General features: G+C 66.4%; 47 protein-coding genes, 2 tRNA genes and 2 pseudogenes (1 of these 51 running past the window's edge). 31 read left to right on the forward strand and 20 right to left on the reverse strand.

The window, feature by feature from the left end; genetic code table 11:
- Positions 1-10 precede the first annotated feature (10 nt).
- Positions 11-382: a hypothetical protein gene (locus BKG60_RS24960; RefSeq protein ID WP_070188432.1), complete on the forward strand. Its 372-nt coding sequence runs from the start codon at positions 11-13 to the stop codon at positions 380-382.
- Between the two features lie 80 nt (positions 383-462).
- On the opposite strand, the gene BKG60_RS24965 is transcribed toward BKG60_RS24960, so the two are convergent.
- From BKG60_RS24965 to BKG60_RS24975, 3 genes are all read right to left on the reverse strand, one after another.
- Positions 463-912, reverse strand: coding sequence for a hypothetical protein (locus tag BKG60_RS24965; RefSeq protein WP_234998499.1), 450 nt, complete (start codon positions 910-912; stop codon positions 463-465).
- Between the two features lie 3 nt (positions 913-915).
- Positions 916-1,389: a hypothetical protein gene (locus BKG60_RS24970; protein WP_070188414.1), complete on the reverse strand. Its 474-nt coding sequence runs from the start codon at positions 1,387-1,389 to the stop codon at positions 916-918.
- Positions 1,390-1,558: 169 nt separating this feature from the next.
- Positions 1,559-2,851, reverse strand: coding sequence for a cytochrome P450 (locus tag BKG60_RS24975; RefSeq protein ID WP_070188415.1), 1,293 nt, complete (start codon positions 2,849-2,851; stop codon positions 1,559-1,561).
- 188 nt (positions 2,852-3,039) lie between these two features.
- Here BKG60_RS24975 and BKG60_RS24980 point away from each other — a divergent pair, with 188 nt between their 5' ends.
- Positions 3,040-3,645 (forward strand): TetR/AcrR family transcriptional regulator, encoded by a 606-nt coding sequence (locus BKG60_RS24980; protein ID WP_070188416.1) that lies wholly within the window; start codon positions 3,040-3,042, stop codon positions 3,643-3,645.
- An 81-nt stretch (positions 3,646-3,726) separates the two neighbouring features.
- Here the strand turns inward: BKG60_RS24980 and BKG60_RS24985 are convergent, their stop codons facing one another.
- A complete protein-coding gene (locus BKG60_RS24985) occupies positions 3,727-4,872 on the reverse strand; it encodes a thiolase family protein (RefSeq protein WP_070188417.1) in 1,146 nt (381 codons plus the stop codon).
- On the reverse strand, positions 4,862-5,287 hold the full coding sequence (locus BKG60_RS24990; protein ID WP_075910157.1) for a Zn-ribbon domain-containing OB-fold protein: 426 nt from the start codon (positions 5,285-5,287) through the stop codon (positions 4,862-4,864). The genes BKG60_RS24985 and BKG60_RS24990 overlap by 11 nt, the downstream gene beginning before the upstream one ends.
- A 55-nt stretch (positions 5,288-5,342) precedes the next feature.
- On the opposite strand from BKG60_RS24990, the gene BKG60_RS24995 reads away from it, so the two are divergent.
- Positions 5,343-5,888 (forward strand): VOC family protein, encoded by a 546-nt coding sequence (locus BKG60_RS24995; RefSeq protein WP_070947145.1) that lies wholly within the window; start codon positions 5,343-5,345, stop codon positions 5,886-5,888.
- A gap of 55 nt (positions 5,889-5,943) precedes the next feature.
- Here BKG60_RS24995 and BKG60_RS25000 read toward each other — a convergent pair whose 3' ends face one another.
- Positions 5,944-6,660, reverse strand: coding sequence for an enoyl-CoA hydratase/isomerase family protein (locus BKG60_RS25000; protein WP_070947155.1), 717 nt, complete (start codon positions 6,658-6,660; stop codon positions 5,944-5,946).
- A gap of 58 nt (positions 6,661-6,718) precedes the next feature.
- Here BKG60_RS25000 and BKG60_RS25005 point away from each other — a divergent pair, with 58 nt between their 5' ends.
- From BKG60_RS25005 to BKG60_RS25025, 5 genes are all read left to right on the forward strand, one after another.
- Positions 6,719-8,260, forward strand: a complete 1,542-nt coding sequence (locus tag BKG60_RS25005) for an AMP-binding protein (protein ID WP_070947146.1) — start codon at positions 6,719-6,721, stop codon at positions 8,258-8,260.
- Positions 8,261-8,339: 79 nt separating this feature from the next.
- Positions 8,340-9,530, forward strand: coding sequence for an amidohydrolase family protein (locus tag BKG60_RS25010; RefSeq protein ID WP_064887039.1), 1,191 nt, complete (start codon positions 8,340-8,342; stop codon positions 9,528-9,530).
- A gap of 11 nt (positions 9,531-9,541) precedes the next feature.
- Positions 9,542-11,023 (forward strand): FadD3 family acyl-CoA ligase, encoded by a 1,482-nt coding sequence (locus BKG60_RS25015; protein WP_075910158.1) that lies wholly within the window; start codon positions 9,542-9,544, stop codon positions 11,021-11,023.
- Between the two features lie 139 nt (positions 11,024-11,162).
- Positions 11,163-12,014: a hypothetical protein gene (locus BKG60_RS25020; RefSeq protein WP_070947148.1), complete on the forward strand. Its 852-nt coding sequence runs from the start codon at positions 11,163-11,165 to the stop codon at positions 12,012-12,014.
- Positions 12,011-12,697, forward strand: a complete 687-nt coding sequence (locus tag BKG60_RS25025) for a twin-arginine translocation pathway signal (RefSeq protein ID WP_239253216.1) — start codon at positions 12,011-12,013, stop codon at positions 12,695-12,697. The genes BKG60_RS25020 and BKG60_RS25025 overlap by 4 nt, the downstream gene beginning before the upstream one ends.
- Before the next feature lie 133 nt (positions 12,698-12,830).
- Here BKG60_RS25025 and BKG60_RS25030 read toward each other — a convergent pair whose 3' ends face one another.
- Positions 12,831-13,412 (reverse strand): AfsR/SARP family transcriptional regulator, encoded by a 582-nt coding sequence (locus BKG60_RS25030; protein ID WP_070947149.1) that lies wholly within the window; start codon positions 13,410-13,412, stop codon positions 12,831-12,833.
- A 203-nt stretch (positions 13,413-13,615) separates the two neighbouring features.
- Between BKG60_RS25030 and BKG60_RS25035 the strand changes: the two genes are divergently transcribed.
- Positions 13,616-14,827: a low temperature requirement protein A gene (locus BKG60_RS25035; RefSeq protein ID WP_083339445.1), complete on the forward strand. Its 1,212-nt coding sequence runs from the start codon at positions 13,616-13,618 to the stop codon at positions 14,825-14,827.
- On the opposite strand, the gene BKG60_RS25040 is transcribed toward BKG60_RS25035, so the two are convergent.
- Positions 14,821-16,089 carry an MFS transporter gene (locus tag BKG60_RS25040; RefSeq protein WP_070947151.1) on the reverse strand — a complete coding sequence of 423 codons (1,269 nt, stop codon included), beginning with the start codon at positions 16,087-16,089 and terminating at the stop codon, positions 14,821-14,823. The genes BKG60_RS25035 and BKG60_RS25040 overlap by 7 nt on opposite strands.
- 316 nt (positions 16,090-16,405) lie before the next feature.
- Here BKG60_RS25040 and BKG60_RS25045 point away from each other — a divergent pair, with 316 nt between their 5' ends.
- The 3 genes from BKG60_RS25045 (at position 16,406) to acpS (ending at position 27,259) form a co-directional block, all read left to right on the forward strand.
- Positions 16,406-17,020: a MerR family transcriptional regulator gene (locus tag BKG60_RS25045; RefSeq protein WP_070947157.1), complete on the forward strand. Its 615-nt coding sequence runs from the start codon at positions 16,406-16,408 to the stop codon at positions 17,018-17,020.
- Positions 17,021-17,588: 568 nt separating this feature from the next.
- Positions 17,589-26,831: a type I polyketide synthase gene (locus BKG60_RS25055; RefSeq protein ID WP_070947153.1), complete on the forward strand. Its 9,243-nt coding sequence runs from the start codon at positions 17,589-17,591 to the stop codon at positions 26,829-26,831.
- Between the two features lie 35 nt (positions 26,832-26,866).
- Complete coding sequence (gene acpS, locus BKG60_RS25060) at positions 26,867-27,259, forward strand: holo-ACP synthase AcpS (RefSeq protein WP_003880044.1); 393 nt, start codon at positions 26,867-26,869, stop codon at positions 27,257-27,259.
- Positions 27,260-27,290: 31 nt separating this feature from the next.
- Here the strand turns inward: acpS and BKG60_RS25065 are convergent.
- A pseudogene (locus BKG60_RS25065) lies at positions 27,291-28,358 on the reverse strand (IS110 family RNA-guided transposase); the annotation flags it as partial.
- 294 nt (positions 28,359-28,652) lie between these two features.
- Between BKG60_RS25065 and BKG60_RS25070 the strand changes: the two are divergent.
- Complete coding sequence (locus tag BKG60_RS25070) at positions 28,653-30,020, forward strand: dipeptidase (protein ID WP_070186050.1); 1,368 nt, start codon at positions 28,653-28,655, stop codon at positions 30,018-30,020.
- On the opposite strand, the gene bcp is transcribed toward BKG60_RS25070, so the two are convergent.
- Positions 30,009-30,482, reverse strand: coding sequence for a thioredoxin-dependent thiol peroxidase (gene bcp, locus BKG60_RS25075; protein ID WP_070186070.1), 474 nt, complete (start codon positions 30,480-30,482; stop codon positions 30,009-30,011). The genes BKG60_RS25070 and bcp overlap by 12 nt on opposite strands.
- 105 nt (positions 30,483-30,587) lie before the next feature.
- Here bcp and BKG60_RS25080 point away from each other — a divergent pair, with 105 nt between their 5' ends.
- Positions 30,588-30,815: a DUF3618 domain-containing protein gene (locus BKG60_RS25080; RefSeq protein ID WP_070186071.1), complete on the forward strand. Its 228-nt coding sequence runs from the start codon at positions 30,588-30,590 to the stop codon at positions 30,813-30,815.
- A gap of 43 nt (positions 30,816-30,858) precedes the next feature.
- On the opposite strand, the gene BKG60_RS32115 is transcribed toward BKG60_RS25080, so the two are convergent.
- Positions 30,859-31,017, reverse strand: coding sequence for a hypothetical protein (locus tag BKG60_RS32115; RefSeq protein WP_097926197.1), 159 nt, complete (start codon positions 31,015-31,017; stop codon positions 30,859-30,861).
- An 809-nt stretch (positions 31,018-31,826) separates the two neighbouring features.
- Between BKG60_RS32115 and BKG60_RS25085 the strand changes: the two genes are divergently transcribed.
- Positions 31,827-32,006, forward strand: a complete 180-nt coding sequence (locus BKG60_RS25085) for a hypothetical protein (RefSeq protein ID WP_029110072.1) — start codon at positions 31,827-31,829, stop codon at positions 32,004-32,006.
- Between the two features lie 79 nt (positions 32,007-32,085).
- Here BKG60_RS25085 and BKG60_RS25090 read toward each other — a convergent pair.
- Positions 32,086-32,161: transfer RNA gene (locus BKG60_RS25090), tRNA-Lys, on the reverse strand.
- A gap of 147 nt (positions 32,162-32,308) precedes the next feature.
- Here BKG60_RS25090 and BKG60_RS25095 point away from each other — a divergent pair.
- Positions 32,309-33,529: a L,D-transpeptidase gene (locus BKG60_RS25095; RefSeq protein WP_070943535.1), complete on the forward strand. Its 1,221-nt coding sequence runs from the start codon at positions 32,309-32,311 to the stop codon at positions 33,527-33,529.
- Positions 33,530-33,535: 6 nt separating this feature from the next.
- Here the strand turns inward: BKG60_RS25095 and BKG60_RS25100 are convergent.
- A pseudogene (locus BKG60_RS25100) lies at positions 33,536-34,014 on the reverse strand (SRPBCC family protein).
- Positions 34,011-34,712, reverse strand: coding sequence for a DUF899 family protein (locus BKG60_RS25105; RefSeq protein WP_070186053.1), 702 nt, complete (start codon positions 34,710-34,712; stop codon positions 34,011-34,013). The pseudogene BKG60_RS25100 and the gene BKG60_RS25105 overlap by 4 nt, the downstream one beginning before the upstream one ends.
- 140 nt (positions 34,713-34,852) lie before the next feature.
- Here BKG60_RS25105 and BKG60_RS25110 point away from each other — a divergent pair, with 140 nt between their 5' ends.
- From BKG60_RS25110 to BKG60_RS32120, 4 genes are all read left to right on the forward strand, one after another.
- Positions 34,853-35,623, forward strand: a complete 771-nt coding sequence (locus BKG60_RS25110; protein WP_070186054.1) for an SDR family oxidoreductase — start codon at positions 34,853-34,855, stop codon at positions 35,621-35,623.
- A gap of 211 nt (positions 35,624-35,834) precedes the next feature.
- Entirely contained in the window at positions 35,835-37,361 is a 1,527-nt protein-coding gene (locus tag BKG60_RS25115) for a PPE family protein (RefSeq protein WP_070943581.1), read from the forward strand.
- 151 nt (positions 37,362-37,512) lie between these two features.
- On the forward strand, positions 37,513-39,219 hold the full coding sequence (locus tag BKG60_RS25120) for a hypothetical protein (RefSeq protein ID WP_131823357.1): 1,707 nt from the start codon (positions 37,513-37,515) through the stop codon (positions 39,217-39,219).
- Positions 39,182-39,343, forward strand: a complete 162-nt coding sequence (locus tag BKG60_RS32120) for a hypothetical protein (RefSeq protein ID WP_159437519.1) — start codon at positions 39,182-39,184, stop codon at positions 39,341-39,343. The genes BKG60_RS25120 and BKG60_RS32120 overlap by 38 nt, the downstream gene beginning before the upstream one ends.
- A 294-nt stretch (positions 39,344-39,637) precedes the next feature.
- Here the strand turns inward: BKG60_RS32120 and BKG60_RS25125 are convergent.
- Positions 39,638-39,710: transfer RNA gene (locus tag BKG60_RS25125), tRNA-His, on the reverse strand.
- 42 nt (positions 39,711-39,752) lie between these two features.
- A complete protein-coding gene (gene orn / locus BKG60_RS25130; protein ID WP_070186072.1) occupies positions 39,753-40,400 on the reverse strand; it encodes an oligoribonuclease in 648 nt (215 codons plus the stop codon).
- A 116-nt stretch (positions 40,401-40,516) separates the two neighbouring features.
- Here orn and BKG60_RS25135 point away from each other — a divergent pair, with 116 nt between their 5' ends.
- A complete protein-coding gene (locus BKG60_RS25135) occupies positions 40,517-42,088 on the forward strand; it encodes a helicase HerA-like domain-containing protein (RefSeq protein WP_070943533.1) in 1,572 nt (523 codons plus the stop codon).
- 84 nt (positions 42,089-42,172) lie between these two features.
- Here the strand turns inward: BKG60_RS25135 and cmrA are convergent, their stop codons facing one another.
- Positions 42,173-42,979 carry a mycolate reductase gene (cmrA, locus tag BKG60_RS25140; protein ID WP_070943532.1) on the reverse strand — a complete coding sequence of 269 codons (807 nt, stop codon included), beginning with the start codon at positions 42,977-42,979 and terminating at the stop codon, positions 42,173-42,175.
- Positions 42,980-43,022: 43 nt separating this feature from the next.
- On the opposite strand from cmrA, the gene BKG60_RS25145 reads away from it, so the two are divergent.
- Positions 43,023-44,330: an MFS transporter gene (locus tag BKG60_RS25145; RefSeq protein WP_070943531.1), complete on the forward strand. Its 1,308-nt coding sequence runs from the start codon at positions 43,023-43,025 to the stop codon at positions 44,328-44,330.
- A 9-nt stretch (positions 44,331-44,339) separates the two neighbouring features.
- On the opposite strand, the gene BKG60_RS25150 is transcribed toward BKG60_RS25145, so the two are convergent.
- Entirely contained in the window at positions 44,340-45,119 is a 780-nt protein-coding gene (locus BKG60_RS25150; RefSeq protein WP_070943580.1) for an MmpS family transport accessory protein, read from the reverse strand.
- 105 nt (positions 45,120-45,224) lie between these two features.
- Between BKG60_RS25150 and BKG60_RS25155 the strand changes: the two genes are divergently transcribed.
- Positions 45,225-47,102 carry an alpha/beta hydrolase family protein gene (locus BKG60_RS25155; RefSeq protein WP_239251592.1) on the forward strand — a complete coding sequence of 626 codons (1,878 nt, stop codon included), beginning with the start codon at positions 45,225-45,227 and terminating at the stop codon, positions 47,100-47,102.
- Here the strand turns inward: BKG60_RS25155 and BKG60_RS25160 are convergent.
- Positions 47,099-47,692 (reverse strand): SACE_7040 family transcriptional regulator, encoded by a 594-nt coding sequence (locus tag BKG60_RS25160; protein ID WP_070943530.1) that lies wholly within the window; start codon positions 47,690-47,692, stop codon positions 47,099-47,101. The two genes, BKG60_RS25155 and BKG60_RS25160, sit on opposite strands and share 4 nt — an antisense overlap.
- 71 nt (positions 47,693-47,763) lie before the next feature.
- Here BKG60_RS25160 and BKG60_RS25165 point away from each other — a divergent pair, with 71 nt between their 5' ends.
- The 8 genes from BKG60_RS25165 (at position 47,764) to BKG60_RS25200 (ending at position 57,403) form a co-directional block, all read left to right on the forward strand.
- Positions 47,764-49,317 (forward strand): carboxyl transferase domain-containing protein, encoded by a 1,554-nt coding sequence (locus BKG60_RS25165; protein WP_070186062.1) that lies wholly within the window; start codon positions 47,764-47,766, stop codon positions 49,315-49,317.
- 2 nt (positions 49,318-49,319) lie between these two features.
- The gene (locus tag BKG60_RS25170) at positions 49,320-51,329 is read left to right on the forward strand and encodes an acetyl-CoA carboxylase biotin carboxylase subunit (RefSeq protein WP_070943578.1); all 2,010 of its coding nucleotides are present in this window, start codon (positions 49,320-49,322) and stop codon (positions 51,327-51,329) included.
- On the forward strand, positions 51,326-52,489 hold the full coding sequence (locus BKG60_RS25175) for an acyl-CoA dehydrogenase family protein (protein ID WP_070943529.1): 1,164 nt from the start codon (positions 51,326-51,328) through the stop codon (positions 52,487-52,489). The genes BKG60_RS25170 and BKG60_RS25175 overlap by 4 nt, the downstream gene beginning before the upstream one ends.
- Entirely contained in the window at positions 52,486-52,977 is a 492-nt protein-coding gene (locus tag BKG60_RS25180; RefSeq protein WP_070943528.1) for a MaoC family dehydratase, read from the forward strand. The genes BKG60_RS25175 and BKG60_RS25180 overlap by 4 nt, the downstream gene beginning before the upstream one ends.
- Positions 52,977-53,783, forward strand: a complete 807-nt coding sequence (locus BKG60_RS25185) for an HpcH/HpaI aldolase/citrate lyase family protein (protein WP_070943527.1) — start codon at positions 52,977-52,979, stop codon at positions 53,781-53,783. Before BKG60_RS25180 ends, BKG60_RS25185 begins: the two co-directional genes overlap by 1 nt.
- A gap of 244 nt (positions 53,784-54,027) precedes the next feature.
- On the forward strand, positions 54,028-55,131 hold the full coding sequence (gene pdhA, locus BKG60_RS25190; RefSeq protein ID WP_070943526.1) for a pyruvate dehydrogenase (acetyl-transferring) E1 component subunit alpha: 1,104 nt from the start codon (positions 54,028-54,030) through the stop codon (positions 55,129-55,131).
- A gap of 5 nt (positions 55,132-55,136) precedes the next feature.
- The gene (locus BKG60_RS25195; protein ID WP_070186076.1) at positions 55,137-56,222 is read left to right on the forward strand and encodes an alpha-ketoacid dehydrogenase subunit beta; all 1,086 of its coding nucleotides are present in this window, start codon (positions 55,137-55,139) and stop codon (positions 56,220-56,222) included.
- Complete coding sequence (locus BKG60_RS25200; RefSeq protein ID WP_070186067.1) at positions 56,219-57,403, forward strand: dihydrolipoamide acetyltransferase family protein; 1,185 nt, start codon at positions 56,219-56,221, stop codon at positions 57,401-57,403. The genes BKG60_RS25195 and BKG60_RS25200 overlap by 4 nt, the downstream gene beginning before the upstream one ends.
- An 11-nt stretch (positions 57,404-57,414) precedes the next feature.
- Here the strand turns inward: BKG60_RS25200 and BKG60_RS25205 are convergent, their stop codons facing one another.
- Positions 57,415-57,671: the final stretch of an enoyl-CoA hydratase gene (locus tag BKG60_RS25205; protein ID WP_070943525.1), read on the reverse strand. Its footprint extends 496 nt past the window's final position; 257 of the gene's 753 nt are visible here — the last part of the coding sequence; the start codon falls outside the window, past its right edge; it ends in the stop codon at positions 57,415-57,417.

Raw genomic sequence — 57,671 nt, forward strand, 5'->3', positions numbered from 1 at the left:
TGTGACGGTGATGGCGACCGCTTCAGTGATTGTCGCCGGGATGCTGGCTGCCCCGCAGGCAAATGCGGGACCGCAGACATGTAATGACGCGTTTTGCACGCCGGGAATCAATCCCAATGCGGTACTCGGCGCGCCGTGTGACAACACGTCCTACTACGTGTTCGGTGTCGATGCGCGCAATGGGTGGGGCCGGCTGCTGTTCTGCGGCTCGCCGCGGCGCTATGAGCCACGGTGGTTCCGCTCGCCCCCCATGGTGGGTGTCAGGGACGAGAACAGCCTGTGCATCAACGAGCAGAACTCGGTGGCGCAGGCGCCGGACGGGTTGTTCCTGAGCTGTGTTCCGATGAACGGCGAGACCCGATGGCTGCGCGGCGACGCCTGAGTCGCCACGACGCAGAAAACACTTGAGGCGACGCATATTGCGTCGCCTCAAGTGTCTTGGCGTTTGACCGTGAAGCCGGGTTACCAATTCCGGATCGAACACAGCGCACCCTTGGGGCCGCTGTCGGTCTTGACCACCACACCGTCGACTGCCAATTTGCAGTTGAACCCGGGGGTCGGAAAGTTCGGCGACTCACCACTCTGCACCAGCACCATGGCCCACAGGTCTGGATCGGCCAGCATGGTGTCCAACACCCACGGTTTGTCCGGCGCGACATCGACATCGACTCGTGGGCTGAATTGGTACGGATTGTGGCTGTAGTCCGAGAAGATCGCGGGCTCACTGTCGCGGTAGTAGATGTGCACCCAGTACGGCGCGTCGGTGGTCACCGTGTACTGCACGTGGTGCAGCGGCGGACCGGGGGGCGGCGGTGGGTCATCGGCGAATGCCGGTGCGGCAGTGGCGACCGCGCCGGCTGCCAGCGCGGTGGCAGCGGCAGCGGCGAGCATCCGGACGAGGGGGTGGCGCATCGATCACATCCTCGTCAAGGTGAACGGGTAGGTAAAGGAGCCGCCGGGCGCGCCGTCACAGCCGGCGTCGAACGACGAGACCATCTCGCCGGCAAGGGTGTTCGCGTCCCACGTGTAGACGTCGTGGGTCGGGATGGTGGGACCGTAGTAGATGTCCCCGCAGCGCAGGCCGTAGAACTCATCGATCGTCAAGGTGTAGCGACCGTCGACCAATCTTGCGTCCCCGGTGTTGGGGACCGCTTTGGCGACCGGTTGCGGGATCGTCCGGATGGTGATGCAGTCCTTCACAAAAATGTCGGTCCCGGGTTCGTGGCACGGTGTGATCGCCGACCAGATCCAGGTGTGGAAATCGCGGCGATCCGGAATGTTGAGGTTGTAGTTGCCGAAGTACATGGCCTGCGAGGGCGGCGCCAATGCGATTGCTGTCCCCAACCCGAGCGCGGCGCTCATCGCCACGCGGATCAAGCTGGATTTCACAGGCACACCTCCACGGATCAGGCACTGGTCGGCTGACTATAGAACGTGATCAGGCTTCAGCGTGCTGAAACCGGAATCTCGTCTTCGCCAGTGAGATTGTCATTCTCGTAATCGGAGAATAGCAAATGCGGCGAAGACGAGATCCGCGGAATCGGCCTTCGGGAGGTTGTCAGCGCACGGGCTTGAACCTGATGTGGACATCGGTCAAGCCGCGCAGGATGAACGTCGGCTCGTAGTTGTAACGGCGATCGTCGGCGGGGCCGTGAAACTCCTCGTCGATGGTGATATCGGCCATCCGGTCCAGGATCCGCTCCAGCGAGACTCGACCCTCGACGCGCGCCAGGGGGCCACCGGGGCAGCTGTGCACGCCACGGCCGAAGGCGATGTGCTCACGCACGTTCTTGCGATCCAGGCTGAAGGTGTGCGGGTCTTCGAACCGGACCGGGTCCCGGTTCACCGCGCCCGGGCAGACCATCATCGTGGTGCCGGCCGGTACGTCGATGTCGCCGAGCGTGGTGTTCTTCTTGGCGAGCCGGAACTGGCTCTTGACCGGTGCGTCCATCCGCAGTGCCTCCTCGACGAAGGTCGGGATCCGGCTCCGGTCGTCGCGCAGGGCCTGCTGGATGTCCGGACGGTCGCCGAGCACTCGAAGCGACGCGGACAGCAGTTTGGTGGTGGTCTCCTGCCCGGCCGCGAAAAGGAAGGTTGCCGACCGAACCACCTCGATGACAGGAGGTACGGATCCGTCCGGGTAGTTCGCGGTGGCGAGTGCCGTCAGCACGTCGTCTCGAGGTTCTTTGCGCCGGTCTTCAAGGTAGCTGATGAACTTCTCGTCGAGCCATTCCAATGGATTGCTGGCAACGAGATCGCCGTCGAGGGAGCCGACCTGAGCTCCGGGCCGGGGGGCGCCGAGCACCGTGCGGAACTCCTCGTGGTCCTCTTCGGGCACGCCGAGCATGTCCGCGATCACCAAGAGCGAGAAGGGCTTTGCGTAGGCGCTGAGGAACTCGCATTTGCCGTCGGCGATGAAGTCGTCGAGGCACTGGTCGGCCAGCCGCCACATGAAGTCCTCGTTCTCCTTGAGCCGGCGCGGTGTGAGCAGCCGATTGAGCAGGGAACGGGCGTTGGTGTGGTCGGGCGGGTCCATCGTGACCATGTGTTCGAACATCGGCATCTGCGGGCGGTGCGCAGCGATCTGCTCGGTGATGTCGTCGCCCTCGGGGGTGAAGGGCAGGGGCGGGAACGGTCCGGCCACCGCGATACAGGAGGAGTAGGTGTCGGTGTCCTTGAGGACCGTGGTGGCCTCCTCGAACCCGGTGATCGCCATGACGCCGTAGTTCGGCTCCGTCACGACGGGGCACTTGCTGCGCAGGTGGTCGAAGTACGGGTGCGGGTCGGGTACCAGCGACGGGTCGGTGAAGTAATCGACGGTGTCGTAATCGGTCGTGCTGGAATCGCTCATGGTGTGTGCTGCCTCCCGAAATCGATATGCGCTGCGGTGGTTTCGCGACGGGCTGCACCGCGCGAAGAATTTTCGAAAATTGCTGAGCACCTGCTTAGCATGGCGGTAGAGTCGTGGTCAAGATCACCTGGCTGGGCGAAAGTTACGATCAGCCAGACATCGTCGGGGACATGTTGTGAGGAGGATCGATGGCATCGGCGCGAAGGATCGGGGCGCCGGACGCGAAGAACCGGATCGTGCTGCTCGACGCCGCTGAGGCGCTCATGATCGAGGAGGGGTACGTCGCGGTGACGTCCCGCCGGGTGGCCGAGCGGGCCGGTCTCAAGCCCCAGTTGGTGCACTACTACTTCCGCACGATGGACGACCTGTTCCTGGCGGTGTTCACGCGGCGTGCCGAGGAGGGGTTGGCGGCGCAGGCCGCAGCCCTGAACTCGCCGCAGCCGCTTTGGGCGCTGTGGCGATTCGGCACCGACCCGAGTGCAACGCGCTTGACGATGGAGATGACGGGGCTCGCCAACCACCGGCCGGCGCTGCGTGCGGAGATCGGCCGCTACGCCGAGCTGTTCCGCGAAGCGGAGACCAACGCGATCGACGGGGCGCTGCGGCGCTACGGCGTCGAGGCGTCCGAGGTGCCGCCCATCGTCTGGACTTTCATCGCCGCCAGCGTGTCTCGGGTGATGGTCATGGAGCAGGCGCTGGGCATGACGGCAGGGCATGCCGAGGTGATGAAGTTCTGCGAGGACTGGCTGCGGCGCCTGGAAGGCGAACCGCAGCCGTTGGAACTGCCGGCCTGACACCCGACCCTGCGCGAGCAGACGTGAATGTCCCCCGAACCGATGGTTGCGGAGGACAATCACGTCTGCTCGCCAGGGGAACTAGAGCGACAAGATGGTGGCCGAGGCCGTGCCGGGTGCGCCGTAGACCTGGGCCAGGCCGACACGGGGGCTGCCAGGCACTTGGCGTTCCCCGGCCTCGCCACGGAGCTGGCGTACCAGTTCGTGCATCTGGCGCAGCCCCGAGGCGCCGATGGGCTCGCCGTTGGCGATCAGGCCGCCGTCGGTGTTGACCGGGATCGAGCCGCCGATCTCGGTGGCGCCGTCGGCCAGCAGCTTCTCCTGCTCACCGTCGGCACACAGCCCGGTCTCGGCCATGTGGATCACCTCGGCGCCGGCGTCGGTGTCCTGCAGCTGGGCGATGTCCACGTCCTCGGGCCCGATGCCCGCGGCTTCGTAGGCGGCCTTGGCGGCGAACACCGTCGGTGAGGGATCCTCGTCGAGCGGAGCCGAGGTGGCATGGACCTCGTACGCACCGAATGTTCGGGTCCGGATCTCGCTGGCGCGCACGTACACCGGCTTGTCGGTGTATTTGTGGGCGATGTCGGCGCGGCACATGATCACCGCGGCCGCGCCTTCGTCGGGTGCACAGAACATGTACTGCCGCAGCGGGTAGTTCAGCACCGGCGAGGCCATGATCTCCTCGACCGCGATCTCCTTGCGCCGGAACGCGTTCGGGTTCTTCTCGCCGTTGCGGAAGTTCTTGTTGGCCACCCGCGCCAGCGTCTCCTCGGAGATGTTGTGCTTGTGGATGTAATGGTTGGCCTTCATCCCGAAGAACTTGGTGGTGACGAACTGGCCGTTCTCGGCATACCACTGCGGCAGGGCGAGTTTGGCCGGGTCGTCGGTGAACGCGCCGCGGGGGTGCTTGTCCAGGCCGATCGCGATCCCGATGTCGTACTTGCCCAATCGGATCGTGTCGGCGGTCTGCTGGATCGCGCTGGCGGCAGTGGCGCATGCGTTGAACACGTTGGTGAACGTGATGCCGGTCAGCCCCACCAGGCGGGTGACCGCGTCGGGGTTCGACACCTCGTAGCTGCCGCCGAAGCCGAACTGGATGTCTTTCCACTGAAGGCCCGCGTCCTCGAGCGCGAATTGGATTGCCTCGGCGCCCATTTGCATCGCGGTCTTGTCGAACCGGCCGAAGGGGTGCAGGCCCACGCCGATGATGGCGACGTCATTGGTCATGGCAATCCTCAGATGGGTTGGAAGGCGAAGGTGTCATGGTGAGTTCGACGTCCATGCCGAATTGCAGTTTCGTCGGGTCGTTTTCGGTGAGTCGGCCTTCGACGCGGATGACGGGGCCGGTGTCGTCGGTGAGTTCGACGAGGCCGACGCCGAAGGGCACGAAGTTCTTTCCGGTGGGGCCTTTGTAGGGGGCGCCGGGTGGGAAGCCCTGGGTGGTCCAGGCGATGACGGTGCCGCGCCGGGGAAGGTGCACCTGTTCGGTGTTGCCGCCGGAGCACTTGGGGCAGCGAGCCTGGGCCGGGAAGGCGGTGGCCGCGCAGTCGGTGCACCGGCTGCCGATCAGCTGGGGTTCGGCGTCGGGCCAGGTCGAGATCTCGGGCGCCAGAGCAATCTGTGTTGACACGTCGTTGACGATAACCGGAAATGTAATTCTCGTCTAGTGAGAACCGGCTCTCGTCTAGGCTGGCGCAATGGCTGGTGTGCTGCCCGGTGAGATCCGTCAGATCGGCTACGTCGTCACCGATCTTGACGACGCCATCGCGGACTGGACCGACATGGGTGTCGGACCCTGGTTCGTGCTCCGCGACGTACCGCAGAAGGTGACCTATCGTGGCGCGCCCTGCGAGGTGAACGTGTCGCTCGCGTTGTCCAACAGCGGCGACCTCCAGGTCGAGTTGATCCAGCAACTGGACGAGACGCCCAGCATCTTCACCGAATTTCTGACCGCCACCGGCGGAGGATTTCACCAACTTGCTTACTGGGCAGAAGACTTCGATGCGGCGATGGTCAAGCTCGGCGAGGCCGGTTGGCCCAGGGTGTGGTCGGGCGGGGAAGGCGAGGGTGTCCGGTTCGCGTACTTCGAGCCGCCGACGGGTGCCGCGATCGTCGAGATCATGGAACTGACCGAGGCCTCGGCCGGAATGGGCGCCTACGTCCGAGCGCAGGCCGCCGACTGGGACGGCAGCGACCCGGTTCGGGAGTTGGGCGGCAGACGTCGGCCCAGTGGCCAGCTGTGACACGGGTTCTTGGCGAAACTGTGTGACACGTGGCCACTCGGCACGCGCGCAGGGCCTACTTGCCCTTGTTCATCACCTTGTCCGCGGCGGCCCAGTGCTCGTCGGCGCACCAGAGCCGGGCGAAAGCCGAAACTGCCTCGGTGGTGGACACCCCGTTGATCACGCGCTTGACCTCGCCGGCCTGACGTCGGGCCAGCAGTTGGGCCGCCGACCGCCAGGCCTCGGCGAACTCGGCGCGGGGAACCACCTGGTCGACCAGGCCGACCTGCTCGGCCTCCCGCGCGTCCAGAATGCGGCCGGTCCCGGCCAGCAGTAGCGCCCGGCTGCGGCCGACCAGCGTGGCGAGCCGCTCGGCCCCGCCCCAGGCCGGCATGATCGCCAGCGCCACCTGGTTGAAGCCGATCTTGATGTCGTCGGCGGCGATCCGGATGTCTGCTGCCACCGCCACTTCGGCCCCACCGCCCAAGGCGTGGCCGTTGAGCGCCGCGATGACCGGCCCGTCGAACCCGGCGATGCGGTCGCAGATCGTGCGCATCCGCCAGGCCATCTCCGACGCCTCGAGTTCGGTGCGCAGGGCTGACAGTTCCTTGAGGTCGCCCCCGGAAACGAAGGCGCGGTCGCCGCCGCCGGTGATCACCAGGGCGCGAGCGCCGACGGCCCCGTCCAGCGCCTTGTTCAGCGCATCCATGGTGTCCAGCGAGATGGCGTTGCGCGCCTGCGGCCGGTCGATCGTGATGACCGCCAGTTCGCCGTCGATTTCGAGGTCGACCATCAAACGTTCTCCAGTTCCGGGATTGGCATTCTCGTCTGATGAGAATAACATCACCGTTGTGCGCGACATCCCCGTTGAGCTGACCAAACGGTACGTCGAAAACGGCTGGTGGCGGCCCGAAACCCTGGGTCAGATGCTGGCCGACGGTCTGGCTGCCAGCCCCGATGCCGGGTTCTGCGTGCACTCCGCGACCCGCCCCTACCAGGGCACATTCGGCGAGGTCGAGCACACCGCCCGCCGTCTGGCCGCTGGGCTGCGTGATCGCGGGGTCGGAGCCGGCGACGTGGTGGCCCTGCAACTGCCGAACTGGATGGAGGCTGCGGTCGCGTTCTGGGCCTCGGCATTCCTCGGCGCGGTCACGGTCCCGATCGTGCACTTCTACGGCCGCAAGGAACTCGGCCACATCATGGCCACGGCAAAGCCCAAGGTGTTCATCACCACCGAGCAGTTCGGCCGGATGAAGTTCGAGCCCGATCTGTGTGCCGATGTCCCGATCGTCGGGCTGGTCGGGCAGTCGTCGTTCACCGACCTGCTCGCCGACGAACCGATGAGTGGCACCCTGACCGCGGATCCGGCGGCGCCGGCCCTGATCGCATTCACCTCGGGAACCACCCGCGAGCCCAAAGGCGTCATCCACAGCCATCAGACGCTGGGCTTCGAAACCCGCCAGTTGCTGGAGAACTATCCGCCGGACCGCGGCCGCCAGCTCACCGCCACGCCCGTCGGGCATTTCATCGGCATGCTCGGCGCGTTCCTGATCCCGGTGCTCGAAGGCGCTCCGATCGATCTGTGCGACGTCTGGGATCCCGGCAAGGTGCTGGAGTTGATCGAGCGTGACGAACTGTCGATCGGCGGCGGACCGCCCTACTTCGTCACCAGCCTGATGGACCATCCGCAGTTCAACGAGCGCCATCTGGCCCGGTTCACCACTGTCGGCCTCGGCGGCTCGACGGTGCCCGCAGCCGTCACGCGGCGACTGGCCGATCTGGGTTTGTTCGTCTTCCGTTCCTACGGCAGCACCGAGCATCCGTCGATCACCGGGTCGGGGGCCGGGGCCCCGGAGGACAAGCGGTTGTACACCGACGGCAATGTTCGCCCCGGTGTGGAGATCCGGCTCGGACCGGACGGCGAGATCTTCAGCCGCGGGCCGGACCTGTGCCTGGGGTACACCGACGATGCCCTCACCGCAAAGCATTTCGACGCCGATGGGTGGTATCGCACCGGGGACATCGGAGTCCTCGACGACGACGGCTATCTGACGATCACCGACCGCACCACCGATCTCATCATCCGCGGCGGGGAGAACATCAGCGCGCTCGAGGTGGAGGAAGTGCTGCTGGCGCTGCCCGACGTGATCGAGGCGATCGTGGTGGCTGCCCCGGACGCGCGGCTGGGCGAGCGGGTGGCTGCGGTGCTTCGGGTGCGCGACGGCGGCACGATGCCGACGCTCGATCAGGTCCGGTCGCATTTCGAGGCCGGCGGGGTGGCCCGGCAGAAGTGGCCGGAAGAGCTACATCAGGCCGAAGATTTTCCCCGAACGGCCAGCGGCAAGGTGCAGAAGTTTGTCATCCGTCAGGAGATTGCTGCAATCGCCCGGTGAGCAGCCTCCGGGGCGAGTTGGGCATTGCGGCAGCTAGTAAGTGAGAATATGATTCTCGTGAATTGCAAAGGAGTTTTCCATGGGACAACTGTCGCACCGGGTCGACATTCCGTTTCCGCTGTTCGACGCGGACAACCACCTGTATGAGCCGCCGGAGGCGATGACCAAGTACCTCCCCAAGGAGTACAAGGACATCGTCCAGTACGTCGAGGTCAACGGCCGCACCAAGATCGCGATCGACGGCCACATCAGCAACTACATCCCGAACCCCACGTTCTCGCATGTGGCCAAGCCCGGTGCCTGGGAGGAGTACTTCAAGTTCGGCAACCCGGACGGCAAGAGCAAGCGTGAGCTGTTCGGTGAGCCGATGCGCTCCATCCCGGCCTTCTTCGAGCCGGCTCCGCGCCTGGAGCTGATGAACGAACTCGGCGTCGACCGCAGCCTCATGTTCCCGACGCTGGCCAGCCTCATCGAGGAGCGGCTGCGCGACAACCCGGTCGCCATCCACGTCATCATCCACTCGCTCAACCAGTGGCTCGACGAGGTCTGGGGCTTCAACTACCAGAACCGCATCTTCGTCACCCCGGTCATCACCCTGCCGATCGTCGAGAAGGCGATCGAGGAACTGGAGTGGGCCGTCAAGCGCGGTGCCCGCGCCATCCTGGTCCGCCCGGCGCCGGTGCCCGGCTTCCGTGGCCCGCGCTCGTTCGCGTTGCCCGAGTTCGACCCCTTCTGGGAGCGTTGCGTCGAGTACGACGTGTTCGTCGGCATGCACTCCTCCGACAGCGGTTACTCGCGCTACACCTCGGAATGGGACGGCACCGTGCAGGAGATGCTGCCGTTCCAGACCAACGCGATGGGCATCCTCAACGAGTGGCGCCCGATCCAGGACGCGGTGGCATCCTGGGTCATCCACGGAGCGCTGTTCCGGCATCCGAAGCTCAAGGTCGGCATCGTCGAGGCCGGCTCCAAGTGGATGTTCCCGCTGCTGGATTCCATGGCCGAGGTCTGGAAGAAGGCTCCGGAAGCTTTCCTTGGCAATCCGATCGAGGAGATCAAGAACCGCATCTACGTCAGCCCGTTCTACGAGGAAGGCATCGATGACCTGATCAACCTCATCGGTGTCGACCAGGTGCTGTACGGCTCCGACTGGCCGCACCCCGAGGGTCTGGCCGAGCCGACGCATTACGTCACCGCGCTTGAGCACCTCGCTGTCGAAGATCAGGCCAAGATCATGGGCGGCAACCTCGGTCGTCTCGTCACGACCTAAGGGGCCGACACATCAATCAGTGGCAGACCATCCCCGAGATGGTCTTGAGTGCAGCGGACCGGTTCGGCGATGCCGAGGCTGTCGTGGACGGTCCGCTGCGGCTGTCTTTCACCGAACTCGTCGAGCGCATCCGTAAAGCCTCGGGTGCGTTCGCCGAGTTCGGCGTCGCCAAGGGGGACCGGGTCGCAATCTGGGCGCCGAACTCGGCCGAATGGATCATCGCCGCATTCGGGATCATGGCCGCCGGCGGTGTGCTGGTCCCGGTCAACACCCGGTTCAAGACCGACGAGGCCGCCGATGTGGTCGCGCGCAGCGGAGCGAAGGCGGTGATGGTCCAGAAGGGTTTCCTCGGACAGGATTTCACCTTCGCCGGGACCGAGGTCGATGTCCCGGTCATCGACCTGAAGTCGGACTTCCTGGGCAGCGGTTCGCCGTTCACCCGGGACATGGCGCCCACGGACATCGCTGATGTCATCTTCACCTCGGGCACCACCGGCAGGCCCAAGGGCGCGATGATGAACCACCGCCAGACGCTGCGGGCCTACGAAGAATGGGCCACCCTGGCGGATCTGCGCGAGGGCGACCGCTACCTGATGATCAACCCGTACTTCCACACGTTCGGGTTGAAGGCCGGGTTGGTGGCGTGCTTCCTGCGCGGCGCGACGATGCTGCCGGTGGCCGTGTTCGATGTCGATGATGTCGTGGAACTCATCGAGCGCGAGCGCATCACGATGCTGCCGGGCCCGCCCACGCTGTACCACTCGCTGCTCGCTGTCCCAGACCGAACCCGGCTGGCGACGCTGCGGGCAGGGGTGACCGGCGCCGCGGACATCCCGGTGGAGCTGGTGCGTCGTATCCGGGACGAGCTGCCGTTCCAGACGCTGATGACCGGTTATGGCCTGACCGAGGCGGGCAACGTCACGCTGTCGCGGCCGGGCGACTCGGCCGAGGACGTGGCCACCACCGCCGGGCTGCCGTGTGAGGGCGTCGATGTTCGCATCGCCGGCGACACCGAGGTGCTGGTGCGCGGATACAACGTGATGCAGGGCTACCTGGACGATCCCGCCGCCACCGCCGAGGCGATCGACGCCGACGGCTGGCTGCACACCGGAGACCTCGGCGAGTTCACCGAGTCCGGGCGGCTGCGGATCGTCGGACGTAAGAAGGACATGTTCATCGTCGGCGGATTCAATGCCTATCCGGCCGAGATCGAGGGGTTCCTCCTTGAGCATCCGGCGGTTGCGCAGGTTGCTGTCATCGGTGTCGCCGACGAGCGGATGGGGCAGGTCGGCAAGGCGTTCGTGGTGCTCCGGGACGAGCCGGGTACGTCGGGGATCGCCGCCGAGGAATTGATCGCCTGGAGCCGCGAGCGAATGGCCGGCTACAAGGTGCCGCGGTATGTCGAGTTTCTCGACGAACTACCGCTCAACGCCACGGGCAAGGTCATGAAGAATGAGCTCGAGACGCGGGTAGCGGCGATCCACGCTAAGTGAGCGCACAGCACGTAAACATCATTTCCGCAGGTGAATAGACATTTAAGCGCCTGCTGTCGATGATGTACTCTCGGGTCACTACCGCAAACTGATAACGTAATTCTCGTTAAGCAGGCTGCTGAACGGACAGGAGGTCGGCATGCCGTCCCGCAAGCCTTCGTCGCCGGTAATCGATACTAGCGAAGATGATGCGTCGCCCGGCGACGCGCTCAAGTTGGCCGAACAGGCCGAAGCCGAGGCTGCCGAGGCCGAGGCAGTAGCAGCTGCCGCGCGCGCCCGGGCCAAAGCCATCCGGCTACGCAATGAGGCCGCCGCCGACAACGGTGCCGCCGACATCGTCGAGTTCCCAGAAGAGGTCGACGACGCCGCCGTTGCGGAGTCGGCCGGTCGTCCTGACGACGCCGAGCCGGCCGAGACCGGGGCCGCCGAGATCACCGACAGCACCGGGGTAGAGGCCGACGCCGAGAGCAAGCCGTCGAGCCGGGTACCGCGGGTGAGGGTTTCTCGCCTGTTCTGGAAAGTGCTGGCGACCTGCATCACGCTCATCGTCATCGTCGGCCTGCTCGTCCTCAGCGGGTTGATGATCTGGAATCATCGCCAGGCCCAGCATCGCGAGCAGTTGACCGCCGAATACACCGCGGCGGCCCGTCAGACGGTCGTGACCTTGATGTCGCTCGACTTCAACCACGCCCAGGACGCGGTCAAGAACATCCTCGACAACTCCACCGGCGAGTTCCGGGAGGATTTCGAGGCTCAGTCGAAAGACTTCGTCAAGCTCGCCCAGGACGCGAAAGTGGTGACCGAGGCCAACGTCACCGGCGCCGCCGTCGACAGCATGAGCGACGACAAGGCGGTGGTCCTGGTGGCGGTGAACACCAAGGTCACCAACACCACGGGGGCCAACAAGCAACCGCGACCGTGGCGGGTGGCCGTGAACTTGGTCCGCGAAGGTGACCAGATCAAGCTGTCGAAAGTCGAGTTCGTGCCGTGAGCCTGGATCAGGAAACCAACGAGACCGAAACCAAAGAGACCGAGAACGACGACACCGAGGCGGCAGTCGAGAAAGACGAGACCGACACGGTTGCCGAGGTCGAAGAAACCACCGACGCCGGCGAAGAGCAGGCCGAGGCCGACGCGTCCGGCGAAGCCCCGGCTGATCCCGAGCCGAAGCACGGGTGGCGGCACAAGCTGACCAAGCTGTGGTTTCCGCTGGCGTTGGCGGTGGCGCTGATCGCTTCGGCTGCGCTGGCCGGCTGGCTGTACTTCGCGCAGTACCGGGTGGACCAGCAGACGGGTCCGGCGGCGTCGGAAACGGTGCTCAAGGCCGCGAACGACGGCACGGTAGCCCTGCTGAGCTATGCACCGGACAGTCTCGACCGGGATTTCACCGCCGCCAAGTCGCACTTGACCGGTGATTTCCTGTCGTACTACACCCAGTTCACCCAGGAAATCGTCGCGCCGGCAGCCAAGCAGAAGTCGGTCAAGACGGCGGCATCGGTGGTGCGGTCGGCCATCTCGGAGATCCATCCTGATTCAGCGGTCGCACTGGTTTTCGTCAACCAGGCCACCACCAGCGCCGACAATCCGAACGGCAGTTTCTCGGCCAGCGCTGTCAAGGTCGGTCTGAGCAAGATCGACGGCAACTGGTTGATCTCGTCGTTCGACCCGGTATAGGCGCCGTCGCCGGCGGGGCATCAGTCCTGCGCGTGCCGCTCGTAGGCCCATCGCTCGAGCCAGGTCTGCAGGTCGTGCACCGCCAGCGCGGTCACCACCGCGCCGGCCACGGCGAGAACGAGCAACAGCGCACTCATGGCAGGCACCTCACGTTGTCGTTTTGGCGGCCTCCGTGCGACGCGGGCCGGCGCGGTGCGCCCGGCACTGCGTAATGCGTTACCTGCCTGGGTACCGGAATTCCGGGAGCGTCCAGGACAGACCGTTTGATGGCCCGGTAGCGGTCGCGCTCGGCGGCACACCAGGAGTCAGTCCAGCCTTCGAGCAGATCGCGGCTCCGGATCAGCCGGTGTAGGACGGGATGGGTGCCCGCGGGTGCCGGTCGCGCGTCGATCGCCATCGCCTCGTGCAATGCGAGGGCTTCATGCCAGTCAACCTTCACCTCGGGAGCGAGGCTGACGTACTGATGCCGGACCACGAGCAAGGAGTCGGCGCCCAACGGTCGCAATCGCCACAGCGCCGATCGCAGCGAGGACACCGCCTTGTGCGGCGGGGTCCCCGGCCACAGCAAGTCGCACACCCAGCTGCGATGCAGCTCCCGGTGCTTGACCGCGGCCAACGCCACCAGTCGTCGACATGAGGGCGGCAACACCACCGGCTCCAGGTCGCGGTATACGGCGAACTCGCCGAGAACGTTCAGCGTGAATTGCTTGGACACACGCTCATCCTCGAGCCTGGCGGAGGTGCTGACATCAGTAGTGCACTACCTGTATTTGGCGTACGTTTCGGCCAGCACGCCGTAGCCAATCCATGGCCCGGCGCCCCGATGCGGTGGAATTGCGGTGCAATCTGGCGAGAAAGGGACATACAAGGGTGAACGAGGACAGGCCGAGCCCGGTTCAAACCCACCGGCTGAGCCGGATGAGTGGACGCGACCCGCACGAAGAGCACCGGGCGGCGACCCCACTGGAATTGTTGTTCGATCTCACCTTCGTGATCGCTTTCGGCGTGGCGGCCGCACAACTTGCGCACCTGATGGCCGAGGGGCACGTGTCGGCCGGGTTGGCGGGGTTCGGTTTCTCCGCGTTCGCGATCTGGTGGGCGTGGATGAACTTCACCTGGTTCGCGTCTGCCTATGACACTGACGACTGGATCTATCGGTTGATGACGATGCTGCAGATGGTCGGCGTCATCATCCTGGCAATGGGCATATCCCCGGTCTTCGCCTCGATCGAACACGGCGGCCACGTCGACAACGTGGTGATGGTGGCCGGCTATGTGGTGATGCGAGTTGCGTTGGTGGGGCAGTGGTTACGGGCCGCCGCGCAGGATCCGCCCCGCCGGTCGGCGTGCCTGACCTACGCGTGCGCGGTCGTCGTCGCGCAGATCGGGTGGGTGGTACAGATCTTCGTGCACACATCGCTGACGGTCTTCTTCGTCACCGCACTGGTGCTGATCATCGTGGAGATCAGCGGACCGATGCTGGCCGAGCGGGTGATGGGTGGCACCCCGTGGCACGCCCATCACGTGGCCGAGCGCTATGGACTGCTGGCGATCATCGCGCTGGGTGAGGGTGTGGTCGGCACAGTGGCGTCCCTGACCGCTGCCGTGGGGGAGCACGGCTGGTCCACCGATGCCATCTTGCTGGTGGCCGCCGGAATCGGCCTGACATTCGGCATGTGGTGGGTGTACTTCCTGGTTCCGGCCGGCGCCCTGTTGCACGCTCAGCGCACGCTGTCGTTCTGGTACGGATACCTGCACCTGGCGGTGTTCGCGGCGATCGTGGCCACCGGCGCGGGATTACACGTGGCCGCCTATTACATCGACGGTGAATCGAAGCTGGATTCCGTCGGCACCGTGCTGGCCGTGGCGATCCCGGTGGGCGTGTACCTGGTGGCGATGTACGTCATCTACTCATTCCTGGTGAAGGAACTCGATCTCATGCATGCGTTGCTGCTGGTGCTGGCCGCGGCGGTCCTGGTGGTCGCGGTCGTGCTGGCCGCGCAGGGCACGTCGATGACGCTGTGCCTGTTGGTGGTCACCGCGGCACCGGTGGTGGTGGTCGCCGGGTTCGAGGCGGTCGGGCACCGGCACGCTGCCGAGATCGTCGGTCGGCGGTTGGACACTCACTGACCGGGGTGAGTCTCGAAGGTCTCCAACAGCATTCGTTCCTGTTCGGCTGCCAGTAGGCGTCGGGTCTTGGTGCGGGTGATCAGGATGCCGATCGTGGCCAGGATCCACACCGCGTACTGCACCGACCAGGCCAGCCGGAACGACGTGAACGAGTAGCTGTCGGCGCCGGACAGGATCAGGCCCATGGCCTGCATCACCAGCAGTGCCGCCAGGAACCCACCCATGTTCACCATGCCCTGGGCCGTGCCGAGCGTGTGGCTCGGATTGAAGGTCCGGGCGAAGTCGAAGCCGACCATCGAACCGGGGCCGCCCACCGAGATGACGACGATCAGCACCACCAACAACCACATCGGTGCCGGGCCGGGCAACGCCAGCACCACGGTCCACACCAGCGCGTTGCTGGCGATGATCCACAGCACCAGCCGTGACCTGCGGTGGGGACGACGCCCGGTGAACACGCCGATGATGATCCCGGCCGAGATGGCGGCGCACACCGAGATGGTGAGCAGAGCGCCCGCCGCGGTCTCCGAAAGTCCCTGCGCCACCGTCAGATACGGCACACCCCACATCAGCGCGAACACCGTCACCGAGAACTGGGTGCCCATATGGGTGAAGAATCCGAGCCTGGTCCCGGGACGTAGCCAGACGGTCTTGATGCGAGACAGGGTGGTGTGCAGGGAGATCGGTTCGGATGTGAGGGCCGAACGGTGCGGGGTGTTGCGGATGAGTGCCAGCGCCAGCACGATCACCACGATGCCGAATGCCGCGACCGACAGGTATGCCGGTGTCCATCCGGAGCCGGTGAGTATCGCGAGGAATGGGACGGCGGACAGGACCTGACCGAGTTGCCCGCAGATGCCGGTCAACTGCGCCACCAATGGAACGCGTTCGGGCTCGAACCAGTACGGCACCAGGCGAAGAACCGAGATGAAGGTCAAAGCATCGCCGAGGCCGACGATGGCGCGTGCCCCGATGGCTGCGGGCAGCGACTCGCTGAGGGCGAGCACGAGCTGGCCGGCTGTCATCAGCGCGGCCCCGGACACGATGAGCGCACGGGAACCGAAGCGGTCCAACAGCAGTCCGGCCGGCACCTGGGCTGCGGCGTAGACGATCACCTGCAGCACCACGAACGTAGAGAGCACACCAGGGCTCGCGGCAAATCTGTCGGCGGCCTGTAGACCCGAGACGCCGAGGGTGGTGCGGTCGAGGACGGCGATGATGTAGGCGAGTAGCCCGGTGGCCCACACGATCCAGGGACGCACGCGGGCACCTTTCGTCGAATGAGTTTGTCGGGGCAGACGTACATGCTCTCGCACCGGAGGCAATGAAGCGAACGGCCTCCATTGTGCTGGTTGTGAATTTGGTCTCGCGGCCGTCTTTCGGCCGATCACGGAGTTGGCTGAAAATGCACACTCACGTGAAATGTGAGACAGATGATGCAGCATATCCGCTGATAACAGGCATACGTGCGGAGGCGTCGGGTGCTCGAACCATCTGGGTACAAATTCGCTCGCGCCTTTAACTGAGGGTAGGGTGTCGACATGTTTCGCTGTTCAAACCGGCGCGGAGGACGTCGGCTTGGTTGAGTATCGTCTGGAAGACCTGGCGCGCATTTCCGGCGTCAGCGCCCGCAATATCCGCGCTTATCGGGAGCGCGGATTGCTGGATTCGCCGCGGCGCGTAGGGCGCTCGGCGTACTACGGCGAGCGGCATCTGGCTCAGTTGGCGGCGATCAGCCAGCTACTGGCCAAAGGTTTCAACTCGGCGCACATCGCCGAGTTCTTCGCAGGCTTGCGCAGCGGTAAGGACCTGCCCGAAGCCCTGGGGATCCAGGCCTCGGACTGGTGTCGGCCCAACGTGTCGACTCTGAATGTGGATCCGGCCGACGACGATGTGCGCACGCTCGTGAAGTTCGGATTGCTGCGTATCGTCGACGGCTCTGTGCAGATGCCCGACCCGGCGTTGGCCGCGCTCGTCACCGGCGCGCAGGACCAGCTGCGCTGTCTGCGCATCATCGCCCACGTCGCTCGGTCGACAGATGCTGCCGTTGATCGGGTAGCCGAGGCCGCGGTCACCGCGCTCACCGAAACCCGGGGCGTTCCGTCTGACGCGGACCTGTCTCAGCTGACTCGAGCGGTGGTCTCGGTCGAGGTTGAACGCGCCCTGCGCAAGAGCCTGGCCGCCGCCGACTAGGGTGACGGCGATCGCCGCGATTCGGCCTGCGGAACTGAAATAGTTACCGACGAGTAAGATATTTCAGCAAACTTTTTGTTCGGACGCTCAGGATTCGCTGGACAACATCGGCTCGATTGTCTGCTGGATCTCCGCCACTTCGAGGGCTCGGATGTGGCGGAAAATTTAGATAACGATTCGATAACAATGCTGCCTTGATCTGCGCAGTTGTGGCTACTCGACCGTAACCACCTGCCAACAGGACGTTTGTCCCGAATAGCTTTGGCCGCCAGTCCGTGCCGCGTTACGTTACCGGCGGTTACCCATGCGTAGAACTCGCCAGTAACCAATCTGGGCGGAAAACGCCCACTGGTTCTTATGACACTCTTAGTACGGCGGGAATGCCAGTGCACCGTCCGGAGCGCTCTCCGGACGCCAGCGTTCCAGCCTGATTCGACGCTGAATCGCCGTTGGCCTGTCGCCGGGCAGCCACACGCCCCAGACCACGCAGACACCGAACACCGCACGCGACAGCCGCACGCGACACCTTTCATCGCAGAACCACAGCAGCACCGAGGAGATAGCGCCAGTGACGATCTATGAACACGACCGGGTGTCGGCCGGTCGCAACGACGACTCAGGATCCGTTGGTCGGCAGGCTGACTCCACCCATGCTCTCGTCGACCGGCTGAGCGCCGGCGAGCCCTATGCCGTGGCCTTCGGCGGCCAGGGCAGCGCCTGGCTGGAGACCCTTGAGGAGTTGGTGTCCTCGGCCGGTATCGAGGCCGAACTGGCGACTCTGGCCGGCGAGGCCGAGCTGCTGCTGGAGCCGGTGGCCTCCGAGCTCGTCGTGGTGCGGCCGATCGGGTTCGAGCCGCTGCAGTGGGTTCGCGCGCTGGCCGCGGAGGAGCCGGTGCCCTCCGACAAGCAGTTGACCTCGGCCGCCGTGTCGGTGCCGGGCGTGCTGCTGACCCAGATCGCGGCCGTGCGTGCGCTGGCCCGCCAGGGCATGGACCTGGCCGCCACCCCGCCGGTGGCCGTCGCCGGGCATTCCCAGGGCGTGCTGGCCGTCGAGGCGCTGGCCGCCAAGGGCGCCAAGGATGTGCAGCTGCTGGCACTGGCGCAGCTGATCGGCGCCGCGGGCACCCTGGTGGCCCGTCGTCGCGGGATCACCGTGCTGGGTGACCGCCCGCCGATGGTGTCGGTCACCAATGCCGAGCCCGAGCGCATCTACGAGCTGCTCGAAGAGTTCAGTCAGGACGTGCGCACCGTGCTGCCCCCGGTGCTGTCCATCCGCAACGGCCGGCGCTCCGTGGTGATCACCGGCACACCCGAGCAGCTGTCGCGGTTCGAGCTGTACTGCAATCAGATCGCTGAGAAGGAAGAGGCCGAGCGCAAGAGCAAAGTCCGCGGTGGCGCGGTCTTCGCCCCGGTCTTCGACCCCGTGCAGGTCGAGGTCGGTTTCCACACCCCGCGCCTGGCTGACGGCATCGAGATCGTCGCGCGTTGGGCCGAGGCCGTCGGCATCGACGTCGAGCTCGCCCGCGAGATGACCGAGGCCATCCTGGTCAGCCAGGTGGACTGGGTCGACGAGATCACCGAGATCAGCGACGCCGGCGCCCGGTGGATTCTCGACCTCGGCCCCGGCGACATCCTGACCCGCCTGACCGCACCGGTGGTGCGTGGGCTCGGCATCGGCATCGTGCCCGCCGCGACCCGCGGCGGCCAGCGCAACCTGTTCACCATCGGCGCGGTGCCCGAGGTGGCCCGGCCGTGGTCGAGCTATGCCCCGACCGTGGTCAGCCTGCCCGACGGATCGGTCAAGCTCTCGACCAAGTTCACGCGACTGACCGGACGTTCGCCGATCCTGCTGGCCGGTATGACCCCTACCACAGTGGACGCCAAGATCGTCGCCGCCGCAGCAAACGCCGGCCACTGGGCCGAACTCGCCGGCGGCGGGCAGGTCACCGAGCCCATCTTCAACGACCGCATCGCCGAGCTGGGCGAGCTGCTGGAGCCCGGCCGGTCCATTCAGTTCAACACGTTGTTCCTCGATCCCTACCTGTGGAAGCTGCAGGTCGGTGGGAAGCGGCTGGTGCAGCGCGCCCGTCAGTCCGGTGCGCCGATCGACGGCGTCATCGTCAGCGCCGGCATCCCGGACCTGGAAGAGGCCGTCGAGCTGATCGGCGAGCTCAATGATCTGGGCATCAGCCACGTGGTGTTCAAGCCGGGCACCGTCGAGCAGATCCGCTCGGTCATCCGGATCGCAGCCGAGGTGCCCACCAAGCCGGTGATCGTGCACATCGAGGGCGGCCGCGCCGGTGGCCACCACTCGTGGGAGGACCTCGACGACCTGCTGCTGGCCACCTACTCCGAGCTGCGCAGCCGCTCTAACATCACCATCTGCGTCGGGGGCGGCATCGGCACCCCGGAGCGGTCCGCCGAGTACCTGTCCGGCCGCTGGTCGGCTGCCCACGGCTACCCGCTGATGCCGATCGACGGCATCCTGGTCGGCACCGCCGCCATGGCCACCCTCGAGGCCACCACCTCACCTGCGGTCAAACAGCTGCTCGTCGACACCAAGGGCACCGAAGCCTGGGTGGGCGCGGGCAAGGCCGCCAACGGGATGGCCTCGGGCCGCAGCCAGCTCGGCGCCGACATCCACGAAATCGACAACACTGCCTCGCGTTGCGGTCGTCTGCTCGACGAGGTGGCCGGTGACGCCGACGCGGTGGCCGCCCGCCGCGACGAGATCATCGCCGCGATGGCCAACACCGCCAAGCCCTACTTCGGCGATGTCGCCGAGATGACCTACCTGCAGTGGCTGCGCCGCTACGTCGAACTGGCGATCGGCGACGGCAACAGCACCGCCGACACCAAGCGCGACGATTCCCCATGGCTGGACGTCACCTGGCGTGACCGCTTCGAGCAGATGCTCAAGCGTGCCGAAGCACGTTTGCACGCACAGGATTTCGGCCCGATCGAGACCCTCTTCGGCGACGAGCAGCTGCTCGAGGACCCGAAGGCCGCGCTGGCCGCGCTGGTCTCGGCCTACCCGGACGCCGCATCCGTTCAGCTGCACCCGGCCGACGTACCGTTCTTCGTCGAGCTGTGCAAGACGCTTGGTAAGCCGGTCAACTTCGTCCCGGTGATCGACAAGGACGTGCGCCGGTGGTGGCGTAGCGATTCCCTGTGGCAGGCCCACGATGCGCGCTACGACGCCGATCAGGTGTGCGTCATCCCCGGCACCGCCGCGGTCGCCGGCATCACCCGGGTCGACGAGCCCGTCGGTGAACTGCTGGACCGCTTCGAGAAGGCCGCCGTCGACGAGGTGCTGGCCGCCGGCGCCCAGCCGCAGCCTGTTCTGTCGCGCCGTCGGTGCCGCGGAGATGTGACCGGCCCGCTGGCCGTGCTGCTCGACGCCCCCGACGTGTTGTGGGCCGGGCGCACCTCGGTCAACCCGGTGCACCGGATCGCCCCCGCGGCTGAGTGGCAGGTGCGTGAAGGGTCTGAGAACCGTTCCGCCACACATCCTTCCACCGGAGCCCGGCTCGAGGTCGCCGACGATCGGCATGTGGTGCTCTCGGTGCCGCTGTCAGGAACCTGGATCGACATCCGCTTCACCCTGACCGGCGCCGTCCGTAGCGGTGGCGCACCGGTCGTCGAGGTCGAGGACGCGGCGACCGCGATGCGGTCGGTGCTTGCCATCGCCGCCGGTGTCGATGGTCCTGACGCGTTGCCGCCCGTCGTCGATGGCACCGCCACGGTCACCGTCGGCTGGAACCCCGAGCAGGTGGCCGACCACACCGGTGTCACCGCCACCTTCGGTGCCCCGCTGGCGCCGACGCTCACCGTCGTCCCCGACGCGCTGGTCGGCCGCTGCTGGCCCGCGGTGTTCGCCGCGATCGGCTCCGCCGCCACCGACTCCGGCTTCCCGGTCGTCGAGGGTCTGTTGAGCCTGGTGCACCTGGACCACGCCGCGCACCTGGTGGCGGCCTTGCCGACCGAGCCCGCCGAATTGACCGTCACCGCAACGGCTTCGGCTGCCCACGACACCGAGGTGGGCCGGGTCGTCCCGGTTTCGGTGACCGTGCGCGCCTCGGACGGCACCGAGCTGGCCAAGCTGGAGGAGCGGTTCGCGATCCGCGGCCGCACCGGCGAGGCCGAGCTGACGGACCCGGTTCGGGCCGGCGGCGCGATCTCGGACAACGCCACCGACACCCCGCGTCGTCGCCGTCGCGACGTCACGGTCGGCGCGCCCGTGGACATGCGGCCGTTCGCCGTGGTCTCCGGTGACCACAACCCGATCCACACCGACCGGGCAGCCGCACTGCTGGCCGGCCTGGAATCGCCCATTGTGCACGGCATGTGGCTGTCGGCCGCCGCGCAGCACGTCGTCACCGCCACCGACGGCAAGCCCATCCCGCCGGCCAAGCTTGTCGGCTGGACCGCCCGATTCCTCGGCATGGTCAAGCCGGGAGACGAGGTCGACTTCCGCGTCGACCGGGTCGGAATCGACGTCGGCGCAGAGGTTGTCGAGGTTCAGGCCCGCATCGGCTCCGAGCTGGTGATGGCTGCGACCGCGCGGCTGGCCGCACCCAAGACCGTCTACGCATTCCCCGGCCAGGGCATCCAGTCCAAGGGCATGGGCATGGAGGTCCGGGCCCGGTCCAAGGCCGCCCGCAAGATCTGGGACAAGGCCGACAAGTTCACCCGCGAGACGCTGGGCTTCTCGGTGCTGCACGTGGTCCGCGACAACCCGACCTCGCTCATCGCCTCCGGTGTGCACTACGAGCACCCCGAGGGCGTGCTGTACCTGACGCAGTTCACCCAGGTCGCGATGGCCACCACGGCCGCCGCCCAGGTCGCCGAGATGCGTGAGCAGGGCGCGTTCGTCGAAGGCGCGATCGCCTGCGGTCACTCAGTCGGTGAATACACCGCGCTGGCATGCGTTTCCGGCGTGATCGAGCTCGAAGGTCTGCTGGAGGCGGTGTTCCACCGCGGCTCCAAGATGCACGACATCGTGCCGCGCGACGAGCGGGGTCGGTCCAACTACCGGCTGGCCGCGATCCGGCCGTCGCAGATCGACCTCGCCGACGAGGACGTGGAGAGCTTTGTCGCGGAAATCGCGGCGAATACCGGCGAGTTCTTACAGATCGTCAATTTCAACCTGCGCGGTTCGCAGTACGCGATCGCCGGAACCGTGCGCGGGCTGGAGGCGCTGGAGGAAGAGGTCGAGCGTCGTCGCGAGATCAGCGGCGGCAAGCGGTCGTTCATCCTGGTGCCGGGCATCGACGTGCCGTTCCACTCGAGCGTGCTGCGGGTGGGCGTTGATGACTTCCGGCGCAGCCTGGAACGCGTCCTCCCGCGCGACCGCGACCCGGAGCTGGTGGTCGGCCGCTACATCCCGAACCTGGTGCCCCGGCCGTTCACCCTGGACCGCGACTTCATCCAGGAGATCCGCGACCTGGTGCCGGCCGAGCCGCTCGACGAGATCCTCGCCGACTACGACACCTGGCGTAACGAGCGGCCGATCGAACTGTGCCGCAAGGTCGTCATCGAGCTGTTGGCCTGGCAGTTCGCCAGCCCGGTGCGCTGGATCGAGACCCAGGACCTGCTGTTCATCGAGGAGGCCGCGGGTGGACTCGGGGTGGAGCGGTTCGTCGAGATCGGCGTGAAGAACGCGCCGACGGTCGCCGGACTGGCCACCAACACGCTCAAGCTGCCCGAATACGCCCACAGCACCGTCGAGGTGCTCAACGCCGAGCGCGATGCCGCGGTGCTGTTCGCCAGCGACACCGATCCGGAGCCGGAACCTGAGGTGGAAGAAGCCGCGCCCGCAGCTGAATCCGCTGCAGCCGCTCCTGCCGAGGCGGCCCCGGCCCCCGCGGCCGCTCCGGCCGCCCCGTCCGGTGGCCCCCGGCCAGACGACATCACGTTCGACGCGGCCGACGCCACAGTCGGTCTCATCGCACTGAGCGCCAAGATGCGCATCGACCAGATCGAGGCGCTGGACTCCATCGAGTCGATCACCGACGGTGCGTCCTCGCGACGCAACCAGCTGCTGGTCGACCTGGGCTCCGAGCTGAACCTGGGTGCCATCGACGGCGCCGCCGAGGCAGATCTGGGCGCGCTCAAGGGGCAGGTCAGCAAGCTGGCGCGCACCTACAAGCCGTTCGGTCCGGTGCTGTCGGACGCCATCAACGATCAGCTGCGCACGGTGTTCGGGCCGTCGGGCAAGCGCCCGGGCTACATCGCCGAGCGGGTCACCAAGACCTGGGAGCTGGGTCCGGGCTGGGCCAAGCACGTCACCGTCGAGGTGGCGCTCGGCACCCGTGAGGGCAGCAGCGTTCGCGGTGGCGACCTGGGTGGTCTGCACCCGGGTGCGCTGGCGAGTGCCGCCGACGTCGACAAGGTGATCGACGCCGCAGTCGCCGCGGTGGGTGCCCGTCGCGGCGTGCCGGTGAGCCTGCCCTCGGCCGGCGGCGCCGCCGGCGGCGTGGTGGATTCGGCCGCCCTAAACGAGTTCGCCGAGACGGTCACCGGCCCCGACGGTGTGCTGGCCAACGCGGCCCGCACGATCCTGGGCCAGCTCGGTCTGGATGCCCCGGTCAGCGCGCCCGACACGGCGACCGATGCCGAGCTGATCGACCTGGTCACCACCGAACTCGGTTCGGACTGGCCGCGATTGGTCGCTCCGGCGTTCGACGGCAAGAAGGCCGTCGTGTTCGACGATCGCTGGGCCAGCGCCCGTGAGGACCTGGTCAAGCTGTGGCTCGCCGACGAGGGCGAGATCGACACCGAATGGCCGCGCCTGTCGGAGCGGTTTGAGGGTGCCGGGCATGTCGTTGCCACGCAGGCGAATTGGTGGCAGGGCAAGGCGCTCGCCGCGGGCCGTACCGTCCACGCCTCGCTGTTTGGTCGCATCGCGGCCGGTGCCGAGAATCCCGGAACCGGTCGGTATTCCGACGAGGTCGCGGTGGTGACCGGTGCTTCGAAGGGCTCGATCGCCTCGTCGGTGGTCGGGCAGCTGCTCGACGGCGGGGCCACGGTCATCGCCACCACCTCGCGTCTGGACGACGACCGGTTGGCGTTCTACAAGGAGCTCTACCGCGAGAACGCCCGATTCGCCGCCACGCTGTGGGTGGTCCCGGCCAACATGGCGTCCTACTCCGACATCGACAAGCTGGTCGAGTGGGTCGGTAGCGAGCAGATCGAAAGCCTTGGGCCGCAATCGATCCACCTCAAGGATGCGCAAACCCCGACGCTGCTGTTCCCGTTCGCCGCACCGCGCGTGGCCGGGGATCTGTCAGAGGCGGGTTCACGCTCCGAGATGGAGATGAAGGTCCTGCTGTGGGCCGTGCAGCGGCTCATCGGCGGGCTGTCGACGATCGGTGCCGAGCGGGACATCGCCTCGCGCCTGCACGTGGTGCTGCCGGGCTCGCCCAACCGCGGCATGTTCGGCGGCGACGGCGCCTACGGCGAAGCCAAGTCCGCGCTCGACGCACTGGTGAGCCGCTGGAGTGCCGAATCATCGTGGGCCGAGCGGGTCAGCCTGGCGCACGCGCTGATCGGCTGGACCAAGGGCACCGGGCTGATGGGGCACAACGACGCGATCGTCAGCGCGGTCGAAGAGGCCGGCGTCACCACCTACAGCACCGACCAGATGGCAGCGATGCTGCTGAACCTGTGCACGGTGGAGTCCAAGGTGGCCGCGGCCAACGCACCCATCAAGGCCGACCTGACCGGCGGTCTGGGCGACATCAAGATCGACATGGCTGAGCTGGCCGCCAAGGCCCGTGAGGACATGACAAGCGCCGCAGCCGAATCCGAGGACGATGAGGACGAGGGTGCTATTTCGGCACTGCCGTCCCCGCCGCGCGGGTACAACCCGGCGCCCGCCCCGGAGTGGGCCGATCTCGATGTCGACCCGGCCGATCTGGTCGTCATCGTCGGTGGCGCCGAGCTCGGGCCGTACGGCTCGTCGCGCACGCGCTTCGAGATGGAGGTCTCCGGCGAGCTGTCGGCGGCCGGTGTGCTGGAGCTGGCCTGGACCACCGGTCTGGTCAAGTGGGAAGACGATCCCAAGGCCGGCTGGTACGACACCCAAACCGGTGAGCTGGTTCCCGAATCGGAGATCGTGGAGCGCTACCACGATGCCGTCGTAGAAAGATGTGGAATTCGCCAGTTTGTTGATGACGGTGCGATCGATCCCGATCACGCCTCGCCGCTGCTGGTCAGTGTGTTCCTCGACAAGGACTTCAGCTTCGTGGTGTCCAGCGAGGCCGACGCCCGGGCATTCGTGTCCTACGACCCCGAGCACACTGTGGCCCGGCCGGTGCCCGATTCCAGCGACTGGCAGGTGATCCGCAAGGCGGGCACCGAGATTCGGGTCCCGCGCAAGACCAAGCTGTCGCGCACGGTGGGCGCCCAGATCCCGACCGGGTTCGACCCGACGGTGTGGGGCATCACCCCGGACATGGCCAATTCCATTGACCGGGTGGCGCTGTGGAACATCGTGGCCACGGTCGACGCGTTCCTGTCCTCGGGCTTCACTCCGACCGAGCTGATGCGCTGGGTGCACCCGAGCCTGGTGGCCTCCACCCAGGGCACCGGTATGGGCGGCATGACCTCGATGCAGACCATGTACCACGGCAACCTGCTGGGCCGGGCCAAGCCGAACGACATCCTGCAGGAGGTGCTGCCGAACGTTGTTGCGGCACACGTCATGCAGAGTTACGTCGGTGGGTACGGCGCGATGGTCCACCCGGTCGGCGCCTGCGCCACCGCGGCGGTCTCGGTCGAGGAGGGTGTGGACAAGATCCGCCTCGGCAAGGCCGACCTGGTGATCGCCGGCGGTTTCGACGACCTGACCCTGGAAGCGATCATCGGCTTCGGTGACATGGCGGCCACCGCCGACACCGAGATGATGCGCGCCAAGGGCATCAGCGACTCGAAGTTCTCCCGCGCCAACGACCGTCGTCGTCTCGGCTTCCTGGAAGCCCAGGGCGGTGGCACGATCCTGCTGGCTCGCGGTGACCTCGCCGCCAAGATGGGTCTGCCGGTGCTGGCGGTCGTCGGCTACGCGCAGAGCTTCGCCGACGGTGTGCACACCTCGATCCCGGCTCCGGGCCTCGGTGCCCTGGGCGCCGGACGCGGCGGCAAGGATTCGCAGCTGGCCCGCTCGCTGGCCAAGCTGGGTGTCGGCGCCGACGACATCGCCGTGATCTCCAAGCACGACACTTCGACGCTGGCAAACGATCCCAACGAGACCGAGCTGCACGAGCGGCTGGCCGACTCGATGGGGCGCTCGGCAGGTGCCCCGCTGTTCATCGTCAGCCAGAAGACGCTGACCGGGCACGCCAAGGGCGGGGCGGCAGTGTTCCAGATGATGGGTCTGTGCCAGATCCTGCGCGACGGCGTCATCCCGCCGAACCGCAGCCTGGACTGCGTCGACGACGAGCTGGCCACCTCCGGCCACTTCGTCTGGGTGCGCGACGCCCTCGACCTGCGTGGGAAATTCCCGCTCAAGGCCGGTCTGGTCACCAGCCTCGGGTTCGGTCACGTCTCGGGTCTGGTCGCCCTGGTGCACCCGGAGGCGTTCATCGCGGCGCTGGATCCGTCCGAGCGCGACGACTACCGCAAGCGCGCCGAGCAGCGCACGCTGGCCGGTCAACGTCGCTTGGCCGGGGCGATCGCCGGTGGGCGTCCGATGTACGAGAAGCCTGCCGACCGCCGCTTCGACCACGATGTGCCCGAGAAGCGCCAGGAAGCCGCAATGTTGCTGAACACGGATGCCCGCCTCGGCGACGACGATCTCTATGTGCGGTGAGTGCGTGCCGACACAGGTGAGCTAGGTTCGCTTCCATGGCGATTATGGGCATAGGCATCGACGTGGTTTCCATACCTGATTTCGCCGAGCAGGTGGATCGGCCGGGGACCGTGTTCGCCGAGACGTTCACGCCGGGTGAGCGCCGGGACGCCGCGGACAAGAGTTCGTCGGCGGCCCGGCACCTGGCGGCCCGGTGGGCGGCCAAGGAAGCTGTGATCAAGGCCTGGTCGAGTTCACGGTTCTCCAAGCGGCCGGCCCTGCCGGAGGGGATCCACCGCGATATCGAGGTGGTCACCGACATGTGGGGCCGGCCCAAGGTGCGGTTGTCCGGCGAGATCGCCAAGCACCTTGAGACCGTGACGATTCACGTCTCGCTTACTCACGAGGCCGATACCGCCGCCGCGGTGGCGATCATCGAGGAGCTCTAACCCTTCTGCGCGAGCAATAGCTCCTATGTCAAGCCGCCACTGATTGTGGCGGCTTGACCGGGTTTTGGTGGTCGTTGCGGGGCGCGTCTTGGTGTAGTGCTTGGTAGACCCGGCGGGCGATGCGGCGTTTGACGCAGCGGCGGGCGGCGGCTTTGGTTTTGCCGGCCTCGAGCAGCTTTTGGAAGTAGATCTGCCCGGCGCTGCCGGTCATGCGGATCTGGGTGAGGACGATGCGGTGAATGGCGGCGTTGAGTTGGCGGTTACCGGCCCGGCTGAGCCGCATCTGCCCGGCGCTGGCACCTGACCACGCTGGGATGGGCGCCACCCCGCAGTGACAGGCAAACGCCGCCTCACTTTTGAACCGGCTGATCCCGGCGGCTTCGCCGACGATCTTGGCCGCGGTCAGCTCCGCACACCCGGGGATCTGCAGCAGCGCCGGGGCCGCCTGGTGGGCGCCGGCGGCCAGACGTTTGGCCAGGGTGTTGATCTCGACGGTGAGCCGAATGATGTCGGTCAGCTCGGCGCGGGCGATTTCAGCGACCAGGCCCGACCGCTCATCGAGCCAGGCCATCAGAGCTTTCTGATGTTTGACGGTGTTGAGTGAGCCCAACGCCGCAGAACGCTCGGGATCCAGATCATGAACATGCCAGTGCAACCGGTTGATCGCCGAGGTACGTTGAGCCACCAGCACATCACGACGATCGGTCAACAACTTCAGCTCCCGCGACACCTGGTCATGCGAGGCCACGGGCAGGTCGGGTTCACGCAGCACCGCCCGGGCCACCGCCAGCGCATCGATCGGATCGGACTTGCCCTTGGTGCGCGCGGATTTTCGGGTGGCGGCCATCAGTTTGGTGGGCACCCGCACCACCTTCTGCCCGGCCCCGAGCAGGTCACGTTCCAACCGGGCCGACATGTTGCGGCAGTCCTCGATGCCCCAAATCAACTCGACACCGAACTGCTCGCGAGCCCACATGATGGCCGTGTGATGCCCGTCAGTGGTGGCCTTGACGGTTTTCTCGCCGAGCTTGCGCCCGACCTCATCGACAACGACAAAAGTGTGGCTGCGCTTGTGTACATCGGCTCCAACAACAACCATGGTGGTTGCCTCCTTCAATCATGAAGAGGGGTGTGTTGAGGTTGGGCCGGTCGGCGGACACTTCTCAGTCGGGGGCGATGCCACGCTCCTATCAAGTCACGCCGGCCGGTCCTTCACACCTGGTGCCGGCACTACTGCTCAAATGCCAACCCACAACGGGCGACAGACACAAATCGAGCCAGACACCAGATGATCCAGACCCAACCACCGCAACGCGGCAAAAGCCAGACTGACACTGAGACACATATGTACCGTTCGCCAACGGCGTCTCGGCTACATCTGCGTCTGCTCGCGATGGGGGAGTCACCTACTACGCTCGTCAGCATGACTGACGTCGTACAGCGAGTTCAGCAGGTATTGCCGTCGGTGCGGTCCGATCTGGAGGATCTGGTTCGCATCCAGTCGGTGTGGGCCGACCCGGCCCGCCGCGCCGAGGTGCAGCGCAGCGCCGAAGCGGTGGCAAAACTGTTGTCGGACGCGGGCTTTCCCGACGTCAGCATCGTCAGCGAAGGCGGTGCACCTGCCGTCATCGCGCACTACCCGCCACCGGCGGGCGCACCCACGGTGCTGCTGTACGCCCACCACGACGTGCAGCCAGAAGGGGATCCGGCACAGTGGGACACCGCGCCGTTCGAACCCACCGAACGTGACGGCCGGCTCTACGGCCGCGGCACCGCCGACGACAAGGCCGGTATCGCAACACATCTGGCAGCCATACGGGCCTTCGACGGCCAGCCTCCGGTCGGCGTCACGGTCTTCGTCGAAGGCGAGGAGGAGTCCGGCTCGCCGTCACTGGGCGCGCTGCTGACTGCGCACAAAGACGCCCTGGCCGCCGACGTCATCGTCATCGCCGACTCCGACAACTGGAGCACCGACACCCCGGCCCTGACCGTGACGCTGCGCGGCCTGGCCGACTGCGTGGTAGAGGTGGCCACCCTGGACCACGGCCTACATTCGGGTCTGTGGGGTGGTGTCGTGCCGGACGCGTTGAGCGTGCTGGTGCGGCTGCTGGCCAGCCTGCACGACGACGACGGCAATGTCGCGGTCGCCGGTCTGCACGAGGCGACGGCGGCCGACGTCGATCGTGGACCCGACTGGGTCCGGGAAGAGTCGGGCCTGCTGGACGGAGTGTCCGAAATCGGCGCCGGCTCAGTGGTGCAACGCATGTGGGCCAAGCCCTCCATCACCGTCATCGGCATCGACACCACGCCCATCGACAAGTCGTCGAACACGCTGATCCCACGTGCCCGCGCCAAGATCAGCATGCGGGTGGCGCCGGGCGGCGACGCCCACGCGCATCTGGAGGCGTTGACCCGGCACCTCGAAGCGAACGTCCCCTGGGGCGCGCAGGTCACCGTCACCCCGGGTGATGTCGGCCAGCCCTACGCCATCGATGCCTCGGGTTCGGTGTACGACGCGGCCCGTTCGGCATTCCGCACGGCGTGGGGTACCGACCCCGTGGACATGGGGATGGGCGGATCCATCCCGTTCATCGCCGAATTCGCCGAAGCCTTCCCGGCCGCGACGATTCTGGTCACCGGAGTCGAAGACCCCGGCACCCAGGCACACAGCGTCAACGAAAGCCTGCACCTGGGTGTGCTGGAGAAGGCGGCTACGGCCGAAGCGCTGCTGCTCGAAGCGCTCGGCCGGCTACACCGATAGGTCGCGACGCAACTTGGCGACGTGACCGGTCGCCCGCACGTTGTACTGCGCGACGGCGATCTTGCCCTTCTCGTCGACCACGAACGTCGAGCGGATGACGCCCTGAACTGTCTTGCCGTACATGGTCTTTTCGCCGAACGCGCCCCAGGACGTGAGTACCTCACGGTCGGGATCCGACAGCAGCGGGAAGGTCAGTGCTTCCTTGTCGCGGAACTTGGCGAGCTTCTCAGGCTTGTCCGGGGAGATACCGACGACGTCGAGCCCGGCACCGTTGAGTTCGGTGAGGCTGTCACGGAAGTCGCAGGCTTGCTTGGTGCACCCGGGCGTCGAGGCGGCGGGGTAGAAATACACGATGACCTTGCGGCCCTTGTAGTCGGAGAGCTTGACGACATTGCCGTCTGCATCGGGCAGGGCGAAGGCCGGGGCGGTGTCTCCCACCTCGAGGCGCGGGGTTGGCGGCATGCGTGGGTATCCCTTCTTGTCGACCGGTTCCGTCGTCACGGCGCCGGCTGATCTAGGGTAGTGCGGCAGGGCAGCACGACGTGGAGCGGCTTGGAGGAGCAAACAGTGGCGAACCGGGACCCGGAGAGCATAAAGCGGGACATCGATCAGGCTCGCGATCAACTTGCGTTGACTGTCGACTCGCTGGCCGAGCGGGCCAACCCGCAGCGTCTGGCCGACGACTTCAAGTCAGCGGTCATCGGCTTCATCAAGAAACCAGCGGTGGCCGCTTCACTGGCGGGCGCCGGTGCGCTGGTGGTGGTCGTGGTCGTCCGGCGGATAAAGCGGCGCTGAGCAGCCTGTTGCGCCGCTCAGCGGCTCCAGCCTGTTGCGCCGCTCAGCGGCGGCGGAACAGGAGCCAGTCGGCCAGCGAAAAGCTCGGGGGATTGGCGATGCGTCCGAGCCGGTTGCAGCTATACACCATGACAGGCTGATTTGCAGCAACAAATGCGGAAGTCGATGCAGCTGTGGGGTCGACGCCACCCGCGGTAGCCATCAGCTAACACCTCTTATCTTGGCGTGACCGCCACCAGGAAACCAACCAAAACTAATCAGCTAACTTGAGATTAACACGGTTTCTTGCGTCTGACCAGCGGAAGTGCTGCTATGAGAATTTTGACAGTAACTTACATGGACGTCAACACCTGGCGTCGCCCATATCGGACTAGATGGGGACGCGGCTCTCAGCACATTATTCGACAGGTGTCAGCAGAGTGCGTTCGCCGATTTTGCAGTGGTTGTCCGCAAATATTTCCGCGGACTGTGTCGGCGCGCTGTCGGGGTGGGCGCTGCGGGGCCCGGAGAAACTGGTGGCTGGGCTGAATGTTTGCTGTGACCGTCGGCCCGGGCGACGCGGCGTTGGGCTCTTTGCGGTGATTTGGTGGCGATTTAGTGGAGAAAACGATTGGCAAACGTGGATCCGTCTGATAACCCGAGGTGTTTCGCGCAACTCGGAGTCCGACGCCGGCGGTAGCTGAAATCTCCTGCATTGCACGGCGGGAACGGCTCTTTCTCGTGGAACCGGTTGCTACTGCATAGGTGTCCAGCTAAGGTCGACCTCGGGTCAGGATAGGGGAGTCGGACCCGGTTCTTGATCTCGGCCGCAACACGGGACGAACGTGTGACAAGGGGGTATTGCGTTGCAGCTAACATATTTTCCGTTTGCCAGGGCTGCCGCATGTGCCTTCGCTGGTACAGCTGAACTCGACGGACTGGTCGTCGGGATTCGCTGACAACACCCAATGGCTCATGTCGAACCTCTAGGCGGCGATGTGGGCCATGGTCACACCGACTGGAGGTAGCCATATGGCGCATGTGAGCGATGAAACCCTGGGCGATCTACGCCGAGAACTCGACCGCTTCAAAACTGAGCAGTACCGGGATAACGGCTATGCGGCCGCACATCTGGCGGGCGCGGTGGAGATGTTGTTGGAGGAAGCCGAACCCAGCGTTGGTGACCGGCTTGCCGAAAGGTATCGGGCCTGACCGTCAGACAAGAGGTCTACTGCCGCAGTAACTCTCAAACCCTGAAACGCAAAAACCCTGCCGAGGCAGGGTTTTTGGTTGGTGCGCCGTCAGGGTTTCGAACCCCGGACCCGCTGATTAAGAGTCAGCTGCTCTACCAACTGAGCTAACGGCGCGCGTGAGAGACAATAACAGGAGTTTCGCTCAACAGTGAAATCCGCTGGTCGCAGGGCTGCGCGAGGTTTCCGGTGGGCCAGAGTTCCAGGCAGCCCTTAGACTATTGCCAAGAATTTGCTGTTGACCGTGTGAGGGGTGGGACGAACATGGGGCACGCCCAGACGGCGACCCGTCCGTACCGGGATGTCTTCCGGCGAGCGGTGGCTGCCATGGTGCCGGCGATGATGCTGGGCCTGGCCGCGTGCGGCGGGCAGGAGACGCAGGGCCCGCCGCCGGTGATCGCCGACAAGGGCACTCCCTACGGTGACTTGCTGGTGCCCAGGGTCAAGGCATCGGTGACCGATGACGCGGTCGGGGTGACCGTGGACGCGCCGGTCACCGTGAGCGCCGAGAACGGTGTGCTCGGCGGGGTCACCATGACCAACGAAGAAGGCGCCAGCGTCGCAGGGAAGTTCAGTGCCGACGGGTTGACGTGGTCGACCACCGACCCGCTCGACTACAACGAGCAGTACACGCTCAATGCGCAGTCGCTCGGGCTCGGCGGAGTCGCCAACCGGCGCCTGCGGTTCGAGACACACTCGCCGGCGAATCTGACGATGCCCTATGTCTTGCCCAACGACGGGGAAGTGGTCGGGGTCGGGCAGCCCATCGCCGTTAGGTTCGACGAGAACATCCCCGACCGCGTTGCCGCCCAGCGGGCCATCACCGTGAAGACCGATCCACCGGTGGAAGGCGCCTTCTACTGGCTCAACAACCGCGAAGTGCGTTGGCGCCCAGCCAAATACTGGAAGCCCGGCACCTCGGTGGACGTCACGGTCAACACCTACGGCGTCGCGCTGGGCGACGGATTGTTCGGGCAGGGCAACGTCACCACCCACTTCACGATCGGCGACGAGGTGATCGCGTCCGCCGATGACAACACCAAGACACTGACCGTCCGCCGCAACGGCGAAGTCATCAAGTCCATGCCGATCTCGATGGGCAAGAACAGTTCTCCGACGGACAACGGTGTGTACATCATCGGCGACCGTTTCGATCACATGGTGATGGATTCGTCGACCTACGGGGTACCGGTCAACTCGCCCAATGGATATCGCACCGAGGTCGATTTCGCGACTCAGATGTCTTACAGCGGCATCTACGTGCACGGGGCCCCGTGGTCGGTGGGCAGCCAGGGCTACAGCAACGTCAGCCATGGTTGCCTCAACGTCAGCACGGCCAATGCCCGCTGGTTCTACGAGAACACCAAGCGCGGCGACATCGTCGAGGTGAGAAACACCGTGGGTTCGGTGTTGCCGGGTACCGAGGGCCTGGGCGACTGGAACATTCCTTGGGAGCAGTGGCGCACCGGCAACGCCAGCACCTGATAGTCGCTAACTGACTGAACGTTCCAGTGCCGCAAGCGATTCGTCGAGAAAGTCGGGGCCGAACGGGGGCATTCTCCGATCTGGTCGCGGAAGCTCTGCGGGGTGTCGGTCCAGTCGTAGGTGATCGTCACGTCGGTCTGGTCTCCGTTGGGGGCCAGGTCGTAGCGCCAGCTCCACCCGCCCGGAGCATGGTGGCCCTCCTCGTCGAGCTGCCCGGGCAACCAGGCGATGGTCCGGTCCTTGTCGAAGGCGGTCACCAGGTTGTGCATGACGTAGTGACCGCCGGCGGCGGGCAGGAACATGTTGACAGCGAAGATCTGGCCCGTCCCGGTGATCGGCTCGGGGTCGATCGCGTCGCGCACCCAGTCGCCGGGCTCGGTGTCGCAATGGCGGGCCGGATCGGCCAGGACGGCGAACACCTGGGCCGGAGACGCGGAGACGGTGCGGGTGACGACGTAGCGCTGCTGGTCGGTCGCTGAAGTCATTGAGAGTCCTTTCCATACAGCTGGGCGATGTCGGGGCTGTCGAGCCAGCCGGAGTACGTGGGACGCTTGGGCCAACCGTCGGGCGAGTCCTGCCATTCTTCCTGCCGGCCCCAGGGCAGCAGATCGATCAATGCGAACGAGTGGCTGAGTTGTTCGGTGCCACGGCCGTTGGTGTGCCAGGTTCGGTACACGGTTTGTTCGCCCGACGGCCCCGTCGCACGAAAGAACACGTTGACCGCGAACCCCTCGCCCGGGGCGGCGTCGACGTCGGAGCCGAAGGAGCTCTCCGACGACGAGTACCAGTCCATCCGGTTGCCGACCTTGTCGCGATACGCCAGCGCCTCCTCGATGGGCCCGTTGGTGACGATGACGAAGCGGGCGTCGTAGTTGTCCAGGAATTCGAGGCGGGTGAACTGCGATGTGAACCCGGTGCAGCCGCCGCACTGCCATTCGGCCCCGTCGGTCCACATGTGGTGGTAGGTGATCAATTGGGCGTGCCCGTCGAACACGTCGGCCAGGCGCACCGGGCCGTCCGCGCCGATCAGTGTGTACTCCGGTAGTTCCACCATCGGCAGCCGGCGCCGCGCCGCGGCGATCGCGTCCAGTTCCCGGGTGGCGGCCTTCTCCCGACGCCGCAGGTCGTCGAGCGTGGTGCGCCACGTCTGCTGGTCGACTATCGGAGGTTTTCCTGTCGTCATGAAGGGCTCCTGATCGCTGCTCGGAGAATCTCGTTCTCTCAAGTGGACCCGCCGCGCGTCCGGAACTCATCGCACGCGGTAATGTCCGACGAGCAAAGGGTGACCTAACACCCAGAGATGAACCATGGAGGGTTGATCGAATGAGCGGTCAGCGAGCCGATGCAGGCGGACTGCGTCTCCTCGTCGTCGGTGCCTCGTCGGGCATCGGCCACGCTGTCGCGATCAGTGCCACCGAGCGCGGCGCCAAGGTCGCCGTGGCAGCGCGGCGCATCGAACTGCTGAATTCCCTGGCCGAGGCGACCGGCGGACACGCCTTCGAACTCGACGTCGAGGATTCCGGGGCGATCAACCGGGTGGTCAACGATGCGGCGGACGCCCTGGGCGGCTTGGATGCCGTGGTGTTCACCAGCACGGTGATCCCGTTCGCCTACATCGAGGACACCGATGTCGCGACCTGGCTGCACGCGTTCAGCGTCAACACCGTCGGTGCCAACAACGTGCTGCGCGCCGCGGCACCGCGATTGGCCGAGAACGGGGTGGTCCTGGTCGCCTCCAGCTACGACGTGGGCCGCCCCCGTGCAGGTGTGGCGGCGTACAGCGCGAGCAAGGCCGCCCTCGACGAGATCCTGCACTCCTGGCGCATCGAGCATCCCGAGCTGTCGCTGATCCGGGTCGGCGTCGGCCCCACCGACGACACCGAGATCCTGCGCGGCGCCGACCGGGACCTGCTCGAACAGTTGGTCAAGACGTGGGTGGCCCAGGGTGCCCTGCCTGCTCGGATGTCGGCCCTGGACGACGTCGCCAACACCCTGGTGTCACTGGTGACCACCGCCTACGAGAATCCGACCGTGGTGCCCGAGATCGTGCAGCTGGCTCCGCGGATTCGCCGACGGGACGACGTGGCGGATTAGTCCCGGATTAGTCCGCAGGACCATTGGTGCGCCTTCTGGTGCATCTGGGCGGCGTGCACCCGCGGCGCATGATGTCCGAGCCATGTGGTGGTTCCCCGCCATTTTCGGCACGGTGCTCGTTTCTATGAGTTGGCGATGAATTCATTGAGAATGACAATCATGGTCAATAACTTGGATGCCGCGGATCGACGGTGTTCAAGGAGGGTTCCTCATGTCCGGGGTATGGATGGCCTCGCCGCCCGAGGTGCATTCTGCGCTGCTGAACGCAGGCCCCGGCCCGGGCGCGATGTTGGCTGCCGCCGGCGCGTGGTCGTCGTTGAGCATCGAATATGCCGCCGTGGCAGACGAACTCGCTGCGGTGCTGGGTGGCGTGCGGGCCGGGGCCTGGCAGGGGCCGAGCGCGGAACGGTATGTGGCAGCACATCTTCCGTATCTGGCGTGGCTGCATCAGGCCAGTGCCGACAGCGCCGCGATCGCGGCCCGGCATGAAACTGCGGCCGGTGCGTATGCCGGCGCCCTTGCGGCGATGCCCACCCTGGCCGAGCTGGCGGCCAACCACACCAGGAATGTAATCCTGGTGTCCACCAACTTCTTTGGGATCAACACTATTCCGATCGCATTGAATGAAGCCGACTATGTGCGGATGTGGATCCAGGCTGCCGTCACGATGGAGGGCTATCAGGGAGTGTCAGAGGCCGCGGTGGCATCCACCCCTACGACTCCGGCCGCGCCAAGGATCTTGCGCAGTGAAGATGGCCACGAGCACGACGACGACCACGAGCACGACGACGACCACGACCACGACGACGACCACGACCACGACGGCGATCATGACCACGATCACGATGATCACGGCCACGGAGACCTGAGCCCGCTCGATCCGCGGTGGTGGCTGGAAGTCGGTCATGAGCAGATCGAGAACATCGGCTTGCTGATCGACAATCTGCTCAACGACCCCGCCGCCCTGTTGACCAACCTGCCGATGGTGTTGGCGGACATGGCCTTCCACGCGGCGCAGCTGCTGCAGGTGGTGGCCCAGTTGTCCCCGGCCCTGATTCAGCCGGCTCTGGGTCTCGTCGCCGCGAACCTGGGCTGGGCGGTCGCGGGACTGGCCGCAATCCAGCCGGCCGCGCCTGTGATGGCAGAGATTCCGGCCGGTGCTGAGCCGGGCTCCTGGCCGGCGGCCGGCGCGACTTCGACAGTGTCCGGCAGCCCCTCGGCCCCGGCCGCCTCATCCGCCCCTGCGGTGCCGTCGACCGGTGCGTCGGCGACTGCCACCGTCACCGCGGCGCCGGCGCCGCCGTCGGCCCCGGGTGGCGGCCCCGGGTTCTTCCCGCCGTACTTGATCGGCTCGCCCGGCATCGCGGTGCCCGCCGCGGCCCGGTCCAAGTCCGCGACTGCGGTCAAGAAGAAGTCTTCTGAGTCCGACACCGCTGCCGCGGGTGCTGCCGAACTGGCCCGCGAGGCACGGGCGCGCCGCCGTCGCCGAGCCGCGATGCGGGACAAAGGGCATGGCCATGAGTACATGGACCTTCACAGCGATCCACCCGCTGGAGCCGCGCCGGAACCGTCGCCGACGGTATCGGATCGCGGCGCCGGACCACTGGGCTTTTCTGGCGTGCGGGACAAGGCCGAAGCGACGACGACGGGCCTGACGGCGTTGGACGACGACGAATTCGATGCCGGCCCGACGGTGCCGTTGTTGCCGTCTACTTGGGATCCGGATTCGAAGGACTGAGTGGCTCGGATGCATTCACTGAAAATGGGAACGCCGCCTGCTTGCGCAGACGGCGTTCCCGCTATCACGGTCGGGACTCGAACTCCTGTCAGTCAATTCACCTACCGTCATCTCCCACGGCCCAGCCTTTCGCTGCGGCATACTCAGGCGCGTGAGCGACTCGGTGGACTCTGGCGAATCGCATTTGCAATCTCAGTTGCGACAGTTAAGCGCGGAAGTAAGGCAGTGGCGAGAACGAAATGGAACACCGCCTCCTGCGCGGGATGACGGCGACCGGCTGTTTGATCTAGTCGTGGGCTTGGAACGGCAGAAGCCGACGTGGATTCACCGTCGGGTCGAGCGTCTTGTCGTCGAGGGGACGGGTGAGTGCACGCGATGCGTTTCGCTCGACTTCACGCTGCCAGCCGATTGTCGGATCGAAGGCTCGCGTGGCAAGGTGCTGGTTCCAATCGGGATCGTTCGCAAGGGGCCGTTGCACGGGTTCAGCATCACTGGGCCGTCCGGCAAACCCGTACCGCTCCTCGGAACCGAGGAGAATACGGCCCTGTCGGTCAAGATGATTTCGGCCATCGCCCGGCGGTGGGGGGGTGAACCTCGCGCGCTCGAAGCCTTTGTTAAGGAAGCCGAAAAGAAGATCCGTCAGCCAGCGGACGAGTCGCATACTGGATACGTCGTGGGGCAGGAGGCGCAGCCTCAAACCGAAGAGTGCACCCTTCGACAGAAGGCCGTAGACGCGGGTTTCCCGCATTCGGTTCTATTCGAAGAGAACCCAGAGAAGTCGGAGACGGTAGAGCGGTTTTGGCAATCGGTGTACGGCCTTCTCGAATGGCTGCGCGCTGGATTCCTCATGGCGACGGAGCTCGACGAGGAGGTCGTCGGGACACGCTCTGTACTCAAGTTCGAGTACAGAGAAAGCGTCAAAAACTCGGACACATGGACGGGCAGACGGCGCTTCGACATCGCGGAGTTTGCCTCAGCGGTGAGCACTCACTTCGAGCTTGTGGCCCCGCCGCCGTTGGTGATGGAGGACGCGAGCGTGTTCGAGAAGACCAGCACTGGCGAAGTGGAGTGTCAGTGGTTCGCCAAGCGCCGCGCGACGCTTCATTTTGTGGGGGCGACCCAGGCGCGGTTTTCCACGGCTTACGTTGATCTGCGGTTTGCTCCGCGCCGGTTCGGGGCATACGCGGCGGCGCTCTACGGCCCCGCGGCGCTGTTCGTGGCGCTCGCGTGTGCCGTGGTTCTTCGGACGTTTCGCACTGAGACAGACACCCCGCCAACAGGATTGCCGACACTCATGCTCACTGCCGCAGGCCTGCTGCTGTCGTGGGTCGCGCGGGCACCGGAGGATTGGACGACGGCACGCATACTGCGCCGTGCACGTGGTGTTCTGTGGCTGGCCGCCACGCTCTGCGCGGTTGTGGCAGTCTTCCTCGCCTTTCCCAAGCTTCCACCCAGCGAAGATGGCCGTACCTGCTGGTGGTGGATCTTTCTGGTTGCCTCATTGCTGCTGCTCGTGGTGGCGTGGTTCGTGCACGGGCGTGATCCGTGGCTGGGGCTGATCGGAGGAGTGTTCGCAGTCTTACTGCTCTTGGTGACCGTGGCAGTGGCTCCTCCACGTGACTTGTGGCAGGCGTGCATGCTCTACTCCTTAGGTGAGATCGCCGCCGTGTGGATCGTTGTCCTTGCAACCGTCAAGTTGAAGCGTCACCGCAAGTCGCTAGAACACCGAGAGTCGCTGAAACACCAGGAGGCGACTACACGCCAACTGTCGGGTCAGACGACTACACTCGGAGGCACGCCCAGCAAAAAGGAGATGCGTGATGAAGGGTCTTCTACATTGGTGGAAGGCGAAGCATGAGCCCGCCCTCTACGAGGGAATTGGCCTGTCGCCGATGAAGTTGGAGAAGGCCGCCCTCGGCCAGACCTCCAAGGATGCCGATCTGATCGGCATGATGCGGGGCACGGTCCCGATCCCGCGATAGTCCAAGCTTCAACCCGAAGCCCTGCACTCCGCGTGCGGGGCTTCGTCGTGTATGTCGGCGTCGCCCCACTCGTTGCCGTCGTGTGGCCACCTGGCCGCGTCGGGCTGAGCGCGAGGTCGTCCACGTGTCGACGGTAGAACACGGCGGGGACTGTCAGCGCAGTGATGCGTCACGTTCTTGGTGTATCGCCGGCAGGCGGACACTTTCCAGCGCATATTGGGGGTGATGTAAAGAGCCCCGAAACCGGTAGTGCCTCACCCGCATATTTGCAGGTGAGGCACTACTTTCAGTCGGGGTGGCTGACGGGACTCGAACCCGCGACAGCCAGGATCACAACCTGGTGCTCTACCAACTGAACTACAGCCACCATCGCCGCTGGCGCCTTCGGCGCGTATGCGGCTCGTAGATACTAACTGCTCGGGTGCTCGGCAGACGAATCGGTTTCGGGCGCGTCGTCCTTGGGCGGGCCGAGCTCGGCGGCGATCTCGGCAATGTCGCTGGTAGACGGACCGGGCTGGGCGACGAACGCGGTCGAGCGGTAGTACTTGAGTTCGCGGATGGACTCGTGGATATCGGCCAGGGCGCGGTGGGCGAGACCTTTTTCGGGCTGGCCGAAGTAGATCCGGGGGTACCAGCGGCGGCACAACTCCTTGATCGAGCTGACGTCGATCATGCGGTAGTGCAGGTAATCGTCGAGTTTGGGCATGTCGCGGGCGATGAAGCCGCGGTCGGTGGCGATCGAGTTGCCTGCCAGGGGAGCGGCCTTGGCCGTCTTGACGTGGCCGCGGATGTAATCGAGCACCATCTCTTCGGCCGTGGCCACATCGACGGTCGAGGCTCGCACTTCTTCGATCAGCCCGGACCGGGTGTGCATCTGTTTGACCACGTCGATCATGGACGCCAAGGCCTCGTCGTCGGTGTGAATGACCACGTCCAGGCCGTCACCGAGGATGTTCAGGTCAGCGTCGGTGACCAGAACCGCAATCTCGATCAGGCGATCGGACTTGAGGTCTAGGCCGGTCATCTCGCAGTCGATCCATACCAGTTCGTCTCGCACGAAGATCCACAGTATTCCTATACCGGTGATGGGCCGCCACACCCACCGCGCGCGCCGCCCGGCAAGTAGTGTCAGACCCCGATTGGCTCGTTCGCGAAAACTGGGAGGACCGCGGCATGACCACCGAATCGACAGCCACCCCCGCGCAGCAGATCGCTGCCGGCTACGCAGTCGAAGGCCAGGCATTGGAATTGGGGACGGTCGTGGTCGACGGCGCCGTCGATCCGGCCGCACAGGTCCGGATCCCGCTGGCCACGGTCAACCGGCACGGGTTGATCGCGGGCGCCACCGGCACCGGTAAGACCAAGACGTTGCAGGTGATCGCCGAGCAGTTGTCGGCCGCCGGTGTGCCGGTGGTGATGGCCGATGTCAAGGGTGATCTGTCGGGCCTCTCGGCGCCGGGCGCCACCGGCGAGAAGATCGATCAGCGGGCCAAGGACACCGGTGACACCTGGACACCAACCGGCTTCCCGGTGGAGTTCCTGTCGCTGGGCACCGAGGGGATCGGGGTTCCGGTGCGGGCCACGATCACCAGCTTTGGGCCGATCCTGCTGTCAAAGGTGTTGGGACTCAACACTACTCAGGAGTCCACCCTCGGGTTGATCTTCCACTGGGCCGATCAGAAGGGCCTGCCCCTGCTGGACATCAAGGACCTGCGTTCGGTGATCCAGTTCCTCACCAGCGATGAGGGCAAACCCGAACTCAAGGCGCTGGGCGCGGTGTCGACCACGACGGCGGGCGTCATCCTGCGGGCCCTGGTCAACCTGGAGGCCGAGGGCGCCGATTCCTTCTTCGGCGAGCCCGAGCTCGAACCCAAGGATCTGCTGCGCACCGACTCGCAGGGTCGAGGCATCATCAGCCTGCTCGAGCTGGGCGCCCAGGCTGCGCGGCCGGTGATGTTCTCCACCTTCCTGATGTGGGTGCTGGCCGATCTGTTCACCACGCTGCCCGAGGTCGGAGACATCGACAAACCCAAGTTGGTCTTCATCTTCGACGAGGCCCACCTGTTGTTCGCCGACGCGTCCAAGGCTTTCCTGGAGCAGGTCGAGCAGACCGTCAAGCTGATCCGCTCCAAGGGGGTCGGCGTGTTCTTCTGCACGCAGCTGCCCACCGATGTGCCCAACGAGGTGCTCTCGCAGTTGGGTGCACGCGTGCAGCATGCGTTGCGCGCCTTCACCCCCGATGATCAGAAGGCCCTGTCGAAGACGGTGCGCACCTATCCCAAGACCGATGTCTACGACCTGGAGGAGGCGCTGACGTCGTTGGGGATCGGCGAGGCGGTCGTCACCGTGCTTTCCGAGAGGGGTGCGCCGACGCCGGTGGCCTGGACCAGGATGCGGGCACCGCGGTCGTTGATGGACACGATCGGTAACGACGCGATCACCGCGGCCGCCAAGGCCAGTCCGCTGCAGGCCACTTACGGCCAGACGGTCGACCGGGATTCTGCGTACGAGCGGCTGGCGGCCAAGATGGCGCCGCCGGTCACCGCCGAGGATCCGGGCGGTTTCGCCGGTGTCGAGGCCTCGGGTGAGATCGAGGCGATGCCCGCCCCCGCGCAGCCTGCCGAGCCGGGCATGCTCGAGCAGGTGCTCAAGAGTTCGGCGTTCAAGAGTGCCATGCGCTCGGCGGGCACCGTCATCGGCCGCGAGATCACCCGCAGCATCTTCGGGACGGGCCGCCGCCGGTAGTACCTCGACGCGAGTGGCCACTTATTGCACGGGCTTGACGCTGAAGCGTGCGATAAGTGGCCACTCGGCGGCAAAGCCGAAAATCTAGCCGCCGCCGAGCTTCTTGTAGACGGCGCCGACGATCGGGGTGACGATCGCGCGCGGCGCGTAGCCGCTGGCCATCGACATGGCCTTGGACGTCACGCCCGGCACCACCCGCATCTTGTTGCGCTCCAGGCCGTCCAGTGACAGCTTGGCGGTGTATTCGGTTGAGATCCAGAGGAAGTCGGGGATCAGCCGCTCGACCAGAGACTGGTCGGACTCGTCGGGCAAGTCGGTGCGCACCGGGCCCGGCGCCAGCACCGTGACGTGTACGCCCGCACCCTTGAGCTCGCCGCGCAGCGACTCGCTGAACGTGTTGGCGAACGCCTTGGAGGCCGCGTAGGTGGCGTTGTTCGGGATCGGTGAGTTGCCCGCCGCCGATCCGGAGATGAGGATGCCGCCGGAGCCGCGATTGACCATTCCGGGCAGCACGGCCAGCACCAGGTCGTGCACGCCGAGGACGTTCAACTGCACCTGCGCCTTCTCGCCGTCCGGGTCGAGGTCGATGACCGGGCCGAACGTCGCGGTGCCCGCATTGGCGCACAGGATCGAGATCTCGCGCCGGGCCAGTTCTTCGCACAGCGCGTCTCTGGCCACCGGGTCGGCGAGGTCGACGGCGCGCACCTCGACGGTCACGCCGTAGCGCTCGGTCAGGCGCTGCGCCAGCGACGTCAACACATCCTCGCGGCGCGCGGTGATGATCAGGTTGTGGCCGCGGGCGGCGAGTTCGGTGGCCAACGCTTCGCCGATGTTCTGCGAGGCGCCGGTGACGACGGCACGGGCATCCGGACTGGGTGCGGGGACTGGCATGCGGCCAATCCTAAGAGGAGCGCCAGGCCATAAGGTGGCGGGCATGACGAACCCAGGGCGAGCGAGGGTGCTCGCGTGGGCATTGTGGGACTGCGGCGCGACGGGCCTCAACGCCATCGTCGTCACCTTCGTATTCTCGGTGTACCTGACCGGCAGCGTCGGTGCGGATCTGCCCGGCGACACCACTCCGGCCAGCTGGCTGGGCCGGGCCATGACGGTCGCCGGTCTGGTGGTGGCCCTGCTGGCCCCGGTCACCGGCATCTGGGTGGACGCGCCGCAGCGGCGGCGCCGCGTGCTGGCCGTGATGACCGGTGCGGCCGTCCTGTTCACCGCGGCGATGAGCCTGATCCGTGACGACCACCGCTATCTGATGCCCGGCTTGGTCCTGCTGGCGTGCACCGCAGCCTGCAACGAGCTGGCGACGGTGCCGTACAACGCCATGTTGCGGCAGTTGTCCACACCGAACACGTCCGGCCGGATCTCGGGGCTGGGCCTGGCGTTGGGTTACGGCGGCAGCGTCGGGTTGTTGGTGCTGGCCTACGTCGGTTTCATCGCCGGTGACGGGGATAGCCGTGGGGTGCTGGGCATCCCGGCCGCCGACGGGCAGAACGTCCGGGCGGTGATGCTGCTCACCGCGGTCTGGTTCGTGTTGTTCGCGCTGCCGATCTTCGTGATGGTGCCGCGCGTGACCGATGCGGCCCCAGTCGAGCGCATCGGCTTCTTCGGCGCCTATCGCAAGTTGTGGACCGAGATCCGGGGCGAGTGGCAACGGGACCACAACGTCGTCTACTACCTGGTGGCGAGCGCGGTGTTCCGCGACGGGTTGGCCGGGGTCTTCGCGTTCGGCGCGGTGCTGGGAGTCAACGTCTACGGCATCTCACAGGCCGACGTGCTGTTGTTCGGGATCACTGCGTGCGTGATCGCGGCGGTCGGGGCGGTCACCGGCGGTCTGCTCGACGACCGGGTGGGTTCCAAACCTGTCATCGTCGGATCGCTGTTCTGTCTGATCGCGGTGGGGTTGGCCCTGCTGGTGTTGTCCGGGCCGGTCGCTTTCTGGGTGTGCGGCCTGCTGCTGTGCCTGTTCATCGGGCCGACGCTGTCGGCGGCGCGCAACTTGATGCTGCGGATCACCGCGGACGGCAAGGAGGGTGTCGCGTTCGGGCTCTACACGACTGTGGGACGAGCGGCCTCGTTCCTGGCCCCGTGGCTGTTCTTCACCTTCATCGACATCTTCGGCGCAGACCGGGCCGGGATGGGCGGGCTGGTCCTGGTGTTGGCCGTGGGGCTGGCGGGCATGCTCGCGGTGCGGGTGCCCGCGCGGCAGCCCAGCCCGGCCGTACCGACGCGCTGAGCCGACAGCTCAGGGCGAACCCACGCAGATCGTGATGCCGGTGCCGGTGCGGTGCTGGGTTTGCACACCGTTGACGGTCACGGTGCAGGCGACATCTGGGCCGAAGTTCACGACGCTCACGCTGGCCGTTTCGTCGGCGGGTGCGGCGAGTTCGACCTGTTTGCTCCACGGCAGCGGCACGTTGAACTCGGTCTGCAGCATGTTGCCGGTGTCCAGGTAGGTGATGTTGATGGCCCGGCCTTGACCGGTCACCTCATAGGTGACGGTCTCGGTCGGCCCGGGCGAGGTCTCCGTCGGCGGAACGGTGCTCGGCGGGGGCAGCGGCACCGGCCGGGGTATGCGCGATCTGGTGGTGGGTGCGGTCGGCGACGTGGTGAAGCCTGGCTGCGGGCTGACGGGTTGCGGTGCGACCACTGTTTCCTGGCTTGACCCGTTGGCGATCACCAGTGCGATGACCAGGCCCAGAACCACCAGGATCGCCACTGCGGCCAGGATCCACAGCCAGAGCCGGGGTTCGTGGTTGTCGGGCTCCGGCGGGGTCGGTTCACCCGGCGGCGGTGGGGATCCGGCCCCGTAATGGCCGCCGGTTGCGTTCGGGTCGTATCCGTAGGGAGGGTAGGGCGGCAGCTGTTGGGTGGGATTGGGCTGCGGTGCCGGAGCGGGCACGGCCGGGTACACGCTTTGGTACGGCGGTTGGTTCGAGTACGCCGGATCCGGATAGTCCACGGGGTAGCCGCTACCGAGAGATTGGGTCGGCTCGGACCCGTCGCGGCGTGGTGAATCGGTCATGCCCACCTCATGGCTGCGAGGGTACCTGTGCGGATGCTCAGTCCGCTGCCGCCGAGGTCCCCGGGTATCGGCCGGTGATGAGAGATGCTGAAGGGAACTGCGGAAGTGACGGGAGGACGCGAGGTGGCCGTAGACCGGCATGTGCGGGTGAACTACGGCGCGTCGTTGTCACCGGACGCGACCGCGTTTGCCCATTTGGTCGACGACGGCGGCTATCCGCGCGCGGTGCAGAGGTTCCTGCGCGGATGGCGGGCCAGTTCCTCACGCGACGTCGAGCTGCCAGTGGTCGGGCCAGTGACGAAAGTCATTCATTCGGCCGACGGTCACTGGCTGGCCTGCCAGGTGGCCCCCGAAGGCGGGACACGCAGCCAGATCTGGGTGGTGACCACCGATCCCGACGACCGCGACGCCCGCCGCATCGACTATTGGCCGGCCGACGCCGAGGGCACCGCCGAGCTGATCGGTTGGGACGGCACCCAGGTCGCGGCGATCCTCACCGGTGAGGACGGGGTCGGTAGCTCGTGTCTGATCGATCCGGCCACCGGGGACACCCTGGTGCTCGACCGGCGCTCGGGCGGTCGACTGGTCGATGCGTGGGCGGGCGCCTCGCTGGTGCGGGTGGGTCCGCGTGGCTACCAGGAGCTCATCATGTTGTGGGGGCTCACCGAAATCGCGCTGCTGCCATCGGATCCCGGTTCGGTCACCGACGCGGGCGTGATCCTCGACGATCACACGCCGCGCCGGCTGCGCAGCGGACTCGACGGTGAGACCGCGCTTTACTACCCGGCGAGCACCTACGGACCCAACAGCACCGAGGGTTTTGTGCGGGCCCTGATCCGCAGTGACAACGGCGCTGCCCATGCCAGGTTGCTGGAGGTCACCGTCACGGCCGAGGGCGTGACGTATCACGTCGTCGCCGAACGTGCCGGTTACGAACTCGACGAGTTCGTGGTGAGTGACGATCTGTCGACGGTCGCGCTGTTGTGGAACATCGACGGCCGCAGTGAGCTGCAGATCCTGGAGTACGCCGACGAGACGCTGTCGGTGCCGGTCCCGCTGCCCGGCCCGGTTGCCGGCGAGCTGACCATCAGTGCGGGCGGGTCCATGGTGGCGATGACCGTGCAAGGGCCGTCATTGCCACGCACCGTCGAACTCGTCGATCCGCGGTCGCTGGAATGGGAGCGGATCGACCGGGAGCCCAGCCGCGGGCCGCTCACGTCGTTGCCCACCCTGGAGCGGATCACCGCGCGCGACGGGCTCGAGCTCACCGGGTGGTTGTACCGGCCGCAGGACGAGGTGGTGGGCGCAGTGATGTTCTTGCATGGCGGCCCGGAGGGACAGGCGCGGCCCGAATACAACGAGATCTTCCCGGCGCTGCTGGATGTGGGTTTTGCGGTGTTGACGCCGAACGTGCGCGGCTCGGGCGGGTTCGGTCGGGCATTCGTACACGCCGATGACAAGGAGTTGCGCTTCGCCGCGATCGACGATGTCGCCGACTGTGCGCGGTACCTGGTGGACCGCGGCATCGCACCGGCCGACCGGCTGGCCTGCACCGGATGGTCGTACGGCGGCTATCTGACCCAGGCGGCCTTGGCATTTCACCCGGAACTGTTCGTGGCCGGCATCAGTATCTGCGGGATGAGCGACCTGAACAGCTTCTACCACACCACCGAGCCGTGGATAGCTGCGGCGTCCTACCCCGAGTACGGCCACCCGGTGGCGGATCATGATCTGCTGGAACGCCTTTCGCCCCTGTCGAGGGCGGACCAGGTGATCGCGCCACTGTTGCTGGTGCACGGCGGCAACGACACGAATGTGCCGCCCGGCGAGTCGCGTCAGATGTTTGACGCGCTCACAGCGCTGGGACGGACCGTCGAACTGCTCATCTTCGACGACGACGGGCATGAGATCGTCAAACGAGAGAACCGCGCGACGCTGGTCGATGCCGCGACCCGCTGGTTGTCCAAGGCGTTCGGCGTCTAGCCGGAGGTCAGTGCCGCCAGCGTCATCCGGCGCAGCACCGCACGTGAATGTGTCTTGGGTGCAGCGGGTCTCACGCTGTACGGGGTTGAGTTCAGCAGGCCGAACGCGGCATGCGCCATCACCCGGGCGTCCTCCTCGGCGAGGTCTGGATCGAGCCGGGTCAGAACCGTCACCCAGATTTCCACGTACTGCCGCTGGGCGCGGCGCACCTGTCGTCTGGCGGTGTCGGGCAGGTGGGCCAGGTCGCGGTCCTGGATGCGGATCAGGTCGGATTCGCCGAACACGAAGTCGAGGTGGAAGTCCACCAGGTCGTTCAACGTGTCGGCCGGGTGCTCGCCGGCGGCGATGACTTCCTGTGCCCCGGCGAGCAGGCGGGTACTGATCCCGACGAGCAGCTCGACCAGCAGCGCTTCCTTGTTGGGGAAGTGCCGGTAGATGGCGGGCCCGCTGATGCCGACGGCCGCGCCGATGTCTTCCAGCCGCACTGCGAGGTAACCCCGTTCGGCCACAAGCCGTTCGGCGGCGGCGATCAGCTGGCTGCGGCGGTCGGATTTGGCCTTGCTGCGACGGGTGACGGCGCTGTCGGGCATGGCGCCTCCGGAGGGTAGACAACTCAGTTAATGAAAACTAACCTATCACGAGTTAGTTGTCATTAACCGAAATGGGAGCTGCCTTGTCATCGCACCGCGACGAGCATCTGGCGCTGGTCGAGCAGCTGCGCGCCAAGCTCGCCACCGCCGCCCTCGGCGGCCCCGAGCGGGCCCGTCAACGTCACGTCGACCGAGGCAAGTTGCTGCCCCGCGACCGCGTCGACGGCCTGCTGGACCCGGGCAGCCCGTTCCTGGAGATCGCCGCCCTGGCCGCCGACGGGATGTACGACGACGAATGCCCCGGCGCGGGGATGATCGCCGGCATCGGCCGGGTCTCGGGCCGGGAATGCCTGATCATCGCCAACGACGCCACGGTCAAGGGCGGCACCTACTACCCGGTGACGGTGAAGAAGCACCTGCGGGCGCAGGAGATCGCACTGCAGAACAAGCTGCCGTGCATCTACCTCGTCGACTCCGGTGGTGCATTCCTGCCGCGCCAGGACGAGGTGTTCCCCGACCGTGAGCACTTCGGCCGGATCTTCTACAACCAGGCCACCATGAGCGCACAGGGCATCGCGCAGATCGCCGCGGTGCTCGGCTCGTGCACCGCCGGCGGGGCCTACGTGCCAGCGATGAGCGACGAGGCTGTGATCGTGCGCAACCAGGGCACCATCTTCCTCGGCGGCCCGCCACTGGTGAAGGCCGCCACCGGCGAGGTCGTCACCGCCGAGGAACTCGGCGGCGGGGACCTGCACTCCAAGACCTCTGGTGTCACCGACCACCTGGCCCACGACGACCGCGACGCGCTGCGGATCGTGCGCAACATCGTCGCCACCCTGGGTCCGGCCGAAGCGCCGCCGTGGGCGGTGGCGCCGACCGTCGACGCCACCGCCGATCAGGCCGAGCTCTACGACGTGGTGCCGGTCGACGCCCGGGTGCCGTATGACGTGCACGAGGTGATCAGCCGGATCGTCGACGGCGGCGAGTTCAACGAATTCAAGGCCGAGTACGGCACCACCTTGGTCACCGGGTTCGCCCGCATTCATGGCCACCCGGTCGGCATCGTCGCCAACAACGGTGTGCTGTTCGGCGAATCCGCGCTCAAGGGAGCCCATTTCATCGAGCTGTGCGACAAGCGCAAGACACCGCTGCTGTTCCTGCAGAACATCGCCGGGTTCATGGTGGGCCGCGACTACGAGGCCTCGGGCATCGCCAAGCACGGGGCCAAGATGGTCACCGCGGTGGCCTGCGCCCGGGTGCCGAAGCTGACCGTGGTGATCGGCGGCTCCTACGGCGCGGGCAACTACTCGATGTGCGGGCGCGCGTATTCGCCTCGGTTCCTGTGGATGTGGCCCAATGCGCGCATCTCGGTGATGGGCGGTGAGCAGGCCGCGTCGGTGCTGGCCACCGTCCGCGGTGACATGAGCGCCGAGGAAGAAGAACAGTTCAAGGCGCCGATTCGGGCCCAGTACGAGCACCAGGGCAATCCGTACTACTCGACCGCGCGGCTCTGGGACGACGGGGTGATCGATCCTGCTGACACCAGAACTGTTCTAGGACTGGCTCTTTCGGTTGTCGGCCAGGCTCCGCTGGAGCCGGTCTCCTACGGCGTATTCCGGATGTGATGATGACTTCAAGCATGTTCGACACAGTCCTGGTTGCCAACCGCGGCGAAATCGCGGTGCGTGTCATCCGCACCTTGCGGACCATGGGCATCCGGTCGGTGGCGGTCTTCAGTGACGCCGATGCCGGGGCGCGGCACGTCCTGGAGGCTGATTCGGCCGTACACATCGGTCCTGCCGCGGCAAGACAGAGCTACCTGAGCATCGATGCGGTGGTTTCGGCCGCACGGAGTTCCGGTGCGCAGGCCGTACACCCCGGCTACGGATTCCTTTCCGAGAACGCCGAGTTCGCTGCCGCGCTGCAGGCGGCGGGCATCGTGTTCATCGGGCCGCCGGCCGCGGCGATCGCCACGATGGGCGACAAGATCGCCGCCAAGGCCGCGGTGTCGGCGTTCGGCGTCCCTGTCGTGCCCGGGATCTCGCGTCCGGGCCTGACCGATGACGAGTTGATCGCCGGGGCGCCCGAGGTCGGTTTCCCGGTTTTGGTCAAGCCGTCGGCTGGTGGCGGCGGCAAGGGCATGCGGGTGGTCGAGCGGGCCGCCGATCTGCCTGCCGCGTTGACCAGTGCCCGACGTGAAGCCGCCGCCGCATTCGGCGACGACACCCTGTTCCTGGAGCGATTCGTGTTGCGGCCCCGCCATATCGAGGTGCAGGTGCTCGCCGACACCCACGGCAACGTGATCCACCTCGGCGAGCGGGAGTGCAGCCTGCAGCGCCGCCACCAGAAGGTCATCGAGGAGGCGCCGTCACCCCTGTTGGACCCGGCCACCCGGGCGCGTATCGGTGCGGCTGCCTGCGATACGGCGCGTAGTGTCGATTACACGGGCGCGGGCACCGTGGAATTCATCGTGTCCGCCGATGCACCCGACGAGTTCTTCTTCATGGAGATGAACACCCGGCTTCAGGTCGAACACCCGGTCACCGAGATGGTCACCGGCGTCGACCTGGTGCAGCAGCAGGTTCTGATCGCGGCCGGCGAGAAGCTCGCGATCGGCCAGGATGACATCGTCATGACCGGCCATGCCGTCGAGGCCCGCGTCTACGCCGAGGATCCCGCCAACGGCTTCCTGCCCACCGGCGGTCCGGTTCTCGGGCTGCGCGAGCCCGGCGGGCCCGGGGTGCGGGTGGACTCCGGGCTTCTCGCGGGCACGGTCGTCGGCAGCGACTACGACCCGATGCTGTCGAAGGTGATTGCTCACGGCGCCGACCGGACCGCGGCATTGCACAAGCTGGATCGCGCGCTGGCCGACACCGCGGTTCTGGGGTTGACCACCAACACCGAGTTCCTGCGTTTCCTGCTGGCCGATCCCGATGTGGCGGCGGGCCGATTGGACACGGGGCTGCTGGACCGTCGCGCACCGGATTTCGCGCCGTCGCCGCTCGGCGACGGTGAGCTGATCGCGGCCGCGGCCTATCAGTGGATCAGCAACTGGGAGCAGGCCGGTGACGATCTGTGGGCCAGGCCGACAGGCTGGCGGGTGGGGGAGCGCGCCCCGGCCGCATTCCGGTTGCGGGCCGGTGACCGCACCGACCACGTCTACCTCACCGGGACCCCAAACCAGGCCACGGCGACCGTCGAGAACGGCGAAACCCACACGGTGAGCGCCTCTTTCGCCGGCGGCCGATTCACCGTGACGCTCGACGGTATGCGCACCGAGTATCTGGTCGCCGCCCAGCTGAGTGGGGGCGTCGGGCAGCTCTGGCTCTGCGGAGCCGGACGCAGCTACCTCGTCGAGGAGGTCCGCGAGGCGCCGGTGCGCCCAGACGACGAGCACAGCGGCGATGCCGAACTCCTCAGCCCGATGCCGGGATCGGTCGTCGCGGTGGGAGTCGAGAACGGTACCGAGGTGGCGGCAGGCACCACGGTGGTCACCGTCGAGGCGATGAAGATGGAGCACGCCCTGACCGCACCCACCGATGGTGTGGCCGAACTACTCGTCGCCGTCGGCGACCAGGTCAAGGTGGGTCAGCTGCTGGCCCGAATCACCGTTGCAACACAGGAGAGCGAGCAATGACGGACTTTCTGTCCACCGGCACCCTGCCGGACCACTACGCGGAGCTGGCCAAGACCGTCCGCGACTTCGCCCAGAGCGTGGTCGCTCCGGTGGCCGCCAAACACGATGAGGAACACTCGTTCCCGTACGAGGTCGTCGCCGGCATGGCCGACATGGGGCTGTTCGGTCTGCCGTTCCCCGAGGAATACGGCGGGATGGGCGGCGACTACTTCGCGCTGTGCCTGGCCCTGGAGGAACTCGGCAAGGTCGACCAGAGCGTGGCCATCACGCTGGAGGCCGGGGTGTCACTGGGCGCGATGCCGGTCTACCGCTTCGGTGACGACGCCCAGAAGCAGGAGTGGTTGCCACTGCTGGCCAGCGGCAAGGCCCTGGGCGCTTTCGGTCTGACCGAAGCCGGCGGCGGCAGCGACGCCGGTGCCACCAAGACCACCGCCAAGATGGACGACGGCCACTGGGTAATCAATGGCTCCAAGCAGTTCATCACCAACTCCGGCACCGACATCACCAAGCTCGTCACGGTCACCGCGGTGACCGGCGAGCGCGAAGGCGGCAAGAAAGAGATCTCGTCGATCCTGGTGCCGGTGCCCACCGAAGGGTTCACCGCAGAACCGGCCTACAACAAGGTCGGCTGGAACGCCTCGGACACCCACCCGCTCAGTTTCGACGATGTGCGGGTGCCGGCCGAGAACCTGCTCGGCGAGCGGGGCCGCGGCTACGCCAACTTCCTGCGCATCCTCGACGAGGGCCGGATCGCCATCGCGGCGCTGTCGGTCGGCGTGGCCCAGGGGTGTGTGGACGAATGTGTGAAGTACGCCAAGGAACGTCAGGCCTTCGGCGCCGCCATCGGCACCTACCAGGCCATCGCGTTCAAGATCGCGCGCATGGAGGCGCGTGCGCACACGGCCCGCGCGGCCTACTACGACGCAGCCGCACTGATGCTGTCGGGCAAGCCGTTCAAGAAGGCGGCCTCGGTGGCCAAGCTGGTCTCCAGCGAGGCCGCGATGGACAACGCCCGCGACGCCACCCAGATCTTCGGTGGCTACGGGTTCATGAACGAATACCCGGTTGCGCGTCATTACCGGGACAGCAAGATCCTCGAAATCGGTGAGGGGACAACCGAAGTGCAGCTGATGCTGATCGCGCGGGAGGCGGGTCTGTGACCTCTGAGAAGAAAGTCATCGAGCAGCGCGGCCTCTGGTTCGAGGAGTTCGAGATCGGTGTGCGTTACCTGCACCGGCCCGGGCGCACCATCACCGAAGCCGACAACGTGCTGTTCACCACGCTGACCATGAACACCCAGGCGCTGCACCTGGATGCGGCGTTCTCCGATGCCTTGCCGCCGTTCAACGCGCGGTTGGTGAATTCGATGTTCACGCTGTCGACGCTGGTCGGCCTGTCGGTGGCACAGCTGACCCAGGGCACCATCGTCGGCAACCTCGGATTTTCCGAGATCGCTTTCCCCAAGCCGCTTTTCCACGGTGACACGCTGTACGCGGAAACCGAGATCACCGAGAAGCGAGTGTCCAAGAGTCGGCCCGGGGAGGGCATCGTCACCTTCGCCCACACCGGCCGCAATCAGCACGGCGACATCGTGGCCACGGCGTCGCGCAAGACCATGGTGCGGATGCGTCCGGAGGGGGAATCCTGATGGCACTCCAGGCACCGGGGCCGGGCTGGTTGTTCTGCCCGGCAGACCGTCCCGAGCGGTTCGAAAAAGCCGCGGCAGCAGCAGATGTGGTGATCCTCGACCTCGAGGACGGATGCGCGGCCAAGGACCGGCCGGCCGCCCGCCAGGCCCTGATCGACACCCCGCTGGACCCGGCCCGCACCGTCGTGCGGGTCAACCCGGCCAGCACCGCCGACCACGAATTGGACCTGAAGGCGGTGGCCGCCACCGGCTACACCACGGTGATGCTCGCCAAGACCGAGCATGCCGATCAGGTGCGCGCCCTGGCGCCGCTGGATGTCGTGGTGCTGGTCGAGACCCCGCTGGCCGCACTGAACGTGGTGGAGCTGGTGCAGCCCGACAACGCCTTCGCGGTGATGTGGGGGGCCGAGGACCTGTTCGCGGTCACCGGTGGCACCGCCAACCGCTGGCCCGACGGCACGTACCGCGATGTCGCCCAGCATGTGCGGTCGCAGACCCTGCTGGCCGCCAAGGCCTACGGGAAGCTCGCGTTGGATTCGGTGTACCTCGACATCAAAGATCTCGACGGCCTGCGGGCCGAGGCCGATGACGCGGTCGCCGTCGGTTTCGACGCCAAGGTGGCGATCCACCCGACGCAGGTCGCCGTCGTGCGGTCGGCCTATGCGCCTACCGAGGAGCAGATCGTCTGGGCGCGGGCCGTGCTCGACCGGGTGGCGACAGAACGAGGGGTCTTCCAGCACGACGGACTGATGGTCGACGCTCCGGTGCTGCGACGGGCCGAGCGGATCGTCGCGCTGGCTCCGTAGATCCTGCTCGCGCGTAGCCGACACGCGTCCGATCCGTGACCCACGATGAACCCGGTCGCCTCGGTTCGAAGCGCATAATGGCGATATGCCCCAGTGCTGCGACGGGCCGAGCGGATCGTCTGACTAGCGCCATATCCAGGCATTAGCCGGAGGCCTCTCACCAGGGGTTTTGCTCGTACTGCCGTTGCGCTGAGCACCTCATGGACTGGCGGCGCAACATGCCGCCACCCGAGAAGGAGGCGGTATGGCTGGGTTATCTGCAGAGCCGGCCCCGGTGCGTTCGAGGGTCGATCTGGATCCGGTGCGTCTGGTCGACGCCGACGGGTCGCCCACCGACGAGACGCGATACAGCCGCGATCTGCCGCCCGAAACGCTCGGTTGGCTCTACGAATCTATGGTCGTCACCCGCGATCTGGACGCCGAGTTCGTGAATCTGCAGCGCCAGGGTGAGCTGGCGCTCTACGCCTCGTGCCGCGGCCAGGAGGCGGCCCAGATCGGCGCTACCGCCTGCCTCCGCAAGACCGACTGGTTGTTCCCGCAGTACCGCGAGATCGGGGCGTTCCTGCTGCGCGGGATCACCCCGGGCCAGATGGGTGCGGTGTGGCGGGGTCAATGGCACGGCGGTCGCGAGTTCACCAGCCGCTGCGTCGCCCCGATTGCGATTCCCATCGGCACCCACGGGCTGCATGCCGTCGGGGCCGCGATGGCCGCACAGCGGCTCGGCGAGGACTCGGTGACCGTCGCGTTTCTCGGCGACGGCGCCACCAGTGAGGGCGACGTGCACGAAGCGCTGAACTTCGCCTCGGTGTTCGGCGTGCCGTGCGTGTTCTTCGTGCAGAACAACCAGTGGGCGATCTCGGTGCCGGTCAGCAGGCAGCAATCCGGACCGTCGATCGCACACCGGGCCATCGGGTATGGCATGCCGGGGATCCGCGTCGACGGCAACGATGTCCTGGCCTGCTACGCGGTCATGGTCGAGGCCGCCGAACGCGCCCGCTCCGGCGCGGGCCCCACGCTCATCGAGGCCGTCACCTACCGGATGGGGCCGCACACCACCTCCGACGACCCCACCCGCTATCGGTCTGCCGACGAGGTAGACGAGTGGCGTTCCCGCGACCCGATCGCGCGGTATCGGACCTATCTGCACAACGCCGGCCTGCTCGATGAACGACTGGAGCAACGGGTCGAAGCGCGTTCTCGGCGGCTGTGCGCCCAGGTACGAGAGGCGCTGGTAGGGGCGGCGGATCCGGATCCGGCCGAACTGTTCGACACCGTATATGCCGAGATCACCCCGGATTTGGTACGCCAACGCGAGGCGTTGTCGGCCGAACTGGCGAAGGAGGCGTGAGGTTCATGACCCAGATCATCGATCGTCCTGCCGCTCAAGGTGATTCGCCAGACCCATGGGAACCGATACTGGCTCCGGTCACCACGCCTGTGTCGCCGGGTTCGGTACCGGTGGCCGCCGAACTGACCATGGTGGCGGCCATCAACCGGGCACTACACGACGCGATGGCCGTCGACGAACGCGTACTGGTGTTCGGTGAGGACGTCGCCACCCTGGGCGGGGTCTTCCGGGTTACCGACGGACTGTCCGAGACCTTCGGCTCGGAAAGATGTTTCGACACCCCGCTGGCCGAATCGGCCATCATCGGGATGGCCGTCGGCCTGGCGATCCGCGGATTCACCCCGGTGCCGGAGATCCAGTTCGACGGGTTCAGCTATCCGGCCTTCGACCAGATCGTCAGTCACCTGGCCAAGTACCGGATGCGCACCCACGGCGACATCAACATGGGTGTGACGGTGCGAATCCCGTCGTTCGGCGGTATCGGTGCGGTCGAACACCATTCGGAGTCCACCGAGTCGTACTGGCTGCACACCGCGGGACTGAAGGTGGTCGCACCATCGACCCCGTCCGATGCGTACTGGCTGCTGCGGTATTCGATCAGCAGCGCCGACCCGGTGATATTCCTGGAGCCCAAGCGACGTTACTGGACTCGTGAACTCGTCGACACCACGGCGCCGGCGCCACCGCTCGGCCGGGCGGCGCTGCGGCGGAAAGGAACCGACCTCACGCTCATCACCTACGGCGGCCTGGTGGCCACGGCGCTCAACGCCTCGGATCTGGCGGCCGAGCAGGGCTGGAGCCTCGAGGTCGTCGATCTGCGCTCACTCAACCCGCTCGATTTCGACACGGTTGCGGCGTCGGTGCGGCGGACGGGCCGAGCCGTCGTGATGCATGAGGGGCCTAAAACCCTGGGCTTCGGCGCCGAACTGGCGGCCCGGATCTCCGAGGAATGCTTCTACGACCTTGAGGCACCGGTATTGCGTGCCACTGGCTTCGACACTCCCTACCCACCGGCTCGGTTGGAGAAGGTGTGGCTGCCCGGCGTCGATCGCGTGCTCGACTGCGTCGAGCGTGCGATGGTGCAGCCGTGAACCGGGAATTCCTGGTCCCCGACCTCGGTGAGGGCCTGGCGGACGCCACCATCACCAGTTGGAGCGTTGCGGTGGGCGACAGCGTCGAGCTCAATCAGACGCTGTGCACGGTAGAGACCAACAAGGCCGAGGTGGAGATCCCGAGTCCGTTCGCCGGCCAGGTGCTCGAGCTCGGCGGCAAGGCGGGGGATACCTTGACCGTCGGGTCACTGCTGGTCCGGATCGACACCAGCGAGCCGGCCGCGAAACCGACTGAGACGGTGAAAAATGGTGCAGTCCATGGCAAGTCGGTGCTGGTCGGATACGGCACGGACGACACCATGGATGCCAGCAGGCGGGCGGCGACCGAGAGTCCGCGGGCCCGGGCCAAACCTGCGGTGCGGAAGCTGGCCGCCGACCTGCATATCGACCTTCAGCAGGTGGCGCCCGGATCCGGACCCGAGGGCATCGTCACACGTGACGATGTCCTGGCCGCCGCGGGCAGCCCGGACATCATCGACGTCACTGGTGTCCACGCCGCGATGGCGCGACGGATGTCGTTGTCGCGTAAGGAAATACCTGATGCCCATGCCAGGGTGGAGGTGGACTGCTCGGCACTGTTGCAGTTGTGTGAGCGCATCAAGGCCGCGGACGCCGGACTTCCTGCCACGCCGTTCGTTTTGACGCTGCGGATGCTGGTTCTGGCGCTCGGCCGGCATCCGATGTTGAATTCCACGTGGCTCGAGACCACCGAAGGCCCTCAGATTCACCGACACCCGGCCGTACATCTGGGCTTCGGTGTGGCCGCGCCGCGAGGGCTTTTGGTCCCGGTGATCCGCGACGCACACTCGAAGACCACCCGCGCATTGGCCGCAGAGGTGGCCAGGCTGATCGACCAGGCGAGAGCCGGCACGCTCGGCCCGGCTGAGCTGAGTGGCTCGACTTTCACTGTGTCGAACTTCGGCGCGCTCGGTGTGGACGACGGTGTGCCGGTGATCAACTACCCGGAGGCCGCCATTGTGGGTATGGGCTCGATGAAGCCGCGGCCGGTCGTGGTCGACGGGACGGTGGCGGCCCGGCCGACCATGTCATTGACGTGTGCGTTCGACCATCGCGTCGTCGACGGTGCGATGGCTGCCGCGTTCCTGCGTGACCTGCGATCGCTGGTCGAGGCGCCCGAACTGGCTGTGCTCGACCTTTAGCGCACAGCCGGCTATTTGCGTTTGGCGGCAGCCAAACGCTCGGCGAATTCCGGGGATTCGATGGAGCGGGCCTGCGGGCCGAGTTCGATGTCGACGGCGGCCCCATGCTGGGCGATGTCGACCGTCCCCGGATGGGCGGTGGCCCGCATCGAGGCCTTGGTGGCGATGACCACGTCGCGTGGCGCGCCGGCCGGTCCCGCGGCGAGCATACGAGCGGCGCCCACCGGATCTTCGGCGATCGACAGGGCCAACCCGTGACGCACCGCGG

The sequence above is a fragment of the Mycobacterium syngnathidarum genome, assembly GCF_001942625.1.
Taxonomy (GTDB): domain Bacteria; phylum Actinomycetota; class Actinomycetes; order Mycobacteriales; family Mycobacteriaceae; genus Mycobacterium; species Mycobacterium syngnathidarum.

What these genes read in the sequence shown, in the direction of transcription:
- acpS (WP_003880044.1), top strand. Translation starts at nt 26,867, where the DNA reads ATGGCGATTATGGGCATAGGCATCGACGTGGTTTCCATACCTGATTTC.
- BKG60_RS24980 (WP_070188416.1), top strand. Translation starts at nt 3,040, where the DNA reads ATGGCATCGGCGCGAAGGATCGGGGCGCCGGACGCGAAGAACCGGATC.
- BKG60_RS25020 (WP_070947148.1), top strand. Translation starts at nt 11,163, where the DNA reads ATGCCGTCCCGCAAGCCTTCGTCGCCGGTAATCGATACTAGCGAAGAT.
- BKG60_RS24985 (WP_070188417.1), bottom strand. Translation starts at nt 4,872, where the DNA reads ATGACCAATGACGTCGCCATCATCGGCGTGGGCCTGCACCCCTTCGGC.
- BKG60_RS25035 (WP_083339445.1), top strand. Translation starts at nt 13,616, where the DNA reads ATGAGTGGACGCGACCCGCACGAAGAGCACCGGGCGGCGACCCCACTG.
- BKG60_RS25170 (WP_070943578.1), top strand. Translation starts at nt 49,320, where the DNA reads ATGACTTCAAGCATGTTCGACACAGTCCTGGTTGCCAACCGCGGCGAA.
- BKG60_RS25195 (WP_070186076.1), top strand. Translation starts at nt 55,137, where the DNA reads ATGACCCAGATCATCGATCGTCCTGCCGCTCAAGGTGATTCGCCAGAC.
- bcp (WP_070186070.1), bottom strand. Translation starts at nt 30,482, where the DNA reads ATGCCGCCAACCCCGCGCCTCGAGGTGGGAGACACCGCCCCGGCCTTC.
- BKG60_RS25105 (WP_070186053.1), bottom strand. Translation starts at nt 34,712, where the DNA reads ATGACGACAGGAAAACCTCCGATAGTCGACCAGCAGACGTGGCGCACC.
- BKG60_RS25085 (WP_029110072.1), top strand. Translation starts at nt 31,827, where the DNA reads ATGGCGCATGTGAGCGATGAAACCCTGGGCGATCTACGCCGAGAACTC.
- BKG60_RS25185 (WP_070943527.1), top strand. Translation starts at nt 52,977, where the DNA reads ATGGCACTCCAGGCACCGGGGCCGGGCTGGTTGTTCTGCCCGGCAGAC.
- BKG60_RS25070 (WP_070186050.1), top strand. Translation starts at nt 28,653, where the DNA reads ATGGGGGAGTCACCTACTACGCTCGTCAGCATGACTGACGTCGTACAG.
- BKG60_RS25145 (WP_070943531.1), top strand. Translation starts at nt 43,023, where the DNA reads ATGACGAACCCAGGGCGAGCGAGGGTGCTCGCGTGGGCATTGTGGGAC.
- BKG60_RS24965 (WP_234998499.1), bottom strand. Translation starts at nt 912, where the DNA reads ATGCGCCACCCCCTCGTCCGGATGCTCGCCGCTGCCGCTGCCACCGCG.
- BKG60_RS24975 (WP_070188415.1), bottom strand. Translation starts at nt 2,851, where the DNA reads ATGAGCGATTCCAGCACGACCGATTACGACACCGTCGATTACTTCACC.
- BKG60_RS32120 (WP_159437519.1), top strand. Translation starts at nt 39,182, where the DNA reads ATGAAGGGTCTTCTACATTGGTGGAAGGCGAAGCATGAGCCCGCCCTC.
- BKG60_RS24995 (WP_070947145.1), top strand. Translation starts at nt 5,343, where the DNA reads ATGGCTGGTGTGCTGCCCGGTGAGATCCGTCAGATCGGCTACGTCGTC.
- BKG60_RS25000 (WP_070947155.1), bottom strand. Translation starts at nt 6,660, where the DNA reads ATGGTCGACCTCGAAATCGACGGCGAACTGGCGGTCATCACGATCGAC.
- BKG60_RS25160 (WP_070943530.1), bottom strand. Translation starts at nt 47,692, where the DNA reads ATGCCCGACAGCGCCGTCACCCGTCGCAGCAAGGCCAAATCCGACCGC.
- BKG60_RS24960 (WP_070188432.1), top strand. Translation starts at nt 11, where the DNA reads ATGGCGACCGCTTCAGTGATTGTCGCCGGGATGCTGGCTGCCCCGCAG.
- BKG60_RS25135 (WP_070943533.1), top strand. Translation starts at nt 40,517, where the DNA reads ATGACCACCGAATCGACAGCCACCCCCGCGCAGCAGATCGCTGCCGGC.
- cmrA (WP_070943532.1), bottom strand. Translation starts at nt 42,979, where the DNA reads ATGCCAGTCCCCGCACCCAGTCCGGATGCCCGTGCCGTCGTCACCGGC.
- BKG60_RS25175 (WP_070943529.1), top strand. Translation starts at nt 51,326, where the DNA reads ATGACGGACTTTCTGTCCACCGGCACCCTGCCGGACCACTACGCGGAG.
- BKG60_RS25165 (WP_070186062.1), top strand. Translation starts at nt 47,764, where the DNA reads ATGGGAGCTGCCTTGTCATCGCACCGCGACGAGCATCTGGCGCTGGTC.
- BKG60_RS25150 (WP_070943580.1), bottom strand. Translation starts at nt 45,119, where the DNA reads ATGACCGATTCACCACGCCGCGACGGGTCCGAGCCGACCCAATCTCTC.
- BKG60_RS25115 (WP_070943581.1), top strand. Translation starts at nt 35,835, where the DNA reads ATGTCCGGGGTATGGATGGCCTCGCCGCCCGAGGTGCATTCTGCGCTG.
- BKG60_RS32115 (WP_097926197.1), bottom strand. Translation starts at nt 31,017, where the DNA reads ATGGCTACCGCGGGTGGCGTCGACCCCACAGCTGCATCGACTTCCGCA.
- BKG60_RS25010 (WP_064887039.1), top strand. Translation starts at nt 8,340, where the DNA reads ATGGGACAACTGTCGCACCGGGTCGACATTCCGTTTCCGCTGTTCGAC.
- BKG60_RS25110 (WP_070186054.1), top strand. Translation starts at nt 34,853, where the DNA reads ATGAGCGGTCAGCGAGCCGATGCAGGCGGACTGCGTCTCCTCGTCGTC.
- pdhA (WP_070943526.1), top strand. Translation starts at nt 54,028, where the DNA reads ATGGCTGGGTTATCTGCAGAGCCGGCCCCGGTGCGTTCGAGGGTCGAT.
- BKG60_RS25095 (WP_070943535.1), top strand. Translation starts at nt 32,309, where the DNA reads ATGGGGCACGCCCAGACGGCGACCCGTCCGTACCGGGATGTCTTCCGG.